This window comes from Paenibacillus sp. USHLN196 (genome assembly GCF_037144955.1).
In the GTDB taxonomy this organism is placed as follows: Bacteria; Bacillota; Bacilli; order Paenibacillales; family Paenibacillaceae; genus Paenibacillus; species Paenibacillus xylanexedens_C.
On the sequence record NZ_JBBCYH010000009.1, the window covers coordinates 230,687 to 284,779 of the forward strand.

A 54,093-nucleotide genomic window follows, 5' to 3' on the forward strand; every position below is an offset into this window, starting at 1 on the left:
TCTGGGCGCGGGGTTTGCGCTGGTGGGAAGCTGGTTGTTGATTCGTGATGTTCGTGATCCGGTTGCCGAGCTGACGCATGAGATGAACCGAATTCAGGAGGGGGATCTTGGCAGAAGAGCTCCGGATCTGTATGCGGATGAATTTTCTGCACTAATCTCCGGTTTCAATATGATGATTAATCGACTTGAGATGAGACAGGAACGTAATCGGCAGCTACTGCAAAGTTATTTTTCTACGCTGGCGGCTGCATTGGACGCCCGAGATAAATACACGGCAGGCCATTCCATGCGTGTGGCAGAGTATTCGCTGATGATCGGCAAGTTGAGCGGAATGAATGAAGAACAGGCGGATTTATTGTACAAATCAGCCCTGCTCCATGATATTGGGAAAATTGGCATACCTGATGAGGTGTTGTTGAAGGATGGGAAGCTAAGCGATGAAGAATTCGCGATCATTCGTACACATCCCGTGCAGGGAGAAAGTATTTTGTTACAGATAGAGCCCATTGATGCCATGGCGGACTTCCTGCCAGGAGTAAGATCTCACCATGAGAGATATGATGGCAAAGGATACCCGGATGGGATGGCTGGCGAAGATATTCCGCTTTTTGGGCGAATCATTGCGGTGGCAGATGCCTTTGACGCCATGACGTCTGATCGACCATACCGGAATGGAATGAGTCACGAGAAAGCGCTAACGATTTTGGAAGAAGGAAAAGGGACCCAATGGGATCCCTATTTTGCAGGCTTATTTATTGATGAATGGAGACGACAACAGCATATGCAGAACCCATCGAAGTGAGGGATCAGCTGATTCCCTCGGTCCACTTCGATTCTTTTCTGCGTCTCCGATAAAGAGCCAGTCCTGTGACAATGGTAAGAACGAATTCGCCAAGTATGACTGCACCCAGCGCGTCATAGATCACATGTTGTTTGATCATTAGCGTGGATACTATGATGGTTGCTGCACCGGCAGCTATCAAGATCTTAATGGGTTTGCGAATGCTTGGTACCGAGAGAACAGCACGCATCACGAGATATGAGTGCAGAGAATGAATACTTGGAAAACAATTATAAGGACGATCCTGACTGTAGAGCCAACCAAGAACAGATGCCCCCAACCCTGTACCTGTTAATTCCGGGCGCGGTACCATGGTCTGAAAGTTGAAGTAGATCAGATAACAGATCCAGACACAGATATTCATGGATAACAAGACGCGGTAGTACGTCAGTCGATCCTTGGCACACAGGTAAGCGAGCACCCCGAATACGAACGGGTACCAGCCCAAATATGGAATGGACATGGCAGGCACGTAGGGGATGATCCGATCAAGCGAGGAATCAAGCACTACGAACCCGCGTTCCGGACTATTAAGGATATCATAGAACAGCCCCATAACGGCCAAGGACAGCATCAGACTCAATGACAGCCAATAGGATTTATTTTTTAACAATTGCACAACACCTTTTCTCCTTTCATTCATGCTCCCAGGAGCATGACCCAGCCAATAACTATATAAGTTGCACTATACATTCATTTACACAAGAACGGAGAGGACAGAAATAACCTGAAGAAGCGGAGCGTTCGCCTTTATCCACGGATTTTCCCTTTCAGAAAAGGGAATCTAAAAAAATCTGGGGATAACAGCGATCAGAAGGTTGTTCTGTCATCGGAGTGGCAAGTGTAATTATTCTTTAGTTCAATCTATATAGTAGTTTAAATTTAAACAACAATATATTCTACTACGTCCAGCACACAAATTGAATCCTGATTTGTGTATTTTTGTGTATTTTTTTGACGAAGAAGGAATGCCGAAGTTTCAATGGGCATGATATGATAGAAACGCATAAGGACGAAGGTAATTGGGCCAGTAAAGTCGGACAACAGGAGTGAGTGAATGCAATTTTCAAAAATGTTCGTATTGAATATGGGCATGCTAATAACGATAGCCTATCTAGCTAGTGTGTTCTATAAATATATCGTAATACGTACCTCATCCCGAGTGAAACAGATCAGTTCAGTGCTTGTCCTTATTTTTGCAGGCTGGATCAGTACGGTTTTTGGCTTTCAACTCACCGATGAAGTGGTCTTTGATCTTCGTTATGTCCCTTTAATTGTTGCCGTTCTGACGTATAGACAACCCTATAGCGTGATCCTCGTGGGTGTTGGAATTGGTTTGTCCCGGCTGACTTTTGGCATCACGGATGCTACATTGGCGGCAGTAATCAACATGTCTTTGCTGGGCGTGATCTGTGCAGGTCTAAATATATGGATGAGACGCAGCAACTATAGGCTCATTATTAAAGGAATACTTGTTACAGTTATCGTCAATGTGGTCAATAGTGTAAACATTGCTATCGTTGGTGTGATCCCGGCTACATATTTCTTTTCACATATTATGCCTTATACACTACCTACAGGGATTGTATTAAGTCTTATTTTTGCATTTATTCTACGTGATTTTCAGAATGAACAGAATCGAATATTGTTGATACAGAGCACAAACCGACTATTATCTGTGCAAAAGGAAGAATTGCAGAAAGCCCAGATTGTGTTGGAGGATCGAGCGAAACAATTGATGATTGCCTCCCAGTACAAATCGGAATTTCTAGCCAATATGTCACATGAGTTGCGTACACCACTGAATAGCGTCATTAACTTTGCTCAGATGATCAGTGAGAATGCGGATACGATGGATCAGGAGGATATTGTACGTTTTGCCCATATGATCGACCAATCCGGGCAGGAACTGCTTACGCTCATTAACGATATTCTGGATCTATCCAAAGTAGAAGCGGGGCGGCTGGATATTGTACTCGAGGATATCAGTGTGGCACAACTTATAGAAGATGCCATGAACCACTTTCAGCTCGTTGCTGAGAAAAAGGGAATTCAATTGGTTCTGAATAAAAAACAAGGACTACCCGAGACGCTCTGGTCTGATCCCCAGCGGGTCCAGCAGATTTTACGGAATTTGATGTCCAATGCCATCAAGTTTACTCACCGTGGAAAGGTCACGCTGACCGTAAGCACCAAACAGATGAAAAATGCAGGTGATCAGAGTCGATGTCTCGTTTTCTCCGTTCAGGACACAGGCATTGGTATTCCCGAGGACAAACATCATTCTATATTTGAAGCTTTTCAGCAGGCAGACGGGTCGATCAGCCGCAAGTTTGGTGGAACCGGACTTGGCCTCTCGATTAGTCGAGATCTCGCCAGATTACTGGGAGGATCGATTGAACTTGAGAGCGCTGAAGGCAAGGGAAGCACCTTCCACCTCTATCTTCCATTGAACGTGAAAAAATGAGTTGACAACCTTCGCGCCGCGAGTAGAATTTGGGGTGACAACTAGCATCGACCGGCTTTCGAATCCCGGTCTAAGGAGTGTATCCCCATACAGAAGACGGTCAACGTTAACCCTCCCCCGTTAGCAAGCAAACCACGGCGCAAGGGTTCGACACAACGCACTAACTTATCGATTGCAACATGGGAGGGTGTACCAGCAATTATTTTACAGACATTGCTGGGAGGCCCGTTCTTAACCGGATTTCTGCTGTACCTTGGGGCCGGGTCGAGACATATTGGCTTTGTGCTCGCGATTACCACATTCGTGAACATTGCCCAGATCGGAGCAGCTTACTGGATGCAGCGCATTCGCAGCCGCAAACGCATGCTGCTGCTGTTCGTGGGCACACATCGTATCTTGTGGAGTGCGACGGGACTGATCCCGTTCATTTTTCCCAAAGAGTGGTGGGTAAGCGTATATATTGGTGTATATACGGTTGCTTTTATATCGAATACCATTGGCGGCATGATCTGGACTTCACTAATCGGCGACATCGTACCAGCCAAGGTGAGAGGGCGTTATTTTGGAATTCGAAATACGATTCTGAATGCACTTGGAAGCGTATGCTTATTCGCAGGCGGCATTGTTTTGGACCGTTACCCCGGAGAAATGGGTTTTCTCATCCTGTTTATTCCCGTATGGATCTGTGCCATTGCCAACACAGTCATCTATTTCTTCTATCCGGACATGCCCTTTGAACGTTCTACCGAAAAGGTTTTCTGGCGTATGTTTATCAAGCCGTTCCAGGATCGATCTTTCCTGAAAGCTACGCTGTTCCTGGCTGCCTGGTTATTAATCCAGACCTTGATTGTTCCGCTCTATTCCTATGTGATGCTGGATCTGCTGAACATCAATTATCAAACCGTATCCCTGATCACGGTAGTCCAGACGCTGGTCATGATGGCCGGGTTCTATGTCTGGGGTAATCTGAATGCCAGATTCAGCAACAAAACCCTGTTGTTTTGGACATTGCCCGTCATCGCACTTTCCTGTTTATCATGGGGGTTAATGTCGTTCATGCCCGTGTTGATTGCGCTCTTTCTATCTCATATCTTCCTTGGGATCGGTGTGGGTGGATTCAATCAGCTGGCATTTAACTTTACGATCGGAGATACACCCAAAAGTGAAAGACCGATGTTTGTCGCCGTCTATTCGGCGCTGACCGGAGTAACCTCTTTTCTTGGGCCGCTGATGGGTGGCTGGTTGTATGAAAAGATGGAAACCTGGTCCGATGCGCTGGCCTGGATCTCGGCTTACGGATTTCAGGTGGGGGTTGGTGTAGTGATGCTGATCCTTACATTTACCCTTGGACGTCGTGTGCTGTTAAAATAGATATTGAATCGGTTGACTTCAGAAAAAAGGTAGCGAAGTGGAGGGATGTATATGAATCGTCTCGAACGGAAAGCCATGGTGCTTGGAGCCACCGGACTTGTAGGCGAATTATTGGTTCACAACCTGCTGAATCACCCGGCATACAGCCTGGTTCGCATACTGGTTAGACGCCCACTTGAGCTACAGCATCCCAAATTGGAACAGCATGTAGTGGACTGGGAGCAGTTGGAGAGCCAAGACCACCTATTCGACGGGATCGATGACCTGTACTGTTGTTTGGGTACAACGATCAAAAAAGCAGGCAGTCAGGAGAACTTCCGCCAGGTGGATTACCATTACCCGGTTCGTGCAGCTACACTTGCGAAGCAGCATGAAGTATCACAGATGCTTGTGATCTCCTCCATGGGAGCAAGCGCAGGTTCCCGTGTCTTTTACAGTCGGACCAAGGGGGAAATGGAGGATGCGCTGTCCGATATTGGTTTTCAGTCATTGCACATCTTCCGCCCTTCCTTAATCCTGGGAGATCGAAACGAGAAACGGTTCGGTGAACAGATGGCTGCGCATGCCATGAAGTTTCTGGATCGGTGGATGAAAGGCAGAGCGGACAAATACCGGGCGGTCCACGCGGCAACCATTGCACAGGCCATGACGAATATTGCGCTGCTGCAAGCCAAGGGAAACCATGTTTACCCGAGTGAAGTCATTCATGTTCTTGGTGCGGACGGGGGTTAAGACCTTTGAACGAGCTGTTTGCTTCATGTGTATAGGTAGGAGCGTTTCTCGCTTGAGGTAGATCGTGGTATAATAGGCAACAAAAATGAGTTCGAACCCTGACTCCTTGTGGCAGCAGGATAACGAACATGAAGGAGAACTCGTCCATGAAAAAACCAATCTCTACCGATCAGGCGCCAGGCGCCATTGGTCCATACAGTCAAGCCGTTGATGCGGGCGATTTCATCTATACTTCCGGACAGCTCGGCCTGAATCCCCAAACGGGAGAATTCGGTGCAGATGTACAGGAGCAGACACGTCTGTCTTTGAGTAATGTGAAGGCTATTCTTGAAGCAGCAGGTACAAGTATGGATAAAATCGTGAAAACGACGGTGTTCCTGAAGGATATGAACGACTTCGTTCCAGTGAATGAAGTGTATAGCACGTTCTTTGAACAGCCGTATCCTGCACGCAGTGCAGTGGAAGTTGCTCGTTTGCCAAAAGATGCACTGGTGGAGATTGAGGTTATTGCCCTGAAATAGGACAACCTTCATTCGCTACGGTATACATAAAAAGCCGATTTCAGGTCAAATGACCAGAATCGGCTTTTTGCTTTTGCACTATGTTTTTGCATTATAATGGAGGAAATCGTTCAATCGCGATCCTGATTGCGGGCGAAGAATAACCATACCGCATAGATGGCCAATACGATCGCAATGATGATTGCCGTATAATATACGGAAGTAACATCCTTTTGTTTAAGTGCAATGGCGATATATGCCCATGTGAATACAAGTGGGTACACACTATCGCGATAACGGAAGCTAACGAGTACAGCCAGCACCATACCCACAATCAGCATAATGATCGTCCAGGTCGGTTCGCTGATACCAAAACCATCCCAGCCAATTTTATATAACAACACAGCTGCATTGACAATTGTTGCCACGCTAATCCATCCGAGATAGATGCTGAATGGCAGCTTCACAAGCCAGATCTCAGCAGTGGTTGGCACGGTAATGGTACGTGTTTTTACATACAGCATGATCAAGGACAACAGAAGCAGTACAATGATCAGTAAGGCGAGACCAATCTGCAAGTTTTGAAAAGCAAAAATCCATGCTACGTTGAAGGCACAACTTGCCAGGAACCAATACCCGAGACGAGTAATCGAATCCCTTTTCCAGGAAGAGGGCACGAACTGATAGATCACGAACCCAGCAAGCAGCAGGTAAATCAGACCCCATATAGAGAAGGCGTAGCCAGAAGGTGTAAGCAGCACAGGGTACATATCCGATACTTCTTTGTTGGTCTTGCCTCCGATCGGCAGAGCGTTGGAAAGGTAGTTCACGATAATTACAGCGATAAAACCAATGGCATTTAACCACTTGTACGGATTGTTACGTGACATTGTGTTTCCTCCTTGGTTTAACGAAATGAATGAACCACGGGTCAGTCTACAATGAATATACCCAGTTCTTGCACATTCTAATAACAGCCGCAAAAAATTCACATGTTGTACTCTGTCCCAATGTACGCGCAATGAATCAGGAATATGTCCATGCCTGCGATGTCCAACCAGAGGAGGGGAAGAAAAGAATGTTTTCAAGAGAAACGGTGGAGAAACAACAGACTTGGTTCTATGTCATTGCGTTGTTCGCAGGAGCAGCAATAGGACTGGGCAATCCTGAATGGGGGAATGCCTTGCACTACACTGTGTCTCCCATACTTGCTGTTCTGTTATATAGCATGTTCGTGCAGATTCCCTTTCTACAGTTAAAAGAGTCCTGGTCCAATCTACGATTTATGGGCGCATTACTGGTTGCTAATTTTATCGTTGTGCCTGTGGTTGTATGGTTGCTTACACTGGTCTTTCCACAATCACCAGACGTTCTGATCGGAGTCTATCTGGTACTGTTAACGCCCTGTATTGATTACGTCATTGTGTTCACACAGCTCGGCAGGGGCAATGAGAAACTGATGCTCGCCGCAACACCACTTTTATTTGTTATACAAATGATCCTGCTGCCGTTTTATCTATGGCTATTGATGGGTGCTGAGGTAGCGCAGATCATGCAGATAGGGCCGTTCGTGGAGGCCTTTCTGTTCCTGATCGTTATTCCACTGCTGCTCGCAGTCGTTACACAAGTTCTTTCTACAGGTAAAGCGAGCGGGGAGCGGGTCATGAAAGTCTCGGCCTGGCTCCCTGTTCCAATGATGGCACTCGCACTGATCGTGGTTGTCGCTTCCCAGATTGGCAAAGTCTACAGTGATATGGCGATCATTGTGAACGTGATCCCCATCTACGTTGCTTTTCTAATCCTGATGCCTTGGATATCTCGAATCATTGCCAATGGGTTTCGATTGAATACTGGCGCAGGGCGGGCGTTGATTTTCAGTTCAGCTACACGGAATTCGTTGGTTGTTCTGCCGCTGGCGTTGGCACTTCCGCCAGAATGGGCAACTATAGCTGCGGCAGTCATCGTTACACAGACGATGGTGGAGCTTGCAGGTGAACTGATCTATATTCGGCTTGTACCTGCGGTAATTTTACGGGATCGGTGATCGTATTCTATCTTAGAAAAGAAAGAGCCAAACAGTCGTCATGAGTTATGTTGTTTTCTTGCTACAAATAAATCGCAAAAAAGGACTCCCGCGAGGAGTCCTTTTTAGTTTAGTTCATGGTATCACGTACCTGACTGTAATAATGTTTTACGATATTCCGCTGGCGTAATGCCTTCTATTTTTTTGAACACTTTGCTGAAATACTTCTCATCCTGAAACCCAACCATCTCTGAGATTTTGGCGACTCGCAGAGAAGGATTTTGAAGTAGCAGCTTGGCGTTATTGATTCGCAGTTTGCCCAGATATTCCGACCAGTTCAGACCAAATTGCTGTTTGAATTTGCGTGAGATATACTCCCGGCTCAGATAGAAACGCGCGGCAATCTGCTGCAAGGACAGGTCCTCCTGATAATGGGTGTCCATATAGCGCGCAATCTCGCTCATGGGGTCAGGATTGGCGTGTTGATGAGTGGTTAACGCCTTTCCAGCCGCAAGCAACCGTTGTTCCAACAATGAACGAAGCAGGGGCAAGGATAACATTCCTTCAGGGTCAAAAGGTAATTCAGCAAAGGGGATAGACTGTTCCTCCGTCACTTCTTCCGCTTTGGGTGGTGAGCTTGCCGTATCATCAAGCCAGCGGCTCAGCATCCATTCCAGCTCATCAATCCATTGCTGGATCTGCTCGGCGCTGACATCCTCAAGCTTAGTGATCGGATCAAGCCATTCGGCGACCGCGGCGGATACACTGGAAACCCGGCAGCTCATAGCCGCCATACGCATGGACTCTTCATGGGCAGTTAAACGCCGATTTTTAATCCCGCCAGACGATTCCATTGAAGCATGGATTCTCTGCTTGATTTGTAATGCATTACGTCGCCACAGCCTTGAACTTGCTTCAAGATAGGCTACTGAGATTCCGCCAGGGTAGGACTTGCAGGTGGAGATGCCGAAATGAAGCCGGCGCTGAATCGTCTGCTCCAATCCATGATTGACCTTATCCAGAATATGTTCCAATGATGCGGGTGGGCCCCAATGCAGCAGAACAATCTCGTCAGGTTGATCCAACTGGCGAAACATCACGCCTTCGTCCGGTGTGGATAACATCTCCGCACAGATATTGAGCACGGAGAACACAAGCAGATCCGGTTGACTGCGGTATTTTGCCAGACAATCTGCATCCAGATGGGACAGACTGGTGACAGCGACACTACAGACAGGAATTAGACCGGGGAGATTCAACTCATCCTGCAATCGCTGCATATGTGATGGGCTGCTGCCTCTTCCAACGGCAAGTTCGGTTAACAGACGATCCTGATAATGAGGCCGCATCCGATTAACCACAATGGATTGCCTTGTGGATTGCATCCGAACAGCATCCTCCTCTTCCCAGGCCGTGATTGCTTTCAATAGGGATGCGTTCAGTTCGGCTGCTTCCACAGGTTTCAGCAGGTAATCCATGCCTCCATGTCTGATTGCATGTCTTACGAATTCAAAATCATCATATCCACTAATGACCAGCACCTTGCTGTGCGGGGTATGAGCCGATATCCATTCAAGCAATGCCATACCGTCCTTGCCCGGCATACGCATGTCACTGAGTATGATTTGAGGTTGATGTGCCGTGATGGCGGCGATGGCTTCATCCCCGTCTGCTGCTTCAAGTAATGTATCAATGCCAAACTCTTCCCAATGACCAAGCAACCTTATGGCATCGCGGACATGTTTTTCATCATCTACAAGCAGTGCCTTCATGTTGTTCACTCTCCCGCGTATAGTTTAACCGTGATCTTCACACCATTGGGTTCCCGATTACTGATCTCAAGTCTGGCTGAGTGACCGGGATGCGAGTTCAATTGAAGTCGGCGTATCACATTTCGTAGACCGATGGACTCAGACTCGTCGGATTCCTGCGTGGATAACCCGGTTGCTGTGAGACTTTGATGGAACCATCCCTGGATCTCCAGTAACTTATCTTCTGGTATGGAGGGGCCGTTATTGTTCAGTTCTATTTCAATCCAATGATCGTTGATCCGGCGGCTGGATAGGGATATTTGTCCTTTGCCAGGCTGAATATCTGCTCCATGTTTGAAATAGTTCTCAATTAAAGGTTGTAACGTCATTCTTGGCATTTCGACAGATAGCGTATCTTCGGCAAAATCCAAATTCACCTCAAGGCGGTCACCGAACCGCTCCTGTTGCAGTTCCAGATATAATCGGGCATGCTCCGCCTCTTCGCGTAATGTCACACAGGTCTGATCTCGCATGCTGTAGCGCAGCATTTTCGATAGGGAAGAGAGCAGTGTATATGCCCGCTGTCCTTGCTGTTGAAGGGCAAGTGTGCCGATGGATTGCAACGTATTATACAGAAAATGCGGATGAATCTGCGCTTGCAACGCTTTGAGCTGATTGGTCTTATTGGCGATTTCCAGTCGATATTCCCGTAGAATCAGGTTATTTACCGTATCCATCATATCCCGAAAATGACGAGCGAGCACCCCGAATTCATCTCGGCTGGATAGATGGATATCCACATGCAGACGCCCCGCTTGAATCTGATTCATATACCGCATGAGCTGCTTGAGCGGACCCGTGATTCGAATGGAGATGAACAAGGTTGCGACAATGACCAATACAAGTGCCGCAATGGCAATCATCGCGTTATTCCACGTGAGTGTGGTCGCTCTGGCGTATAACGTCTCATTCGGGATCTGTTTGACGATGGTCCAATCGGCATATGAGCTACCGAGCTGCTGATATACATACATGGAACGATCCTGTTCAAAATGTCCTGCGACATTCTGGGCTGTACCAGCGCTAGATCGTGCAATAGTCAGTTCACTAGCCGTTTCCTCTCGTAATGCTTCGGTATGATTAACCTCGGAACGTCCCTGGTAAATGATCTGATTCTGTCCATCCACTACATAGATCTGTTCCTTAGCCGGATCATACAGCCTGCCACAGATTGCTGCAATGGTATTCATATTCAGATCAATGGCGAGCGCACCCAGACGCTCGGTGGACGGAATATCCTTGATCACCCGATGCAAGGTAATGACCGTTCTGGCAGGGTCATCGGCGGAGGCAGCCTTGAATCCGTAAGTGTGACTCATATGGGCCGATTCCACCCAGATATCCGAGTTGTCACCGCCCATTCTTCCATGAAGCGAGTCGGAATAAGCTTGTTTGCGTTCCTCCCGTTTCGGAAAGGGGCTCATAATTAAGGTGGATTGATCAGCGGCAAAAGAGTGCAAATACAGCTGGAATACATCCGGCACAGCAGCGCGTATCGTCTGCAAAGTGGTGTACACCTCGGCCACCGCACGATAATCACCAGGAATCTTCGCCAGGTTACGCAAAAAGTTCGGGTCGTTATACACAGCGAGCGACGCTCTGGCCACGTTATCCACATAGTTATTGAGATTGGTGGAAGCTTGATAGATCAGGCGTTTGTTCTCTTCAACAGCCTGTTCCCGCAGGGCCGTTTTGGTCTGGATAAACGTCATGCTGATCGATGCAAGCAGCGGAAGTGTGGTAGCAATCAGCATAAAAGCAATTAATTTGGTGCGTATACTGTAGTATTTGGACATCGGAACACCCCTTCTGGTTGCAGGTTAAGAAAGGACAATATTTTACCCCCAACTGTTCACAAGGGTCGGTGTTTCCCTCGGCGATATTGGGGTTTAATAGAAAAAGAGACCAACTTCATCCATCTATAGAAGGGGAGAACGATATGAAGCATCGCAAATCTTCACAGCTGTTACAGCAGCTCGTGTTCGTGGGTCCCTCCATCGTGTTTTTTATTCTCATCATCGTGGTCCCTTTCCTGCTTGGCATGGTGTATTCCTTCACGGACTGGAACGGGGTATCCGAAAGCATTAATTGGGTAGGGTTCGATAACTTCGTGCATGTGTTTGTGAATGATCCCAAGTTCCAAACGGCGTTTTGGTTTACGGTACGCTTTACCGTGGTTGGTGTAGTACTGACCAATGTGATCGGTTTTTTCCTGGCGTATTTCCTGACCAAACCGCTTAAGACGAGAAACATTCTGCGTACGATCTTTTTTATGCCAAACGTGATCGGTGGGTTGTTGCTCGGCTTTATCTGGCAGTTCATATTTGTGAAAGGGTTTTCAGCAGTAGGCGATGTGACCGGCTGGTCCTTCTTCAACCTTCCATGGCTGGGAGATGAACCGACCGCCTTCTGGGGTATTGTTATTGTATTTGTCTGGCAGACCGCAGGATATCTGATGGTCATCTACATCTCATCCCTGACGAATGTATCCCCTGATCTGCTGGAAGCCGCCGAGATTGATGGCGCAAGTCGCTGGCAGGTATTGCGGAGCATCATTCTTCCGCTCATTATGCCGGGTGTGACAATCTGTCTGTTCCTGGCAATCTCTTGGTCGTTCAAAATGTTCGATCTCAATCTGTCGCTAACCAAAGGTGGACCATTCGGATCGACAGAGTCGGTTGCACTCAATATTTACAATGAAGCTTTTGTGAATAACAGATATGGCATCGGAACCGCCAAAGCGCTCGTGTTCTTCGTAATCGTTGCCATCATCACCATGATTCAGGTACGTCTGACGAAGAGCAAGGAGGTAGAAGCCTAATGGAGACGACGAAAAATTACCGCTTCAGTACCATTGTAACCGAGATTGTCATGGTACTCATTGGACTTTTATTCCTGGTTCCGTTCTACTTCCTGTTTGTGAATTCGGTCAAAACCTTCGGTGATCTGCTCACCAATTCGGCTGCATGGCCGGAAGTATTCCAGTGGGGCAACTATGCGAACGCCTGGGAGAAAATTAACTTCCCGTCCGCGCTAATGAACTCGCTCATCGTCACCGTGGTCAGCAATCTGTTGCTTGTGCTGATCAGTTCCATGGCCGCGTACCGAATGGTCCGCAGTAATACCCGGTTCAACCGGATTTTGTTCGGCATGTTCATTGCCGCCATGGTGATTCCGTTCCAGTCTATCATGATTCCACTCGTTACTGTAACCAGTAATCTGGGCCTGATCGATAGCCTTGGCGGACTCATCATCTGTTATCTCGGTTTCGGGGCACCGATGTCAGTCTTCCTGTTCCACGGATTCGTAAAATCCGTCCCACTGGAGATTGAGGAGGCAGCCCGGGTGGATGGAAGTTCGGTCTACGGGGTGTTCTTCCGGATTGTATTTCCACTCATGAAGCCGATGTATGTAACCGTCATCATATTGAACACGCTTTGGATCTGGAATGATTATCTGCTCCCATCCCTGATCCTGCAAAGCTCCAACCTGCGTACAATCCCGATTGCGACCTTTGCGCTCTTCGGTCAGTACACGAAGCAATGGGATCTGGCCTTGCCGGCACTTGTGCTTGGCATCATGCCGATCATTATCTTCTTCCTGCTGATGCAGAAGTATATCATTCAGGGGATTACCGCTGGATCAGTTAAAGGGTAAGGGTTGCGAGGGCAGGGTCGCTGCGGGCTCAAGTTGCGCTTTCGGTCGCTGTTGCTCCTCGGTGGCTTGAATGTATTAAGGCAAGGAAGCCACCGAGTATCAAAGGCGAGCGCTCCGCTCCTCCATCGCATCCTGATCCCTTTGCTCCCACCTCGCATGGAGGTGTGTAAAGGGAGTCATGCCCGCATAGCTTGGGCATGACTCCTAGGGAAAAGAGCAATAAAGAAAAGAGATCCTTCAAGAAAAGATTTAAAGCTAAATCCGGTAAGGCAGAGAAGGGTGCGAAGGCGGGGGGCTTTGCGGGATCAAGTTGCGCCTTGCTCCTCGGTGGCCTGAATGTATTAGGGCAAGGAAGCCACCGAGTATCAAAGGCGAGCGCTCCGCTCCTCCATCACATCCTGATCCCTTTGCTCCCACCTCGCATGGAGGTGTGCAAAGGGAGTCATGCCCGCATAGCTTGGGCATGACTCCTAGGGAAAAGAGCAATAAAGAAAAGAGATCCTTCAAGAAAAGATTTAAAGCTAAATCCGGTAAGGCAGAGAAGGTTGCGAGGGCAGGGTCGCTGCGGGCTCAAGTTGCGCTTTCGGTCGCTGTTGCTCCTCGGTGGCTTGAATGTATTAGGGCAAGGAAGCCACCGAGTATCAAAGGCGAACGCTCCGCTCCTCCATCACATCCTGATCCCTTTGCTCCCACCTCGCACGGAGGTGTGCAAAGGGAGTCATGCCCGCATAGCTTGGGCATGACTCTTGAAGAGAAAGATGCTTGTATAGCCAGGAACTTCTTTTAGAGAGTGACGTTATGCTCCCGGTTCAAGACGCTAACGAACCCACCACATGCTCGATTCGTTAGAATGAAATCACGCTTCAAAGGGAAGGTTCTCGCCACACACAAACTAATATACTGAAACTACTATAGGGAGAGTGTATGTATGAAAAGAATGACGAAGTTGACGTTGCTTATGCTGATTGCTTTTTCGGTAATGCTTGCGGGTTGTGGCAACGGGGATAAAAGTGGCAGTCCGGTCAACACGGATGCTCAAGGTGGAGGGGAAGCTGCTGCCGGGGACAAAACAATTAAAATTTTCCAATTCAAAGTTGAAATTGCGGAAGCGCTTAATCGCCTTAAGGCGGAATATGAATCCTCCCATCCAGGTGTCAAACTGGACATTCAAACCGTGGGTGGCGGCAGTGACTACGGTGCTGCGCTAAAAGCCAAGTTTGCCGCAGGCGAACAACCGGATATTTTCAACGTAGGTGGTTATCGTGAGCTGGATACATGGCTTGAATATCTGGAAGATCTGTCTGGAGAATCTTGGGCGAAGGATGCGCTCGAAGTAGCCAAAGAGCCAATGACCAAAGACGGCAAGCTCTACGGACAGCCACTCGCGCTGGAGGGTTATGGTTTCATTTATAACAAAGACCTCTTCCAAAAAGCAGGCATCACTGAAATTCCAACGACACTGGAACAATTGGATCAGGCCGCACAGAAACTCCAGGCCGCAGGCATTACGCCTTTCTCGAACGGATATCAGGAGTGGTGGGTGCTGGGTAACCATAACGTAAACGTGGCATTTGCGAATCAGGCAGATCCGGTGAAATTCATCCAGGGGCTCAACGAAAGCACGGAGAAAATTCCTGGCAACCAGGTATTCACGGACTGGATCAACTTGCTCGACTTAACGTTGAAATATAGCAACAAAAACCCGCTGACAACCGACTACAATACACAAGTAACGCTGTTTGCGAGTGGAGAAGCAGCGATGATGCAACAAGGAAACTGGACTCAAGTACAGATCGATGGAATCGATCCAAATCTGAATCTGGGTATCTTGCCAATGCCAATCAACAATGAACCGAATGACAAATTGTTTGTCGGCGTGCCGAACTACTGGGTTGTGAACAAGAATTCCCAAGTGAAACCGGAAGCGAAAGAGTTTCTGGAGTGGCTCGTAACTTCGGATATCGGGAAACAGTACATGACGAAAGAATTCAAATTCATCCCGGCGTTCAGTTCTATCACGGCATCCGAAGAGGATCTGGGTGACCTCGCCACTGAAATTATGAAATACAGTCAGGAAAATAAAACACTCAGCTGGAACTTCAACCGTTTCCCTGAAGGCGTCCCACAAGAGTACGGTAGCACTATTCAAGCTTATGTTGCAGGCAAATCGGATAAAGCCGGATTGCTTGATGCATTACAACAGAACTGGGATAGTCTGAAAAAATAGCAGATCCCCATTCATTTAATGAATTATGAATAAAAAACATGCAAAGGTGACTCCGGATGAACCGGAGTCACCTTTTTTTGATGTGTCAAAGCGGAAGACATGTGGATAACCTGGAACGGGTTAATGATCCCATGACGTATTTAATCAAGAGTTAATACTATATGTGGATATCTTGTGTGTATAAATTTCTAAATGTGGACAAGTGAGTGGAACTTAAGCAAGAGAGTATCTTTTGTTAACAGAGAAAAACTTGTTTTTATTTAACTAGTACTATATAGTTCTAATTATGACAAATCAAAAATCGATCACAGGATCTGCCAAATCAAAAAGTTCCAATCCGGTGAACCGGACGAAGGCAGTTGAAGTGGCGGCACAGTTATTCCTGCGTCAGGGATACAGCTACGTCAGCATGGATGAGGTCGTACGGGTAAGTGGAGTATCCAAGTCCAACATTTATTATCATTTTAAAAACAAGGAGGAATTGCTTCAGGCCGTGGTGCAATACTGGATTGCCCACTATGAATCGGAGTTGTACTTGCTGCTTAGTCAGCGTGAGCGAGGGGTGGAAGAACGCATCTACTCATTCATGGCATTGCTGTCGGCAGGCATTGAAGGCCGAAATTACGAAGGGAGCTGTCCTTTTGTTACGCTATATATGCAGACACCCGATACTGCACCTCAAGTGAAGGAGAGCATATCCAGATTCTTTCGGGAGCTTAGGCCTATGGTGGAAAAGCTGTTTCAGCAAGGTTTGGATCGCGGTGAATTTCGCCAGGGAATCGAGCCAGGACCGTCCGCTTTGTTATTTATTGCAGCCCTGGAAGGTTCACTTATTCTTGCGGGAACTGCCCGTGATGTAGGGATTATAGAACAATCGGCACGTACATTTTGTCAGATGCTTCGTTAATCGAAGCTCTTTTTTTGAATATAACTAGTACTATATAGTACTAAAAGGAGCCGTGACAGAATGAGTGTACATACGACAAGAATAAATAAGGTAATGGGCAAGGCTGATAATGCAGCTACGATCATCTTCATGACAGGCAGCACAGGTTTTATTGGCAAAGAAACGGTCAAGCAACTGACGCAGGGAGATGCACAATTGCTCTTGTTGGTTCGTTCGGAACAGCGAGCCAGAACGGTGCTGAAGGCTTACGGAGTGAAGAATTTCGACCGAATTACATTTATTACGGGTGATTTATCCCATTCGGGTCTTGGAATGACTACAGCGGATCGGGAGCGTGCTCTTGAAGCAAATGTAATCATGCATGCGGGTGGAACCATGGACGTTACCTTGGACCGAAAAGTAGCAGAGCAGATATTTATGAACGGGGCCAGAGAAGTGGCACAGCTTGCACGGGAAATCCACCGTAACCACGGATTAAGACACTTTATCCACGTTGTTGGTTATATGAGTCCTTATGGAGAGCGGAATGCACAGGGGAATTATCTACAGGTTGAGCATGTGGATAACAATGAAAGTGCGTATGAAGAGATGAAGTTTCATGCCGATCTGCATATTCGCGAGCATGCAGAGCAGCATAACTATCCCTTATCCGTTGTGAATCCGAGTACAGTGGTTGGACCGCGTCCCACCGGTGAAACCGAGCAAACGGGTGGGATTGGCCTGCTCATTCAGGCGATTCAGAAAGGACTTATGCCGGTCGTGCCGGGAGGTTCATCCTATTGGTTACCGCTTGTGGAGAATGACATTGTTGCACAGACGCTTGTTTTCTTATCGAGGGAAACCGCTCCAGTCGGAGGAACCTATCCACTATTGGCGCGGAAGGAAGACAGTCCCAATATGAAGGAACTGTTGCAGCTTCTGGCACAGCAGTTGGACGTACCCAAGCCCAAAGGGGCTGTGCCATTACCATGGATTCAATGGATCATGAAATCTGGGGGCACACGCATCAGTGGTGTTCCAGCGGAGTCGGTTGCTTTTATTACCAACAGGTCATTCCCGGTTGAAGAGACGGAGGCTCTGTTCACACGTATGGGGCAATCCTGGCCGGACATAAGGGAACAGCTTCCGCTGGTTACAGCCGATCTGGACTATCGTCTTCGTTATACGCCGCTACCTGAGGGTTTTCCGACAGATTATATTCGGTCACGGAGCGGAAATATGGCTATGCTTGGTTGGGAGGGTGAGGGAGAGCCTTGGATTATTGTGCATGGTTTGCTCCAATCTGCCGATGAGATGTTACCTTTGGGACAACAGCTTAGGGAACGTACTGGAAACCCGGTATGGTTAATCGATCTCGCTGGATTCGGACGGTCCCCCGTGCATCAGGGGGATGAAGCATTTGAGGGTCAGGTGGATGCATTGCTTCAGGCGCTCGGTGAGTTTAAAGGTCCGGTGAAGCTGGTGGGTCATTCGATCGGTGCAGCTATTGCATCTGCGGCACAGATGCGCAGCGGGCGGACAGACATTCGGCTGGGGTTGCTTCAGCCCGTAGCTAACAATTCGAATCCAAATGTACTGAGATGGATTTCCCGTTTGCCAAGAGGGGTGATGCGCTCCTTGCTGCGTGGCAGATCGGAGAAAAGTTGGAATCAAATGTTCAGTTCTTTTAGCGTCGTAGGCGACAGCAGTGTTAAGCCCAATACCATGGGCAAGAGAATACGCTCCAGTTTCCAGTCCCCTCGCATTGCAGGAGCACATGCAGACTTGTTGCGCTGGATCCACTCGGGTCAGAGGAAAGGCGCCAGATCAACGTTGTGGGCGAAAATGGAAAGTCAGCATTATGCCAAGAATGCACTGGTCGTATGGGCCAAGGAAGATCCGGAATATCACTATCCCCGGGATATGAACCCGAAGATCAAACACATAGATGTGCCCTATGGGCATTACTTTCCGACGTTACACTATAAGGAAACAGCAGCAATCCTCGCCGAATGGTCTGATAACGTGAGATGAGTCCAGATTCGGATATGCAGGAATCCCGTGCCAACTGTCGAAAGGGTCAAGTCGAGTTGTGAAGAGATGAACCAACGACAGGAGAGATGAATGTATGAGTCAGCAACGTGTGGAGATTAGTAAAAATGTGCTAATCGAGTGTCTGGGACTACGTAGCGGAGAGAATCTGGTGGTTGTCGCAGACGATATGAAACGGGATTTGGCCGAATCCATCTATGAGGCAGGCAAAGCACTTGGAGCAGAATCAGTCCTGTTAATCATGAAGGAACGCAGCAGATCCGGCGAAGAGCCACCTGCGCCAATCGCGGATGCCATGATTCGGGCAGATGTAGCCGTGTGTGTAACGCGATATTCATTAACGCATACCGAGGCACGTAAACAAGCCGCTGCATCAGGAACCCGAGTGGCAACCATGCCTGGCATGACAGAGGATATGTTTGTGAACGGAGCAATTACGGCTGAATACTCACAAGTAAAGGCATTAACCGAGAAGGTGACAGCTCTATTAACTGCAGGTCGTCATGTACGAATAGAGAAGCAGGGTCATAGTCTTTCCTTTTCCATTGAAAATCGTAACGGTGTACCGAGCACAGGCATGTACTTGAACCCCGGTGAATCAGGCAATTTGCCATCTGGAGAAGCCTATATTGCTCCGGTTGAGGGTAAAGGCGAAGGGCGTATTGTTGTAGATGGCTCCGTTGCTGGAATCGGTGCACTTCGTGAACCGATGATATTAACCGTCAAGGGAGGACGTTTAGTTTCAGCTGAAGGCCCGGATGGGGCACAATTACTGGCAACACTTGGCGAGGGGGATGGTCGCTTTCTCGGCGAATTCGGAATTGGAACCAATAACAAGGCGAGAATCACGGGTGTAGTGCTGGAAGATGAGAAAGTGTATGGTACGATTCATGTGGCTTTTGGCAGCAATAATACATTCGGTGGAACGATTGCCGCCGGTGTGCATATCGATGCAGTTGTGCAAAAGCCGGATGTGTATATCGATGAGAAGCTGATTATGCGTCAGGGTGAACTGGTGGAATAACCAGAGTGAAGAAAATCAGGCATGTCCACAACGTGTCCACATTAAAATAATGAATATCCACATGAAATGCTAAACATATCCACAGCATGTGTGCAATATGTGCACAACTTATCCACAAATCAGGTATAACTCATGTTTTCACTCCATAAAACAGCCCTTTTGGAGCAAAAATATAAGTTATCCACAGAAATTCCGTTTTTTTGTTCCAAGTATTTGAAAACATAGAAACAGATCCATAAATATGGGGATAAAAAAGACCAAAGATCAGCTTGATGCCGATCTTTGGTCTTTTTTTGCAACGAAAATAATGAGATTGAATGTCAGGTTACTTACTCTCCGTATTGAAACGACTGACTTCCAATAGCAACTGATCCGCATGATCCGATAATGCTTTGGCGGCATCTGCGATATTACCAATGGACTCGGATTGCTCCGTGGTCGAAGACGCAGCTTCTTCGGTCGAAGCTGCACTTTGCTCGGCAACCGCTGCGAGCCCTGTAATGACTTCAGAGACCTGAGCAGCACCTGATTTGATACTGTTCATGCCCGAAGTAATGGAATTGATCTGATGAATAATCTCCTCGATGGACTGACGGATATTCTCAAAAGAAGCCGACGTCTCTGCCATAGAGTCAGATTGCGCTGAACTATTCAACCTGAATTGCTCCAGCTCTGCTGCACTTTGCTGACCTGCATGATTCAGATCATTCAACAGCTGATCGATACCCGCTACAGACTGGGAGGACTGTTCTGCCAGTTTGCGAACCTCACCCGCCACCACCGCGAATCCTCTGCCATGCTCTCCAGCACGGGCAGCTTCAATAGATGCATTCAAGGCCAGCAGATTGGTTTGGGCCGCAATATTCTGAATACTGCCCGTAATTTCGGAGATTGCTCCAATTTTGCTAAGTAGTAGTTCATTGGATGTTTCGACCCGAGTCGTGGATTGTTGTCCGACTTCAGAAAGATCCATCTGGCGGCTGATAGCACTTGTACCGCTTTCCATGGCCTGAGTAACATCCAGTATGGTTTGCGAAGCTTGATAAGCCTCATCTGTAATCTGATCAATGACTTGATTTATGCCAGATACCATCTCTGCACCGGATTGGATGGATTCAGCCTGTTCGCCTGCACCCTTGGCAATCTCTTCAATGACTGTGGAAATCTGGCCTGCAATTTCATTGCTGCCGGAAGCTTCCTTATACATCGTTTGAGAAGAGGTCTGTACTTGCTGTGCGGAGTGATCCACTTGTTGAATCAATTGACGCAGAGAAGTGGACATGGCATTGAAAGAAGTGCCTAACTGGGCGATTTCATCTTTACCTTTGACGGCAACTTGCACCGTAAGATCTCCTGCGGCCAATTGTTGTGCACTATTCTTCATATTCAGCAGGGGTTTAATCGTTCTGAGTGCGAAGAAGTAGGCCAGAGCTGCCAGAATCACAGTGAAAATAACGATAAACGCCAGATACAGCTGTCTTGTCTTGGTGAATTCCGCCAAGGCTGCTGCTTTGGAGATGGAGGTTGCCACAATCCAGTTGGTATTCGGAATTTTCTCGTAATAGATTAACTGCCGATCGTTATTATACGTGTATTCCGACAATCCGTTAGGTTGCTTAAGCATCGTGCCCACAATATCGGTATAGTCACTTTGTTCGGCAAGAGGTGTATTCAACAGCTCTTGATTCGGATGTGAGAGCACAACACCCTTCTGGTCCAGCAAAAAGGTAAATCCGTTATCTGTATGGATCGAATTAATCTCATCCTTAATGGAATCGAGTGAGATATTTTCCGATATGGCACCTTGGAAATTCCCATTCTCGTCATGTAGCGGCACACCGATAAATATGGACTGTATGCCGGCCTTGGTGACATAAGCATCACTGAACGTGAGTTGATTCGACGCTTTAATGGCCACGTACCATGGACGCTCGCGTGCATCGAAGGTTGCATCCGGGATAAAACCTGCTCCGTCTAGATATGTACCGTCTTCGAGACCGAAATAAATGGTGGCGATATCCTCTTTGTTGGAGGCCAGTTGGAAAGCTTGCAGATGCTCCATGCTGATCTCATTGAGTGGTACCGTATCATCAATGACTTTGCCCAGTGTTTCAATGACTTTGGCTTGAGCCAGAGCCCATCCATTGACTTCTGTTACTGCTTGTTGGACTGTGCTTTGCAACTCATTATCCACGGATTCTGTCGCTTGCTTTTCAATCACGTACAAAGCGATATAGCTAAGTGGCGCTGCGAGCAGAATACAGATGGTGGTGACGATGATAATAACTTTGGTTTTGAGCGTCATGATTTTCCTCTTTTCTGATCCTGTATATACTATTTATATCGGTAGTTTATGCTGTGATTTTATATGGCCTTTGGTAGAGGAACTGAACGGATGAGAATCAAGTCGCTGCATGGGCACAAACAAATGAACGGATCAAAGACAGCAACCGGTAATGCAACGTCTATTGAAGTTGGCTAAATTGATCTGAAGCCTAAACATTTGCTTGAAAATAACCGATACACCAAAGTAACAACTAATGGGACGAAAGTACCTGTGGTGACTTGGTGAATGTGAACCACAAGCAGGTCACTTTGCCAAATAAAGTGCTCTTCTTGTAGTTTTATTTTAATATTTTACATGGATCTGATTATACGGAATGAGAGGGTATGGGGATAATTATGGACGAGGGAATGCAATATATTAATTTTTCAGTAGGAGACCAGATATTTGCACTTCGAATTGATGAAGTTCATGAGATCATCAGAATGGTGCAGGTAACAACAGTTCCATTTGGAAGTCCGGAGATCCGGGGCTTTGCTTCGTTGTATGGTAAGGTCGTTTCGGTTGTGAGTCTTCGTGTATTGTTAGGCATGCCGGACCAGGAGGATACCTCTTCTACACGTATTATTGTTGTGCCTTACAAAGGTGGATTCGTGCCGCTGATCGTAGATATGGTCGATTCTGTTGTAAGTTACGATCGTTTTGAGGAACCAGCTGAGGAACACCGCCGTTTCATGCTTGGTGTTTTTGACAAGATCGGGTTCTGTGAAGACCATCGTGCAGGCATTTTGAACCTGGATGTATTGCTGGGCAGCTTGATCAGATCATCGTAATGTAACGATCCGTAATTCTTTCAACATTCAGTATTATCCTTCGGTTGACCCAAATGTTCCTCATCCGCTTTTCGGGAGAAGGGACATTTTTTTGTGCCGCAAAACCACTTTTTATGGGTAAAGGTTTTTAAATCCGGTCATTTTCGTATATGATGGAGAGTAACAATGCGAAGGGATGACGGGAGACTTTAATGATGCAATCGCTGTATGGAGTATGGCTTGGTGACGTATTTTTTTGTTTTTCCGGTGAAACATCGGAACCGCGTGTGGATGCATGGAGCCACGTGGTAAGAAGGTTGAATTTTGGCGACGGGGGTCGTCTGTTTCAGCCTGCAGCTCTGCGTCTTGCAGAGCTGCGCTGGCCGAATCCGCTGAGGAACACGGCTGAAGCCAAGAACACGAAGCGGCGTCAACTGCTGGGACGCACATTGGAGGGCTTGGCAGTCCTGCCCAAGGATGCTTTCAGGTTGCTGCTGCAATGGGATGACCGTTTGTTCAATGCAGCCGGAATTCAGGTGGGAGAAGAGATGCGTTACTGGATCAAAGCGGCGCAGTTCACACAGGAGCTGCTGTTGCGAGGGGCAATTGCTCCATCGGCTGAATTCGCAGCAAAGACGGGCGCACGTCGACGGACCGGGCAAGAGACATTGACAGGAGTATGGCGGCCACGTTTGCAGTCAGAGGAGGACATTGAACGCTTCCGCGATCTTGCTGAAGCGATGCCTCCTATTGGATTGGCTGCTCCCGGGGCCTATGCTTCATTGGAACCGGAAACACGTGAGGAAGCAGGTGCGGCGGTATTATTTTCATTCATGAGTGGCATGATTCATGCTGTGGTCACGAGTGAGCTGGAGGGGATGGACAGTGAGCTATCCCGTTACCGCACGCCATATCGACGTGGATCTTCGCCAGTAGGTGAGCTCTGGTGGAACAGTCTGATCTCGATGTTCCGACCTGTAACGGTGCAAGGACCTACGGATGATATGACAGCCTTTATTCATACGTTACAGGATGCCGGTGGAACCACGATGCCGGTCGTAGGAGCAGAAGAAATGGCGCCTGCCGAGGGCCAATTGAAGCTGGTGCTCCGGCTGGAGCCGCCGCTGGGTGAGCATGAAACGATCTGGGGAATCAGCTTTTGGGTGGACAGTGAGCAGGAAACGAGCCTGAGGTTGCCTGTACGTACCATCTGGGCACATCCGGAGCGTGATCTCGACCGGGGGAAAGTGTTATATACCTCGGCGGCAGAACAGTTGTTGATGGCACTCGGGCATGCAGCAGAACTGGCACCTGAACTGGAGACAGCGCTGCTCACACCTCGTCCAGAGGGAATCAAGCTGGAGCAGCAGGGTTTCTTTGAATTTCTTACGCATGCCGTTCCGCGTCTGCAAAAGGCCGGGATAACCGTTCTCATGCCTTCCAAATGGAGTCGTGCCGGGAAACGCCGTGCGGGACTGCGTCTGCAGATGTTGAATCAGGGAACAGAGCGGTTGCCTGGAGCCACATCGGCACTTGGCATGGAACAATTGGTTGCTTTCAAAGCGGAGCCTATGCTGGATGGTAAACCGGTCACGGCGGAGGAACTGGCAGCGCTCGCTGAATCGACTGTTCCATATGTCATGTTCCGCGGTGAATGGATTGAAGTGGATACGAAAGAGATTCGCCAAGTCCTGCGTTATATGAAAAAAGAAGAAGAACAATATATGCCTCTCTCCGAATGGCTGCATCTGGCTGCGGATGAAGGGGAGGATTCCGCATGGAAGGGGCTTTCCGTCTTCGGTGCAGAATCCGATGGGTTGCTCGCTTTCCTGCTCGATGGACAGGTGCTTCGCAGTATTGAGCCCCGTCAGGTTCCGGCAGAATTGCATGGTGAATTACGACCTTATCAGGAACGGGGTTACCAATGGTTATCCGCTATGCGTGAGCTGGGCTTCGGCGTATGTCTCGCGGACGATATGGGACTAGGAAAGACAATTCAGGTAATTACCTGTCTGCTGGATCGAAAACACGAGGAACGGCAGGCAGCCGAAGAGGAAGCGCGTGAGAATGACATATTGAACGAATCAGATGATTCATTCATGGCAACTGAGCACACGAATATGCAGCCCGTTCATCTGCCTGCGCTCATTGTGTGTCCCACCTCGTTGCTTGGGAACTGGCAGCGTGAACTGAAACGGTTTGCCCCGGATCTGTCGCTGTACATTCACCATGGCGGACAACGGTTGCACGGGAACGAATTCCAGGCAGAAGCGCAGACGCATGACATTGTACTCACCACCTATCATCTGGCAGGCAGAGATGGGCCGGATCTGGCTTCGTTACACTGGTCCACCATTGTGCTGGATGAGGCTCAATATATTAAGAACTACCGTACCAAGCAAGCGCAAAGTGTGATGCGTCTGTCTACACTTCATCGTATTGCGATGACGGGCACACCTGTAGAGAACCGACTGAGCGAACTCTGGTCCATTTTCCAGTTCCTCAATCCGGGGTATCTGGGCACAGCTTCATCGTTCCGTCAGCGTTATACGGGACTGGGACCATCCGAAGAAAATGCAGCATCCTTGCGTGAGCTTCATCGACTGGTATCTCCATTCATGCTGCGCAGGCTGAAAAGTGATCCGGATATTCGCAAGGATCTGCCAGAGAAGCTTGAACTGAAATCCTATTGTTCGCTGACGCCGGAGCAGACGGTGTTGTACCAACGTGTGGTAGACGATCTGATGGGGGGCCTGGATGGCAGAAACGGCATTGCCCGGAAGGGGATTGTTCTATCGTCTCTGACCAAGCTCAAGCAGATCTGTGACCATCCAGTGCTGGCGGACAGTAATCGGAAAGACCACGGCAAGGCGGAGGCATCTGGTAAGATGGAACGATTGCTTGAACTGCTGGACGCCATCCGCGATAACGGGGAATCTGCCCTGATCTTCACTCAATATGTTGCTATGGGAGATCTGCTGGTAGCACGATTGAAACAGCGATATGAGGAAGAGCCGTATTTCCTGCATGGTGGTGTGTCGAAGGCACAGAGGGACGATATGGTGGAGACTTTCCAAAAAGGAGAGGGGCCGTCCATGTTTGTTCTATCTCTTCGTGCCGGAGGTGTGGGTCTGAATCTGACACGTGCGAGTCACGTGGTTCACTATGATCGGTGGTGGAATCCCGCGGTCGAGAACCAGGCGACGGACCGTGTATTCCGAATTGGGCAGAATCGCAACGTGCAGGTGCACAAGCTGATCTGTCAGGGAACGCTGGAGGAACGGATTGATGAACTGATTGAGAGCAAGAAGGCACTGTCCGAGCAGGTCGTCGGTTCAGGTGAGAACTGGCTGACAGAGATGTCGGATGATGAGCTGCGTGGTCTGATCTCGCTTCAGGGTGAGACGTGGCTGTGACCTTGAAAGATCAGGAGAATATAGATGTTGAGAAAGGGGGATTGTTGTGAGCGAAAAATGGAAGATCGAGCTGCATATGTCCCCCGGTGGATGGACAGCAGAAGTGAATACAGCAGCGGATGCGGACCAGGAAGTCTCCGTTTCCGCTTCCGCTGCTGAGGGCAAGACCGGATCAGCCGCAGGCATGTTCACGGTTAAGGGAACGCCAGCGCGACTGAGCGAAGCCCAGCGCGAGGCTGTACTGGCGCAGCTACGCGAGCGCCCGCTGACGCTGTACGCCCTGCTGCGCGGCGGCCCGGCGCCTGAGGAGCTTGCCGGGCTACTGCCGGCAACGCTCGCGCCTGAGGGCTCGCCAGGCGCAGCCACGGCCAGCGCGGCCGTGGCATGCACCTGCGGCCGCCCAGGCTGCGCGCATGCCGCGGCCGCTGAGCGCGCCGTAGCCGCGCGCCTCGCGGCCGAGCCGCTGCTGCAGCTGGCGCACGCCGGCCTGCCGCGCGAAGCGCTGCTCGCCGGCGTGCTGGGGGCATGGGCGGAGGAACTCGCCCATGATCCCAGCGGCCCCGGCCGCGCAGCGGAAACGGCTGGCCGCCCGCAAGTGCGGGGCGGCGAAGGCGGCGCAGCCGTTGGCGAGTGGATCGCCGAGGCCGCCGCGGACGGCGCCATGCACCAGCCGGGGCCGGGCTTTGGCGCCGTTGAGGTGCGCCTCGCGCAGCCAGGCAAGCCGCCGGCGTTGCCGGAGCTGACGGCGCTGCTGCCTGGCGTGCCAGCCACCGCAGGGCTGGACTTGATCCGTGAGCGTGTAGCCGCGCGGATGTGGCAGGCTGTCCAGAAGAAGAAGGACAGCCCGGCAATCAAATGATGCACCCATCAGAGCGGGGGAGATCTCAGATCACCCCTGCTTGTTTTTATTGCATAATTTATAATCACATTTTGAATTTTGCACATTGGATATATGAAGGTGTATTCCCATTTCACTTCTATTGTGCACAGCACTGGGATGTTGCTCTAAAAGTCCAAAAAACGATCATACAAGCTGTGCAGCCCATATATATTCATCCGGATCTCTTCTAAAGGAGGTCTTTACAGGTGGAGCTTCACTCCCAATTAAGGTATACTGTCGCAGGGAACACTGCACGCAGACAACTATATAACATTTATATTATTGCGATAGGAGTTTTTATATGAAATCACGTACAGGAAGACAGCGCCGGATTGTGGTTATGCTGTCCTCATTAATGATATGCGGAGCATTGCTTGCCGCTTGCCAGAATGGCACAGAGGAGAGTCAGGATCCGAATGGAGCAGGTAACACACAACAAGAGTCGGACGGCACAACGGTTCATTTTACGGAGGATAAGGGAACGGACGGCGACAATGCTGGTGGTGATGATACGTCATCTTCTGGCAACAGCGATGAGGGCACAAGCAGTGAATCAGATAATGGTTCAGCTGGCGAAGAGCAGGGTTCTTCAGACGATGGCAATGGTGCGACAGCCGAAGATCCATTGCTGGAGAAGCGCAGCGTCAGCGCACTGCAAACGACGATTGATGCACAATCCGTGGTGACGAATGCCGAGTCTATGACCGTCATTGTCAACAAGCAACGCAGTCTGCCAGAAGGGTACGAGCCGGACGATCTGGTAGAGCCGAATGTACCGTTCTCCTTCGACGAACCACATGAGAAGCGCCATATGCGCAAGGAAGCTGCGGAGGCCCTGGAGAAGTTGTTTGCAGGTGCAAAGGCGGATGGCATTGAGCTTCGTGCGGTGTCGGGCTATCGTTCATATCAGCGTCAGGTATCCATCTACAACAACAATGTCAAAACCAAAGGTCAAGAGTACACAGATCGCGTGAGCTCTGTACCCGGCAGAAGTGAACATCAGACGGGTCTGGCCATTGATGTATCCAGTCCGAGTGTAGGCAATGTGCTGGAAGAGGTATTTGGCACATCGAAGGAAGGACAGTGGCTGGCTGAACACGCTGCAGAATATGGATATGTCATCCGTTATCTGCAAGGTGAAGAAGATACAACAGGTTACGTCTATGAGCCTTGGCATATCCGATACATCGGTACGGATTTGGCATTGGATGTAGCGAAGAGTGGATTAACTCTGGAAGAATACTTCGATGAGGCTAATATCAAGTTGTAATGCGGATGTTTTATCCTTAAGGAAAAGATACTAATTCTCATAAAATCCCCGAATGAACCGTCCTTGATCTAACCAATGGGCAGTGATTCAGGGGATTTTTTTCTGTTCAAAAATGATGTTGGAATTAAGATGGAATTAAACTTCATTCCATTGTTTTAGATGATGATAGACTGATATAATTCATGTTTAATCCGAAGAGACAAATACAACCAAAGCGAGGGACGAGAGAATGAGCAGACAGCAGGTTTTTACGGGCTCCCCATGGGAACCGTTGGTGGGATATTGCCGTGCCATCCGTGTAGGTAACCGAATTGAAGTGGCAGGGACAACGGCGATGCAAGAGGGTGTGGTTGTTGGTGCAGGTGATCCTTATGCACAGACGAGGTTCATTTTGCAGACGATTGAGAACGCACTGAAAGAGTTGGGTGCTGACATGTCGCATGTGGTGAGAACCCGGATGTTTGTGACCGATATCTCCAGATGGGAGGAAGTTGGCAAGGCGCACGGTGAATTTTTTGGACAGATCCAGCCTGTAGCCACCATGGTTGAAGTTAGCGCACTCATTGATCCTTTGTTGATGGTTGAGATTGAAGTGGAAGCGATTGTTGAAGATGAAGGTAAACCGGAATAATTGTATCACTAATAGTCACAAAAAATAACTCCATAAACTAAAAAAATAACCTTATCCATGCCTGCCAGAAGACAGGCGGATAAGGTTATTTTGATTAGACTAGCTGTATAGCTGCTGGCTGGTCATCATGATGTGCCACACTCAATACAACACATGGTAGAAGATACATGCATTTTGCAATATAAAGTCTCAGCATATGTTTAACCCGCGCTTTTCACTAACCGTATTATTTCGCTTCCAGTTCTGCTGCAGGTGCTTCCACAACTACTTTCCATGCTGTTCCGATTGGAGGCAGGCTGCGTGTCAGCACAGGGCTGTAAAAGCCGATAACTTTGGCATCTTTGGTCAGTTCTTCAGCTTTTACCGTTTCACCTTCGTGGTTCACGATCAGTGTGTCTTTGTCGATGTTCAGCACGACATGGTCAGGAGCTGTTTCTGTTAACCGTGTGCCTGTAATCTCAATTTGTGAGATAAGGCCTTCTGCAGTTTTTACATTTTCAATTGTACCCGCTGTACCCAGAAGCTCTTTAGGTTGTGCTTCAGATGCTGTAGCCGCATCCAGTACAGTGACTTTATAGGTCGGCGTTTGTGGTGGTAGACTGCGAGTAGTGATCTGGGAATGCTCAGCTTCCACGTTCATGCCAATGGCCAGATCAGTCAGTGCAATCTCTTTCCCCTCAACTGAGATGAATTTCGTCTCATCGCTCAGATTGAGCACAATACCATCCGTACCTGCACCGCCAATCTGGATGGACTTATATTTATCTTGGTTCGAGATTCTGGTAATTACACCACGTTCAGTAACCGTCTTCACGTCCTCTTCACTGGAGATAGTCACTTGATTCCCCGTTGTGTTCACTTGTCCATGCAGTGCTTTCTCAGCAAAAGCAGCCGGTACATACAATTTGCCGCCTGTGATTTCGGGCGCTGTGCCCAGCGTGAGCAGCATTTTATTCACGGAATATTGATCCTTGCCTGTGATTACCTGTGTCCAGAGAGCACCACGAGTCAGCTCTGCAGTTTTAGTTTCTTTATTCCATTCCAGTTCAATACCCAGTGCGTCGGTAAGATCACGCAGCGGGATCATGGCTACTTTGCCATCCTTATTCCAATAACCATCAGAGATGGATGCACCATTCACGGATACGTTTACTACACTCACTGCGTTACTATCTGCTGAAACGGATGTTTGATGGACTGGTTGTGTGTTGTCCAGTGTTGCTGCATAAGCGGCTCCACCACCCAATGCCATGGATAGGGCCATCAGTGCACTTACTTTTTTCATGTTGTTGTTCATCAATATTCATCCCTTCTAATCTGTGTACTGACGCGGTAAAATCTTCCTTAAGGCCGCGCTACATGTTTATAGACGGGACAACTTGATCCATTGTTGCAGTTGGAATGCATTGAATGTAAACAGCATGTTAGTTTAGTTTTGAAAGTTCGCATGTATTCCAGGTTATCAGCAGCAGGATCAGGTTAATTTCAGGTAAGTGGCCTAACCTTTGTCCCATTTCACATTCAAGTACGAGGAGGAACGAATTAGATGAGTGATATGTTGGTAGCGCTCTATCGTTTGCCGGAACAAGAGAGTGGACTGAGAATGCTGGAGGAATCCTCCATTGTGATTCGAAGAGCCATTGCCCCAGAGAAACAGCTTGTACTGGATTGGGTAAGGTCACATTTTAGCCAGGCTTGGGTGGATGAATGTGATGTCGCTTTTGCACGTCAGCCCGTGTCCTGTTATATTGCGGTTGAGCATGGGAAAATGATTGGTTTTGCCTGTTACGAAGCGACATGCCGCAACTTCTTTGGACCCACAGGTGTGAGCCAGGATGCACGGGGCAAAGGTGTAGGCACAGCCTTGTTACTGGCCTGTATGCATGCGATGAAGGCGGATGGGTACGGGTATGCCATTATCGGATCAGCGGGACCTGTGGATTTCTATGCCCGAACATTGGGTGCCGTGAAGATCGAAAATTCAACGCCGGGTATTTACGAAGGTATGCTGCGGGCAGACTAGACGATAATGATGTTCTGGAAGTTGTGTAAAAGGAAGGGAGGACGAAGATGAGCACGAAACAAATGCTACACATTGGAATGATCGGTACGGGATCAATCTCGGATCTTCATATGAGGTGTTACGCCAAAAATGAGGATGCTGTCATCTATGCGATCTGCGATCTGAACGAAGAACGGGCTAAGGCTGCTGCACAGAAGTATGATGCTCAATCCGTGTACACCGATTATCGGGAGATGCTGGAGGACCCGCATGTGGATGCCGTCAGTATCTGTACCTGGAATAATACACACGCCGAGTTTGCCATTGCTGCACTGGAGGCAGGCAAGCATGTACTGCTGGAGAAACCGGTCACAACCAATGTGGAAGATGCACTGCGGATTGAAGAAGCGGTGAAGAAGAGTGGACGTACGTTTATCGTTGGATTTGTGCGGCGTTATGATAACAATATGCAGATGATGCGCAGATTCATTGATGCCGGGGAGTTTGGTGAACTGTATTATGCCAAAGCTTCCATTCTGCGGCGTCACGGCAATCCAGGCGGTTGGTTCGCTGACAAAAGCCGTTCGGGCGGAGGCCCCCTAATTGATCTGGGCGTACATATTATCGACCAATGCTGGTATCTGATGGGCAGACCGAAACCTGTTTCGGTCAGTGGTAATACGTATCGGAAGCTGGGCAATCGTGCCCATATCGAACATCTTTCTTTTTACAAGGCAGCCGACTACAGCGCAGCTGTAAATGATGTGGAAGATATGGCGAATGCGCTCATTCGGTTTGAGAACGGGGCTTCGCTGGCAGTGGATGTGAGCTTTACCCTGCATGCACGTAAGGATGAGTCTTCCGTGAAACTGTATGGCGAGCACGGCGGATTTGAACTGGAGCCAGAGACGCTGATCGTCACGGAGAAAAATAATACCATTCTGAATATTGAACCCCAGACGGATAATACGGGTCTCCATATTCATAGTGCATTCCAGAACCAGATTGACCACTTTGTGGATTGTTGTCTGAACGGTACAGAACCGATCAGTCCAATCGCGGATGGTGTGACTTCCACGCGCATGCTATGCGGAATCTACGAATCGGCTGAGAAAGGGCAGGAGATTCGTCTGGATTAAATCCATTCCCGTTCCTGTTGTCCTGCATATAACAAAAGCATGCGTCTTCCGCGTGATCTGCGGTTGCGCATGCTTTTTGGCATCTTGTCATTTGTTCAATGGTGAATTCTCGTACCCTGGGTCATCGTAATCCGTATCCTGCAGCCTCGGAAGCACGTTCATGCTCTCGATCGCCTGCCGGGTGTTCGGCGTGCCATGGTCGTACAGAAAAGTGTACAGCAAGGTCATGCCATCCGAAAATTGCTCTGTTGCCTCATCATGATCTGCCGACTTGTAGGGTACCGGAGCCCGTTGCAAGGTATAGGCATCATCATCCTCAAGCACCTTCATCAGATCTTTCAATCGGCCCAACTGTTCATCATCCACCAACACTTCAAAGGGTGTAGATTCGTTCTGTGTTTGCTCAATAAGATTATGTGTTACCGATACATACAGATGTTGTTTGCCGTCCTGCATAATCCAACCTCCATTCTGAAATGGAAAAAAGACGCTTCTACTGTTAATAAACAGCAAAAAGCGCCCTGAAACGAGCTACTATGCTCGTGTGTTATTTACTCATCCACATGTTCAGTCACATATGACCAGCCATTACCTTTTCCTTCTAATCGACTTTGTTCAAAAAAATCAATTCCATCTACTGTAATACTGACTGACACGAGAGATGGTTCATCTTTAACGGGATTAACGACGATGAACCCTTTATCCAATAGATAAGTAATGGTTCTAAGTCGCTCAATATGTGCTTGTGGAAAAAGTTTTTCTTTGGGAGCGATATAAGCCGGATTTTCGGTAAACCAAATATCGTACAATTCCTGTAGGGTGTCGAATCTTTCTTGAATCCGCTCTTTAATAATCATCTCTAACTCCATAAGGGACCTCTTCCTTTGAGTTATTTCCCAAATCTCCCCGTTACGGGAACCTGACGAGTACCGGCCTCCATCGATCCTGAGCACAGGGGACAGGCGGGAGGGCCTGATGATGCCTTCTTGGTTGCTTTTGAAGGTACAGCCGGCTTCTGTCTTAGCCACGCTTTGCAGGTGGACGAACTGCATTTCCAGATCGCAACGGTCTCCGTACGCTCAGCATTACCTGAACCTGAAGTATGCGACTGTGAACTGGAGGAACTCGCAGCTGTCGGTCTCACACCTGTGGTACTAAATGCCTTATGGTTGCGAATTTCACCACTGCCACGTCGTTCACCAAGGCGATCCTCGTCACGTTCGTTGTGGACCTCGAAGTCACGACGGTCACTGTGGCTGATGGCACGGCGCTGTGCCACATCACGTCCTTCGGAGCGAGTACCTGAGCCCGAGCGGGCATACGGTCCATTACCTTTACCATTTGAAGTCTGACCGCTCGTCCTGCTCTCCTCACGAGGTTTGCGTTTGTCCGGAACTTCCATGCCGAAGGCTTCAAGCAGGAAGCGTGACACATCCGCTGGCTTTCCGTGGTGGCTTGCGGGTGAGGTGACATACAAGTACTGTTTGGCCCGTGTGATGGCAACATAGGCGAGTCTGCGTTCTTCTTCCAGTGCCATGTCCAGCTCGGCGTCTGTCTGCTGCATAGCAAGCGCGGCTTTCTGATCCTCAGGAATATCCTGGCGCAGGGCTGTACTGTGAGGCACAATGCCTTCACTGGCTCCAATCCAGTACACACAAGGGAACTCCAATCCTTTGGCCCGGTGAATGGTCATCAGCTGTACCGCGTCACTGTCCTGTGCACGGCGCAGAGATTCCATCTCCCGGTGTCTGCGGGAGAGCTCATCCGCGAATTGAATGAACTCTTCCACCGTTTCGAATTTTTTGACAGCAGCTTCGAATTCATCTAGGGTTTCCAGCATCGTTTCCTTATAATGGGTGAAGATGCTGGGATCACCGCTTTCCATATACTTGTCGTAGAACTGTCTGCGCATCTCCTGAATGGCAATGATGGGCTTCAGTTTGTGCAGTGATTTGATCAGCTTAATGCGTTCCTTGACCTGTTCCTGTTGGAACGGTTTCAGCTTGTCCCATTTCACCAGATGGATGAGCGGATATTTTTTGGCCTGTTGTTGTTCACAGCGCTGAATCCACTCCAGCCCTGCATCCCGTGATACATAGAGCGGTCCCAGCGCACTTGGGAGAGCATCCATGGCACGTGGATCAAGAGACAGACGCAGATGATCCATCAGGGGTCTGATGAGAGACTGGTCATAGAAGACCGGAGAAGCACCATGCTGTACAAAAGGCACATCTTTCAACACAAGCTGCTCAAATACAGCCCGGCTGCTGCTGGCTGTCCGGTGAAGAATTGCAATGTCACGATAGGTGTGTTGCCCTTCTTCAACCTGTTGACACAGCTGGTTTACGACCCATGCCGCTTCTTCCTCCGCATTGGAGGGTGTAGCGAAACGGGGCGCATCGCCGCGGTTTCCAGCGGCACGCAGCCGTTTGTCACGTCTGCGTTTATTGCGGGCGACCAGTTCGCTTCCGAGTCCCAGAATGCGTGCATCACTGCGATAATTAATATCCAGCGTCACGATGCGTGCACCTGGGTATACTTTATCGAATTCCAAAATCGATTCCTGGCGTGCGCCATTAAAGGTATAGATCGTCTGGTCATCGTCTCCCACAACCATCAGGTTGCGGTGGGCAGAAGCCAGTTTTTGTACAATCTCATATTGCAGATGATTGGTATCCTGGAACTCATCCACCATAATGTACTGAAAACGCTTCTGAAGCGGCCCCAGAACAGCAGGATCACGAAGCAGCGCGGCTGCACGTAGTAAAATATCATCAAAATCCATTTTGCCGCGATCCTGCTTCCAGGCTTCGTAACCAAGAAGAACACGCTTGGCATCGCGTTCTTCCTGTGATTTCTCAGGCAGATCGGTTGTTTCCGATCCTTGCATCTTCCATGCGGACAGCATGGCCAGCAGACTTTCGGGCTGGAAGGCTTCACTCATGCCATTTTGGCGAAGAAGCATCTTCAGCACCGTATGCTGGGCTCGCGACTCGCCAAAGATCTCTTCCTGCACACCGTAATGACGCAGCAATGTCAGGGCAAAAGAATGGAAGGTGCGAGCTTGCACGGCTCTTGCAGCTGCTGGGCGTATTCCTGGCAAAGCCGCGATCCGGTCTTTCATCTCGGTGGCGGCCTTGTTGGTGAACGTCACCAGCAGGATACTGCCTGCATGTACGCCACTGACCTCTATGAGATAGCCAGCTCTTGCAGCCAGCACAGTTGTTTTGCCACAGCCGGCTCCGGCGAGCGTCAGAATGGGTCCTCTGCCGTGACGGACTGCCGAGATTTGTGGTGCGTTTAACTTGATGCCTGCCTCTTCCAGCGAGCGAAAATAAAAGGCATCTTGTTGATCATTGCCCACGAGTTGCCGACTGGTCTCCAGCGGAGCAGACGGGGACTGGGGCAGGGACGCCGCCGGGGTAACCCCGAGCGGACGGGGGTAGAACGTTGAGTTCGGACTTAACATGTTTCATCCACCTCTGTATGCATTCAGGGATAGGACTATCCCGGTTAAAAGTAAACCATTTGCCCTTTTCACAATCGCATTGTAAATTGGTATGATAGTGTTAGTCGCCTAATCAGGCGGTTAAGTATGGCCAAAGCTTCATTATACCCGAACGTATGGTCTTGACGAAAGCCCCCGATTTCATCCAGTATCGGTATAAACGGGCACCTGCACGAGATTACGCAACTTTTTGGCATGATTTCGTATAAGTTATATGCCTGAGCATTTTGCATGAAAGATGTAATATGCTAATTTACTACAAGTATGTGTTCAAAAAGTCGGGTTTTCAGTACCGAGAAGATGGAATGAAGCTAGAAATGGAGTAGCGGAGCGTAGGGAGAGCTACGTGAGCAACTAAAATGTTTCCGAAGGAAACATACTTCGTAAGCATATGCTTATTCGGCTGAATCCCATATTCGATGCTGAGGATGCCACTGGCATCCTTCGTAATCAAAAGCGGACTTTTTGAATAACCTCTAAAATTTGAAATGATAATATTGGTTTTGACGGGACAGAGGAGGAATGGTCATGAAACTGCTTCAGCGCATCAAAGACGGAGCGAACAAAGCAACAGAGCGTGCCCAGCACGCCGTTGAGATTGGGAAATTGAACAACCAGATTGTGGGCTTGCAACAGGAACAGGAAGTCCATTTTACAGATATGGGTCGCATCTTCTATGAGGGTTATCGGGCACAGGATATGACGCGTGCGGAAAAAGAAATGGTGGATCTGTCGCAGCTCTGCGACGAATTGCAGGACGAGATTGATGGTCTGCGCAACAAGATTGCACAACTCAAGAACGAACGGTTGTGCGAGTGTGGACACGTCGCTTCCCTGGATGCCAACTTCTGCCCTAAATGCGGACGCAAGTTGGGTGAACTCAAGACACCAGCACCTACAGTAGGAGCTGCAGGAGTCGCAGGAGCCACCACAGCCGCGAGACAGGAGGCAGCTGTGGCTCAGACCCAAACTCCAGAGCCGGACTTCTACGATGCGCCACCTGAATTGGAACTGGAGGAAGACGAGCCGTATCATACGGTCATTCCGTCCATAGCGGATCTGGAAACGGAATCGGAATATAACAGTACGGAATTTACCCAGGAAGAAAAGGAAGCGTTCGATGCGGAGTGGGAACGTCGCAGAGATGAAGAGATGCAACGAGAACGTGAGCGTCAGCAGGAACTGGACGAACGCATCCGCTACTGGAAAGAAAACAACCCGATCGTGAATACGGTGGACGTACAGACCGAAGTGTCACGCGAAATGGTGAATTGTCAGATTTGTGCAGCCGAGCTGCCCAAAGGGTCGAAGTGGTGCCCGCGTTGTGGTGCCGAACAGATCTGATCTGATGCAGTAGAAGCACTGCCGCATCGCATCAGTGTGAGGCAGTGCGGGTTGCTGACAGCATGGGGGGACGGGAATATGGACCAACTGCTGCATCATTTGCGTCATCTCGGGTTTACCGAGATGGAATCTAAAATTATGGTGGAACTCGCCCGTCAGGGATCAGCCTCAGGATATGAGGTTGCGAAGCGTCTGGGCGTGTCCCGTTCCAATGTATATGCGACCCTGCAACGGCTCGAACAGCGTGGATTCTTGCGGTGTAGTCCGGGGGAACCAGCGAAGTACAGTGTGCTGAAGCCTGAGGAGATGACACGCATGATCTCCGATCAAATGCGTACCTCTCTGGATTATGTCCAGAGCAGCATGCCCAAGAGTGAACCGAAGAAGCCTGTCTTCTATAACATCGAAGGTGACAAGAATGTGTTTGAGAATCTGAGTCGTGAATTGGCTGAGGCTCAGCATGAGATTGTCGTAGACGTTTGGCGTGAAGAGGCGGAACTGTTACGCAATGACTTACAGCAGGCTGAAGCTCGGGGTGTGCGGCTGTTATGGTCGTGTGACGGTGGGGAAGGCATGCTGGATCAGCCCGTACCTTGGCCGGGTTTGCCTTTGTATGGCACAGGTAATGGTCGGAAATTCTCTCTGGTGGTGGACCGCCGCTGGTGCATGCTGGGCATGCGCGGGGAATCATGCGCCACACAGGCCGTAGTTACGGAGCATCCGGTGATGACCGGACTGCTGCTGAATCATTTTGCTCAAGAGCTGGTATTGTATGAATTGGAACAGGATATGGGTGAGGAACTGGAGTCCCGCTATGGACATCGGTACGGGGAACTCTCTGCCCGTTACTGGTCTTCTCCTTCAGGAGGATGACAAGAGCTAGGCAGATCGACAACTAATTGACATGTGATTGAGTGAACGTGCTGGTGCCAGATTGGTTCTCGATGTAACGAATACGGGTGGTACATATAACAGGCGTTGCCCCAGAGGCAGACGCCTGTTTGTGCTGGTTTGAGATATGACAGTGATGTTCGTCACAGCATCTGTTTCCAGTCAAGTCGATAGTATGGGTATGAAGTTATGCTATTTTTGAGAAAATGAAGCTATGAACATTCGATTGAACTGGATTGGGTTGAACAGGACTCTACGTGATCAATCTTTGGGCACGTGATACAGAGCTTCCAGCACATCCGTATAATAAGCTGTACCATGAGGCACGAATTCCCTCGCCCGAATCTGGCGAACGATATGCTCTGGTTCATAAGCTGCATGATCGCTGGACGGGTCCTTATGACCGATGGAATGTGGCGGTGATGTCAACGGCTGGGTCTGAACTCCGGTAGCTTGGATCACGTCGATCTCATTACGAAACAAAGCGAGCAGATCATCCAGGGGCACTTCATACAGGCTGTCCACCTCGCTGGGCTGCAGAACGTAGGCTTCGAGCGGCTGGTTCAGACATAGTCCATAGACCGCACTGAATTCCCGATCTACGAATGGAACACCACGGACCTCTCCTTGGAGCTGCTGTGTAGCCGTGAATAGATAGGTTAGTGCCTCGAATGGAACATTCACACCCAGTTCTTCCTCCAGCTCACGACTGGCGTCTTGCAGTTGTTCACCTGCGGTGAGATGACCTGCTGCTGTAATGTCGTAACATCCGGGGAAGGTATCCTTAATATCACGCCGCCGCTGAAAAAGAACCCGTCGTTGCGCGCCTTCGTCACGCACGATCCAGCAGTGGAATGAACGGTGCCAATATCCTTTGGCATGGACCTCACTGCGCAGTGCTGTACCGATCCAATGTTGCTGATCGTCATAAATGTCGAAACGTTCTGGTGTCATGAAACGTATCTCCTTATATAGCAGTTTTTAAAGTTCAAAATTTCACAAAGTATGTTTTAAACGAAAGGGGAACGATCGTATGGAATGCATTGTACACTTTCAGGTGATTTATCCGCAACCTCAGGAACGTAAAAGTCTTAGAGGACTTATATTTGTAGGGCAAGGTCAGGAACCGGCTAACAGTCAGTTAAGCAGCATGTTTAAGGATATGGGTTTTAATGTACGTTTGGAAGATGAGGCCCAATTGTTGTTCAAGCCAGTGGATGCTTCGGCAAACTTTGAATATATTCGCGTGACAGAGCTTGATACTGGGGAAGAAGTTTACAAAGAAGATAAAGATCTGAAGTCGATCCTGGAACATTTGCTGCCACGCCGTTTCTAGTTCATGAGCATGGCTGCGAATGACATTCATGGGGGAGCACATGTATCACATGTATTTTAAGCACCAAAAAAGGCCCCACCTTTACGGTGGAACCTTTAAACCTTTAAGCTACGCAACCCATTGTTAATGAAGTCCAGATGGCTAGCTTTTCATACATAAACCCTAGCAAGTAAGAGGTTGTCCCCCGCATCAGGATTTATATCAGAAATTCAATCCGGTGCGTCTTTAAAGGTTCATCGTGATTATGCCGGAGCGCCGGTGCCTTCTGCTTCGAGCTCTGAAGTACAGTGCGAGCAGCGGGTAGCCGCAGCCGGAATTTCGGATAGGCAATACTTGCAAGCCTTGGTCGTTTTTTTCGGCTCGGGCTTTTTGTGTTCTTTGCTTTTGATGTAGTTGATACCTTTAACAAGCATGAAAATACAGAAAGCAACGATAATAAAATCAATCATTACGTTGATGAACTGCCCGTAAGCAATTACGGTTGCGCCAGCTTCGTTGGCTTGTGCTAATGTCTTGATTTCCTGCCCGCTGGCGGTTTTCATATCCCAATCCAGATTGAAAATCTTCTGGCTGAAATCAACCCCTCCAAGCAGTTTTCCAACCGGGGGCATGATGATATCATTCACAAGGGATGTGACAATTTTACCAAACGCAGCCCCGATAATGACACCGACCGCCAGATCGATGACGTTGCCGCGAACGGCAAATTCTTTGAATTCGTTAAGTACGCCTTTCATGTCTGCATATCTCCTTTGATCATTAATTCATGATGTAGGCCGCGTCTCCATGCATTATCCGTTCAGATCCGCGCTTCCGTCCTCATATTGTACATAAAAAACACATTCCAATCATCCTTTGTTTGCAAATTAAGACAAGTTTCCGCAATTTCCATGAAAATACTTCTTTATTTCATGCCGTCGATTCGGTATACTTCTAACATTGTCAGTTATGTTTAACCATTTATATTCAGGTTCGCGATCATACATTGTAACGAATCATGGAGCCAAAAATTAAATATGCCGTTACTCGTATATGTGCAGGAATAGGCCTGCATGTCTCTACCCGATCACCGGAATGATCGGACTACGGGAAAGATGCTGCAACATTTTGTAGGGTTGGAATAAGATCATTCTCAGACAGTTTGACTGAAAAGCAGGTTCAGGTAGCTTCACATCTGATCCTGAATAGACTGTTTGGCGTTTGACGTGTCAGAGTGACATCGTGTCTCTGTCTGTCCTTCCAGGCACTTGCAGCATCCATACGGCTTGTCCATATATGTACAAGTCCGTCTTTCCCGTCTCCGGTTATTCCGCAGCGTGTGAAAAGGCGGGCTTTTTGCTTTTTTACCATGCGATTGGAAGAGCATGTGAGCTTCTGCGCGGAGGGCATTCAGGGGGAAGAATTACTATGCAATTGTTAAAAGACAAGGTAAGACAGGAAGGCATTGTCCTGTCCGAGCAAGTACTCAAAGTGGATTCATTCCTGAACCACCAGATGGACCCGGTATTGATGAAGGAAGTGGGCAAGGAATTCATTCGCCGCTTTGAAGGTGAGAATATCACACGTGTGCTGACGATTGAGTCGTCAGGGATTGCACCAGGCATCATGACCGCGTTGGAACTGAATGTACCGCTGATTTTTGCACGGAAGCAGAAGTCACTCACACTGACGGAAGACATTCTGGTGGAGAAAGTATACTCTTTCACCAAGCAGGAGACGAATGAAATTACCGTTGCCAAGAAATTCATGAAGCCTGGTGACCGCGTGCTGATCATTGATGATTTCCTGGCGAATGGTGAAGCAGCATTTGGTCTGGCCCGCATTGTGGAGCAGGTCGGAGCAGAAGTGGTTGGTATCGGTATCGTTATTGAGAAAGCATTCCAGCCGGGAGGTCGCTTGCTGAAAGAAGCAGGATACCGTGTGGAATCGCTGGTTCGCATCGGGGCACTGTCGGATGGACAGGTTACATTTGCGGACGAGGAGGGCATGAACTAATATGGCACGCGAACGTATTTTTCAGCGGCATCGGCATCCAATCAAAACGTTCTCCCTCGGACTACAGCACGTGCTTGCGATGTATGCAGGAGCCGTCGTTGTCCCATTGATCGTCAGTAACGCATTGGGCTTTACACAGGAACAACTAACCTATCTCATTGCCATTGACCTGCTCGCATGTGGTGTGGCTACACTGCTTCAGGTATGGGGAAATAAATATTTCGGCGTAGGGCTGCCTGTCATGCTCGGTTGTGCATTCCAGGCCGTGTCTCCGATGATCCTAATCGGGATGAACAGTGGAGTATCTGCCATTTACGGAGCGATTATTGCCTCAGGGCTGTTCGTATTGATCTTCTCGGGAATCTTTGGGAAGCTTATTCGGCTCTTTCCACCCGTGGTCACGGGTTCGGTGGTTACGATTATCGGTCTAACCTTGATTCCGGTTGCTTTCCACGATCTGGGCGGCGGTCAGGGATCAGAAGATTTCGGCAGCGGAGTTAATCTAATGCTCGGCTTCGGCGTGCTGCTCTTTATCATTCTAATGACTCGATTTACAACAGGTTTTATCCGTTCCATCTCGGTACTGATTGGTCTGCTGGTAGGTACAGTGGCAGCAGGGTTCATGGGTGAAGTGAACTTTGCCCCTATTCGAGATGCAAGTTGGTTCCACGTTGTTCAGCCGTTTTACTTCGGTAAACCGACGTTTGAGATTGTACCGATCCTGACGATGATTCTGGTGGCGATTGTCAGCGTGGCCGAGTCCACAGGCGTATTTATGGCTCTGGGCAAGATTTTGGACAAGGACCTTTCTTCCAAGGATCTGGCCCGCGGTTATCGTGCAGAGGGTCTGGCCATTGTGTTAGGTGGTATTTTCAACTCTTTCCCATATACAACGTATTCGCAAAATGTAGGACTGGTACAGATGACACGTGTGAAGACGCGTGATGTCATTGTGGTGGCTGGTGGAATCCTGGTGGTCATTGGATTTGTACCGAAGATTGCGGCGCTCGCACAGCTCGTTCCAGGGGCAGTTCTTGGCGGAGCCATGGTGGCCTTGTTCGGCATGGTGGTATCATCAGGCATTCGGATTATCGGCAGTCAGGTGGATCTGAACCGACATGAGAATCTGTTTGTCATCGCTTGTTCTGTAGGTATGGGACTTGGGGTTACCGTTGTACCTGAGCTGTTCGCAGGGGCACCGGCCTGGGCTCAAATTATGCTCGGCAATGGTATCATTGCAGGCAGTTTCACGGCGATCTTCATGAATCTGCTGTTTAATGGTCTGGGCACCAAGGAAACAGCTGCCAAGATGGCTGAACAACAGGCGGATGCCATCCTTGGGGAAACAGGCAAGTCAGCTTAATTAGCCGAATTAGGCTAGGATTATCATCCAGCAGGATTGTTATGTTAACTGTTATAAATAGATGATTCACAAAATGAATAATGAATCAGGTTAACCATGATGATATACAGCATGAATGGTTTATGGCATACATCGTTTATGCTATGAATGTTCAATCACATGAACAAATGAAAGAGACACCTTTAGATGCGAAACACCGAAAACAGGCTCTGCAGAGTCGTGTTTTCGGTGTTTTTTTGTTTTATTTAACTATGATGAGCGGGGATTACAGATGACGTAACTGTTTCTCTGCAAAATCACCAACCCACGGCAGCTTCAGCCACCTCCCCTGTAGACTGGTGACGACCATAATAAGCCAGACCACTACACCAAGCAGGGATAACAGCGATGCCACGAGGGGGCCAAACAACGGAAGGAAAGCTGATAGTACATGCCCGACCATAATGATGCCAAAGACCGTTACAGATTGCAACGCATGGAATAGCACAAACCGACTCCGCTTCTCCACAGCGAGAAAGACAATTCCTCCTACAAAGGTAAACAGATAACAGAGCATGCCAGCAATATTTTCATCCAGACCGCTAGATGATTTCATCGGGGACATCCGGTCCAGCCTCCTTTGACCTTTTTAACTAGGTTATGAGGGAGGTGGACAGAACTGAACCGGTTTGGTTAAGGAATGTTCCAGATGAACAAAAGAAAATATTAGACACTTTATAGGTAAACAAGTGAGACTATAGATTTATTTAGAAATTCAAGTGCGTAAACACACATACAATTTGAGACTTTCTACATATTCAAAATATTCCATAAAATTCCGATTTATATAAATACATTTATAAAGTTTAATCCATTAATTCATTCGAGATGCAAGGAGACCTATTCATGAATATATCCGCAACAACATACGGTCAGGTTCGGGTAACACCTTACGAAATCGTTCGTCTTCAGACCCTTGAAGTAAATAAAACGATGAACGGACATGCGCGAATGAAATTGACGGCAGTGATCCCGGAAGCCCGAAAAGACAGCTATGTTCAGGCAACAACATCTCAAACCGATATTAACGTGAAAATTATCAATGACGATGGACATGAGAAGGTGTTTTTCTCTGGTGTGGTACTACATGTGAAAGTGAACGTCATTAACGATGTACATACACTTAAGGTTGAAGCTGTATCCCATACCTATTTGCTGGATGTAAAGCTGCACAAGCGTTCCTTCCAAAACCCCAATCTGTCCTACAAGAATTTGGTACGCAAGATTATTTCCACCTATGAAGGTTCAGATATCATTGACTTTGCTACAGATGGCCGTAAAATCGGAGATTTTGTGATGCAGTATGAGGAAACAGATTGGCAATTTATCAAAAGGATGGCCTCCCATTTCTACACTGGAGTTGTACCGGATACAGCGTCAGGCAAACCTAAGCTTTATTTTGGCTTACCCGAAGGCCAGTATAAGGGAGAATTGCAAGCATCCCATTACACAGCAACCAAACGAATTGCCGACTATCGTTCTGCAAAGGAAAATAAAGTACCGGGTGCCAAAGATCCGGATTATATCGTATACGAAGCGGACAGCAGGCAATGGTTCGAAGTAGGGAATGAAGTAGAGTTTAAATCCAAAAAGTGGATTGTAGGTGAGGCAAAGACCCGATTCATCGATAGTTTGCTAAATCATACATACTCCTTATTTCCAGCGGAGGGGCTTCGTTATAAGAAGAGCTACAATACTTCCATTATTGGCGCTTCCATTCAGGCTTCGGTTCTTCAAGTCAAGGGGGACAAAGTTCGTGCGAAGCTCGATATGGATGAGCAGCAGGATGAGAGCACAGCCTATTTCTTTCCCTATTCAACGATTTATGCTTCCGAGAACAATACGGGCTGGTATTGCATGCCTGAAGTGAATGACAGCATTCGTATTTATTTTCCGAGCAAAAAAGAGGAAGAGGGCATTGCCATAAGCTCTGTAAAAAGGCAAGATCCTGAAATTGTGCCAGCTGCATCGAAACAGGCTTCAACGGCATCACCAGCGGCTGGAAAGGGTAGTGCTTCAGGACAGTCTGGGGGAAGTCCAAACGGGAGCAATCGTAATAGTTCAGGCGCAGGTGGAGGCGGAAGTAAATCTAGCCCGGCCAGCAGAGTAGCCCCGCCCCCGGTGCCCGAAGATCGTATGGGCAATCCAGACATCAAGACATTCCGAACCAAATATGGGAAAGAGATCATGCTGGCTCCAGACAAAATTGTGATCTCGGCGGGTGGAATGTATATCACGGTCAGTGACGAGAATGGCATCGAGATTGTAAGCGATCAGAATGTCAGCATTACAGCGGGTCAGGATGTCGTTATGTCCGGACAAACTATTCGGATCGCAGGCGAGAAGGTTGAGTTAACCGGAAAGGGCAATACCATCACTCTGGAAGAAGAGTTGAAGATGCACGGGGCGGAGATCAAGATGAATTAGCCAAGAGTGGTAGAAAGGAAGAGAAATGAACAAAGCGGAAGCGATTGCACATTTACAGCAGGAAATATTGGAACCCGCACTTCAGGAACATCTCTCAAGCCTGAGGACGTATATCATGCAACATCAAAACTCGTTAATTCAACCTTTCGTAGAGTCTATGCGGCAACTCTGTGTAAAAGCAGAATGGGTCCAACAGGAACTCGGGAAAGAACCAATCTCAATCCTTCATTGTTCCATGTTGAGAACATCTATATTGGAGGGGAGTTACACCTGCTTGATGGAAGCCTACTCCGATCAATGGTATTGGGATGAGGTGGAGTGTATGCACACATATGATGCGACGTGGGCATTCCAGCCGTTGTCTTCGTTACAAGAGCTACTTGATATCGCAATGAGACGTTATGGAGGTGTACTGAATGCTTCTGATGTTGAACGGATGATGTTGCAGTCCGCAGGGAGATTCAATGCCTACGTCATTGCGCTTGCACGTCTGGCCGTTCCCCATGTTGTTAATTTGAAAGAGATGGAACACATCAACCGTGCAGATCAGTTTCAGATCAGGGTAGGTGAATATAAGGACTGGAGTGAACCCGTGTATATCAGGGACTATGGGTATAGGGACATGCAGAACATCCGCAAGAAATTATCAGTAGCGGAAGGGCTGGAATGTGCTTATGGAGACTATACGTCACTATCCTTGGCAGAGGGATTATACGACCACGTTGATATCAGGTATTCCGATTTCAGTCATGCCGATCTAAACAAGAGTAACTTAAGAGGTGCTGTGATGATTGGGACCAAATGGGAACAGAGTGATCTGAGTGGAGCTGACCTCAGAGGGGCGCTACTTATGGATGCTGTGTTCCGGGAATCCAGCCTGCGTGGAGCCAACCTGTCTGATGTCAGTGACGGAGCAAGTATGGAATTCCAGGAAGGTGTTCTTGGTCTTCAGGGGATCTGTTTTGCCGGAGCCAATCTGGAAGGCGCCGACCTCAGGGGAGCACAGTTATTCCATGCTGATTTTCAGGGGGCTAGGCTAAGTCAGGCACAGATATGTATTCATGACCGTGAGAGGTATACACATGTTTTGAATGAAGATCAGATTGAATCGATACGCTGGGTTGTATCCCATGAGGAAGAGGAGGAGCTATGATCCCACGATTTTATGAACTGACCGAAGATCATCGGATATTGAATCCGTTCAGGCCTCCTGTACTAAAAGCCAGTTTTGATGAGTTGCCCATTTCATCTGTCATGATGATTGAATGCAAACCGAATGAAGAGCCGACCGATTGGATAAGTAGGCCATCATATTTTGTCAGTGATCGCATGAAGCGGCTGATGGAAATGATCGATGAAGCACTGATATTCAAATCCGTCACCTTCATCGATCAGGGTAGCGGGGAACAGCTGAGCTACTGGGCATGTCATATCCCTGCTGTGTTGGCTCTGTCTGACAGGAGCCTGTTTTATCCGAATGGTTCAACACAGCAACTGTTATTACAGAGTGAGAGAGTTAAAGATCAACGCATACTTACAGTTGAGGGAGTAAGAGGGAGTGGTGTAATCGTTCGTCTTGATGTAGCAGAAAGTATGCTTCGCAGAGGGTTGAGTGGCTTTATCTTGCGAAAGTTGGATCTGGAATGAACCGATATGGTGATGAGATGCTGCTGAAAATGGATCGGGATTTCCGTTTGGCGAAGCTCATTCAGGAAGCTGAAGCGGCAAGTGGGAAGCTGGTGACGCAGGAAGAGGTTACATACGGAGTACGCCAGGGATGGATAGAGACCGAAGAAGAAAGCATCATGTTGAAAAATCAACGGATCTGGGATGGGCTACTAACTCTCCCTATACCGGATCATCTGGTCCAGGTTCCCCGTGGCAAACTGCAGGATGGCCGAAACAGCCATGAACGAGATGAGGTCATGTGGATCGATGAGCAAAAGGGTATCAGCTTAGGCCTATCCAGATCTTCTCATCCATTGCACGTCAGCCAGATTGAGAGAATGGGCAGTGTTATCACAGATCAGATACGAATGCTCAAAAAGGATGCGCAATGGTTAAATGAGGAAACGGTACAAGGAGATAGCCTGATTGTCTTCTATGGAGAATCCATTCAACCCTCAACCTTGGGAATGGCGTACGACATCGTGTTCGTTACGTCTGTAAGTGGAAGAGCGGTCACAGGAAATGTCCGTTTTCCGGTTGAACAGCTTCATCTATGGCGGCTTCTAACAAGGGCGATATTCACATGTACGCAAATGAGTGAAAACGGAAATGAACCAATCCATTAATTAACATAGGGGGGATTAGAATGCTGCTACCCATGCTGTTCAAAGCTTTGATGTCAGGAGGCTTCGGTGGTGAATTCACCTATGTGGTCAGAGGTGCAGAGATTTCCTGTAGTCAGGGATCAGATCCGGGTGTACTGAACCTCCCTCTTTCCCACGGCATCTATATCAAGGAACAGCCTGTATTGAATGTTGCAGACGTGATTCCGCTGGCTAACGTTGGACGATGCGGGTTTTGTAAAATGGACGGAGCATTGTGTGATCCGGATACGTTCTTCAACAAATGGAGCCAGGGCAAGGAGGACGTGCTGGTGGAAGGAGAGGCTGCTTTGCTCAGTCGATCTGAACTGATATGCCGAAAAGGCGGGATTATCAAGATTGAAATTGATGGTCAACTGTAAGATAAATACAGATAAGAAAGGGGGAACATTGTGCAGACCTTGGAAAAATCAACGCTAACCTATGGGGATATCCATGTCCATTGGCCATATGGCAAGATACGCCTGGATAAGCTGGAATTGAACCAGCAAGCGGGGGGACATGCTCGGTTATTCTTCAGTGGATGGGTAGATGAAGAATGGGAAGAGACCATGATTCAGAAGGCTGGAAGTCACGATCGAGTCGGCTTCATCCAGAAGGATGAAGCCGGGAGGGAGTTACCCCTGTTCAAAGGACAACTGCATGAGATCAAAGTCGAAGCCACCAGAGGGGTTGTGTATGTGATGGCTTCCGTCATCTCACATACCTATGAACTGGATACCTTGCAGAGAACGAAATCTTATCAGAACGAGAAGTTGCGTTATTTGGACATTGTTAATCGTGTTATGAAGGGTTATCCTGAAGGAGACTATATTGATTTTGCCTTTGATGACACGAAGACGGGCGCTTTTATTATGCAGTATCAGGAGACCGACTGGAGCTTTCTGAAACGGCTGGCTTCTCATCTGGGAGCAGAACTGGTGCCGGATGTGACTGCACACAAGCCCCGGTTCTGGATTGGATATCCTGAAGGCAGAGGGGCATTTGAGCTGAAATCCATCCCTTTTGAGAAGAGTCGTAATATTGAGCGTTTTTTACATACTGAAGCCCACGGGAAACATGCAGTAAGCGAGGAGAAGTATACAACGTATAGTTTTGATCTGGGGCAGGAGCTTCAATTGGGGGATGAAGTATCCTCAGATGGCCATATCTACAACATAATCTCTCGCCAAGCGATGCTGGAACGGGGCTTGCTACAGTGGAAATATACATGTGCATTGCCAGCATCGCATCCCCTGCCCAGACAGCTTCAGACGATGATCACGGGTGCTGCGATCGAAGGGAAAATCATTGATGTGAAACGTAACCAGGTGAAGATTCATCTGGATATGGATGAGGGTCAGCAGGCCGGAGAGGCACGCTGGTTCCCGTATGCCGCGGAAGGCAGCCAAGTATGGTACATGATGCCTGAACCGGGCGCGAAGGTGAAACTGTATTTCCCAAGTGCAGAAGAAGACGAAGCCATGGTGATGCAGTCGGTTCGTCAGGAACCAACGGAAATGGAACATGTGGAGAAGAGCAGCAAAGCGATGCAAGACCCCGGTGTCAAGTCCTTTGGCAACCCGCAAGGGAAGTCGTTCACCCTTGGCGACAGCGAACTTGTCATGAACGCCCAAGAGGGCGCCTTATTTATCTCGATGGCTGCGGGTAACGGGGTTACATTGAATAGCACAACCCACGTGCAGATCCAATGCATGGGTGACTTAAACATCAGCGGGGCCAGCGTCAGTCTGGAGGGTACAGAGGGCTTGTATATTCAGACGATGACAGATCATGTGGAGCTCGTGGAAGAGGTCAACGGCAAGAGTGAGAATGTAGTCCTGGAAGCCGAGATCCATCGTTCCTTCGACATGATTCAGTCTGCATTCGATCAGAGTCTTGCCATGATGGGAGAGAGCGCACTGAAGGAAGCGCGGCTGAAGCGAAATCGGGATGCACGTGAAAAGGGCAAACGAGATGGAGTAATCGAAGAGGGGAAAAGCTTGCTCAGTATGGTCGGTGATGTGGCTGATCTTGCATTTACAGGGATTGTCGGGGTGACAATGCCCAAGGATTATACAGCTGGGTGAAGGGAGAACAGGTCGGAGCGTTAACGAAGCGGAATGCTACGGTACAAGGAACGATCACGGGCGTAAATAACGCCATTGATTACACGGGAGACCTGGTCACGGGTCAGAAATCAGGGGAAGAGATCTGGCAAGATGTAACCAGCGCGGGAAAGGCGTATGCGAAGCCATTCATGGACCTGAAAGGCGAAGACAACCGCACGATGCTGACCCTGACGGAACAGGAGAGCCACGACGCTGGTCGGAACGATGTTGGGGCTACGATGCGAGTCGTGGATACGGCGGGGGCTATGTTTGGCGGGGCTTCATTGGTCAAAAATGGGGTCAAGGTCCTCAAGGGTGGTGGTAAGAAGTCTGGCCATGCTGATGGAGATGGAGCCAAGGGCGGTGTCCCACATGGTCATGGAGATGGGCCAGATGGAAGCTCAGGCGGTGCCATGAAGGATGGCAAGCTCAAGACCAATGCGGCATTAATGCCTTCATCTCTCGCAGAGCTGGGAGAACGAATCAGCCAGGCCTTGGGTAAAGTGACCGCAGGCGCAGCAGCCAGTGTTCCGTGGCGAGTGCAGCGTATGCAATTGGTAGATGGCCGGAATGTCATGGTGATTGTGAAGAACGACAATCACATGTTCTCGGAACCAGGTGGGAATCGAGGGAAAGGCAGTGATTCTGGGAGTTCGAAGGGATCGCCGAACACATCTCATGTGGATTCGAGAGAGACCAGTATGTCGTCGAAGGATGGGAACACTGAGAGGACAGGTAAAGATGCACAGACACCAAGAACCGGACCAGAATGGGATGAGTATTTCCGTTCAAAATATGGTTAGGAAAACGTAGACTGGAAAACTAGTTCTGAGCACAAGCTATATAGTGATAAGTATATTCCTTATACATCTAAAATCAGGCCCAATTCTATAATTACTAAACCATCGTTACCTAAGGATGGGAAACCTGAGGGGAATTATGCCGAGATTCCACCAAAAGGTGATAGAGGATTAGAAAGACAAAATGAATCTGCTAATGTTCTTGCCGAACAAGGATATCGGACGGTAATGCTTGATGAACTTCCAAATGGAAATGGTTTCGATGGAAATGGCTACGGTATTAATCCTGATAAGAGTCCAGACTTCATAATAGAGGGGCAAGTGTTTGATTGTTATGCTCCTAAATCAACTAATCTAAATACTATTCTTAAAATGCTCAGAGATAAAACCACAAATCAAGCAAGGAGAATAGTGTTGAATTTAAATGATTATCCTTTTGAAAAAAGAACTGAACTTATAGAGTTTATATTAAGTCAAACTCACAAGGATTTAAAATACTTAAATGAACTATTAGTCATTGAAGGCCGTCAAGTAACTAGAACGTATTGGAGGTATGAGTAAAATGGATTATTCGTTAAGTATTGGTTCTGATTTTCCCAAAGAAGAATTGAGCAAATTGCTATACAATATGTTATGCGAAGTATTATTTGTAGAATTAATTGATTATGAGGCACAAGTATGGGACAGGTCCTATACTCAAAGCGTAAGTGTCGGATGCACATATTTTTCAATGAGCATTAATTTAGATGATGATGATGACTATACAGAACGTTATCGGAAGGCAAATCTTGAAGCATATGGTGTAGATACGAATGTTTTTATTAGTATTCAATTTAAAACGCATACGATTGAAATCGGATGGTTAAAACTACTCGAAGTAGTTGGAAAACTATTGAAATTAAACAATCTGGATCTGGTTGTTGAGGATCACACCGCGTATCCTCTATTTAAAAGAGTTAAAGGGCGTTTGATTATAAATAGCAATTTAGATTATCGGGAATGGTATCTGACAAAAGAAAATTTAGCACTATTGAATTATCCTTATGAAGAAGAGGACTTTCTAAAAGATAGTGAAGAAGAAAGGTAACGGTTTGTCCAAGTATTTTGAATCTATCAATAATTATATTAACCACGCCACAATACGGGCTAAACGCTAGTGTAGCCTTTTTCATTTTTTAATATGGATGTTGGGAATTGATGTGATAGATCCTCCCAGTGCCGAATAAACTCATTATTCACTCCAATAACACATATAATCCATGTTATACCCGTGTAGAGATTTCTTCATTTTCATTTTGGTTGCACGCACGTGAAGATTGTATTGAACAGGTCGATTATGGTCAGACACCACCATGATTGGCTTGTTTTTTGTTATGCCCGAGCACGGCGCGAAGGTGAAACTGTATTTCCCAAGGAAGCGCGGCTGAAGCGAAATCGGGATGCACGTGAAAAGGGCAAACGAGATGGAGTAATCGAAGAGGGGAAAAGCCTACTCAGTATGGTCGGTGATGTGGCTGATCTTGCATTTACAGGGATTGTCGGGGGTGACAATGCCCAAGGATTATACAGCTGGGTGAAGGGACAGGTCGGAGCGTTAACGGAGCGGAATGCTACGGTACAAGGAACGATCACGGGCGTAAATAACGCCATTGATTACACGGGAGACCTGGTCACGGGTCAGAAATCAGGGGAAGAGATCTGGCAAGATGTAACCAGCGCGGGAAAGGCGTATGCCAAACCGTTCATGGACCTGAAAGGCGAAGACAACCGCACGATGCTGACCCTGACGGAACAGGAGAGCCACGACACTGGTCGGAACGATGTTGGGGCTACGATGCGAGTCGTGGATACGGCGGGGCATCCTTGGTCAAGAATGGGGTCAAGGTCCTCAAGGGTGGTGGTAAGAAGTCTGGCCATGCTGATGGAGATGGAGCCAAGGGCGGTGTCCCACATGGTCATGGAGATGGGCCAGATGGAAGCTCAGGCGGTGCCATGAAGGATGGCAAGCTCAAGACCAATGCGGCATTAATGCCTTCATCTCTCGCAGAGCTGGGAGAACGAATCAGCCAGGCCTTGGGTAAAGTGACCGCAGGCGCAGCAGCCAGTGTTCCATGGCGAGTTCAACGTATGCAATTGGTAGATGGCCGGAATGTCATGGTGATTGTGAAGAACGACAATCACATGTTCTCGGAACCAGGTGGGAATCGAGGGAAAGACGGTGGCTCTGGCAGTTCGAAGGGATTGCCGAACACATCTCATGTGGATTCGAGAGAGAGTAGTGTGCCATCGAAAGGAACCATTTCTAAAGAGTCGTCTAATTCTTCAAACGTTACACCAGCTAAGCCGAAGGATACATCTAAACCTGTTACTCCTGCCCCTCCAGTTTATGAAATAGTAACCTATGGAGAACACTTTACAAAGAAAGGTAGAAAAAAGGCTATAAAACCGAATGTGGAATACACATCACCCGATGGTTATACTTATCGTACGGATAGTCAAGGACGTATTATTGAATGTGAAGGAACCATTGTACTTGGTAAAGGAGACCGAAGTGAATATGCACAGAGGACGGTTGGAAAAGGACAAGGCAGATTACCTGATGACGACGGTGGACATTTAATAGGAGCACAATTTAAAGGGCCAAAGGATATTGATAACCTCGTCCCACAAAATAGCCAAATCAACCGAAGTGGCGGAGTGTGGTATGAAATGGAAACTGATTGGGCGAATGCTCTTAAAGAAGTACCACCTAAAAAAGTTACAGTGAAAATTGAACCGATCTATTCGGGCAATTCAATGAGGCCAGATGCTTTCGAAGTAGTTTACGAAATTGAAGGCAGAGGTATTTTTGAGAAAACAATAAAAAACCAATCAGGAGGCTGAATTAATTGGAACAAATACTAAACAATTTATACCGGCAGATAGCTGAAACAGTCAATGAAATGATACCGGAGGGTTGGGGAGAGTTTTATTTTTATGCTCAAATTTCTGATAATGGTGGAGGTGCGTATTTTTTCTACCAACCTGAAAAGAATCCGGAGAGGTATGAATATAGTCTTGAGATTCCTTTTAAATATCAAGTGAACGAGAGGGAATTTAAATTAAATAAAAGAAAACTTCTGTCATTAGCAGAAAAAATGAGAGAAATATTTAAAGATGAGGGTCAAGAGTTATGGTATTCTTTTACTTTAAGTTTGGAAAGGACAGGAAAATTAAAAGTTCACTTTGATTATACAAATTGGTTTGATACCAATTATAGTTTTAGTGACCAACTTATCATTTGGAAATACAAGTACTTAAACGAGACTCCTCAAGATACGGCTCTACAAAATCTGGTAAATAGGTACTCTGAACAATTCCCGGATAATCCAATCTAAGTGAACAAAAAAGCAAAATATCTCAGTGGGGGTTATCCGTTGCCGTATGACCTTATCATTTAACCAATAACATATTACCTAACCAAAAAGGGTTTAATTCTTAGTTGTGAGAATCGTACAGTACAATCAACAAATCAAACATTACATTATTCAAAAAATTGATAAAAGTTAAATTTTCAAGGCTCGTTCCAACTTGAACTATGGAGTAGGAATGAGCTTTTTTGCGTGCAGAAAACACATAAAAGTGCTAATGCAAGGTGAATAAGAAATCGTGGGATCAGGTGAAGCGGGACGGAGCCAGTGCGGCAGAAGAGTATGCCAAACCGTTCATGGACCTGAAAGGCGAAGACAACCGCACGATGCTGACCCTGACGGAACAAGAGAGCCACGACACTGGGTTAAACGATATTGGGGCTACGATGCGAGTCGTGGATACGGCGGGGCTTCATTGGTCAAAAATGGGGTCAAGGTCCTCAAGGGTGGTGGTAAGAAGTCTGGCCATGCTGATGGAGATGGAGCCAAGGGCGGTGTCCCACATGGTCATGGAGATGGGCCAGATGGAAGCTCA

49 protein-coding genes and 1 riboswitch (1 of these 50 running past the window's edge) are annotated in these 54,093 nt (G+C 48.1%); of the genes, 37 read left to right on the plus strand and 12 right to left on the minus strand.

Annotated elements, in window-relative coordinates:
- Positions 1–802: the 3' portion of an HD domain-containing phosphohydrolase gene (locus WFI24_RS21955; RefSeq protein ID WP_336764216.1), read on the plus strand. 710 nt of this gene lie to the left of the window's left edge; the window shows 802 of its 1,512 coding nt (coding positions 711–1,512); its start codon lies off the left edge, out of view; it ends in the stop codon at positions 800–802.
- Between the two features lie 4 nt (positions 803–806).
- On the opposite strand, the gene WFI24_RS21960 is transcribed toward WFI24_RS21955, so the two are convergent.
- Positions 807–1,460, minus strand: coding sequence for a phosphatase PAP2 family protein (locus WFI24_RS21960; protein WP_336764217.1), 654 nt, complete (start codon positions 1,458–1,460; stop codon positions 807–809).
- A gap of 438 nt (positions 1,461–1,898) precedes the next feature.
- On the opposite strand from WFI24_RS21960, the gene WFI24_RS21965 reads away from it, so the two are divergent.
- The 4 genes from WFI24_RS21965 to WFI24_RS21980 all read left to right on the plus strand — a co-directional run bounded on the left by WFI24_RS21965 (position 1,899) and on the right by WFI24_RS21980 (position 5,932).
- Positions 1,899–3,308, plus strand: coding sequence for a sensor histidine kinase (locus WFI24_RS21965; protein ID WP_336764218.1), 1,410 nt, complete (start codon positions 1,899–1,901; stop codon positions 3,306–3,308).
- 213 nt (positions 3,309–3,521) lie between these two features.
- Positions 3,522–4,679 (plus strand): MFS transporter, encoded by a 1,158-nt coding sequence (locus WFI24_RS21970; RefSeq protein ID WP_336764219.1) that lies wholly within the window; start codon positions 3,522–3,524, stop codon positions 4,677–4,679.
- A 51-nt stretch (positions 4,680–4,730) separates the two neighbouring features.
- Positions 4,731–5,411 (plus strand): oxidoreductase, encoded by a 681-nt coding sequence (locus WFI24_RS21975; protein WP_336764220.1) that lies wholly within the window; start codon positions 4,731–4,733, stop codon positions 5,409–5,411.
- A gap of 146 nt (positions 5,412–5,557) precedes the next feature.
- Complete coding sequence (locus WFI24_RS21980; protein WP_017690870.1) at positions 5,558–5,932, plus strand: RidA family protein; 375 nt, start codon at positions 5,558–5,560, stop codon at positions 5,930–5,932.
- Positions 5,933–6,042: 110 nt separating this feature from the next.
- On the opposite strand, the gene WFI24_RS21985 is transcribed toward WFI24_RS21980, so the two are convergent.
- Entirely contained in the window at positions 6,043–6,801 is a 759-nt protein-coding gene (locus WFI24_RS21985; protein WP_336764222.1) for a tryptophan-rich sensory protein, read from the minus strand.
- A gap of 188 nt (positions 6,802–6,989) precedes the next feature.
- Between WFI24_RS21985 and WFI24_RS21990 the strand changes: the two genes are divergently transcribed.
- Complete coding sequence (locus tag WFI24_RS21990) at positions 6,990–7,955, plus strand: arsenic resistance protein (protein WP_336764223.1); 966 nt, start codon at positions 6,990–6,992, stop codon at positions 7,953–7,955.
- 122 nt (positions 7,956–8,077) lie between these two features.
- Here WFI24_RS21990 and WFI24_RS21995 read toward each other — a convergent pair whose 3' ends face one another.
- Both WFI24_RS21995 and WFI24_RS22000 read right to left on the minus strand, forming a co-directional pair.
- A complete protein-coding gene (locus tag WFI24_RS21995; protein ID WP_336764224.1) occupies positions 8,078–9,706 on the minus strand; it encodes a response regulator transcription factor in 1,629 nt (542 codons plus the stop codon).
- A 5-nt stretch (positions 9,707–9,711) separates the two neighbouring features.
- Positions 9,712–11,541: a sensor histidine kinase gene (locus WFI24_RS22000; protein WP_336764225.1), complete on the minus strand. Its 1,830-nt coding sequence runs from the start codon at positions 11,539–11,541 to the stop codon at positions 9,712–9,714.
- Between the two features lie 143 nt (positions 11,542–11,684).
- Between WFI24_RS22000 and WFI24_RS22005 the strand changes: the two genes are divergently transcribed.
- The 6 genes from WFI24_RS22005 (at position 11,685) to WFI24_RS22030 (ending at position 19,591) form a co-directional block, all read left to right on the plus strand.
- Entirely contained in the window at positions 11,685–12,566 is an 882-nt protein-coding gene (locus WFI24_RS22005; protein ID WP_336764226.1) for a carbohydrate ABC transporter permease, read from the plus strand.
- Positions 12,566–13,402: a carbohydrate ABC transporter permease gene (locus WFI24_RS22010; RefSeq protein ID WP_145325571.1), complete on the plus strand. Its 837-nt coding sequence runs from the start codon at positions 12,566–12,568 to the stop codon at positions 13,400–13,402. The genes WFI24_RS22005 and WFI24_RS22010 overlap by 1 nt, the downstream gene beginning before the upstream one ends.
- 928 nt (positions 13,403–14,330) lie before the next feature.
- Positions 14,331–15,629, plus strand: coding sequence for an ABC transporter substrate-binding protein (locus WFI24_RS22015; RefSeq protein WP_145325570.1), 1,299 nt, complete (start codon positions 14,331–14,333; stop codon positions 15,627–15,629).
- A 340-nt stretch (positions 15,630–15,969) separates the two neighbouring features.
- Positions 15,970–16,536, plus strand: a complete 567-nt coding sequence (locus WFI24_RS22020) for a TetR/AcrR family transcriptional regulator (RefSeq protein ID WP_336764284.1) — start codon at positions 15,970–15,972, stop codon at positions 16,534–16,536.
- A 60-nt stretch (positions 16,537–16,596) separates the two neighbouring features.
- Complete coding sequence (locus tag WFI24_RS22025; RefSeq protein WP_336764227.1) at positions 16,597–18,549, plus strand: alpha/beta fold hydrolase; 1,953 nt, start codon at positions 16,597–16,599, stop codon at positions 18,547–18,549.
- Positions 18,550–18,643: 94 nt separating this feature from the next.
- Positions 18,644–19,591 carry an aminopeptidase gene (locus WFI24_RS22030; RefSeq protein ID WP_336764228.1) on the plus strand — a complete coding sequence of 316 codons (948 nt, stop codon included), beginning with the start codon at positions 18,644–18,646 and terminating at the stop codon, positions 19,589–19,591.
- A 325-nt stretch (positions 19,592–19,916) separates the two neighbouring features.
- On the opposite strand, the gene WFI24_RS22035 is transcribed toward WFI24_RS22030, so the two are convergent.
- Positions 19,917–21,896, minus strand: coding sequence for a methyl-accepting chemotaxis protein (locus WFI24_RS22035; protein ID WP_336764229.1), 1,980 nt, complete (start codon positions 21,894–21,896; stop codon positions 19,917–19,919).
- Positions 21,897–22,273: 377 nt separating this feature from the next.
- Here WFI24_RS22035 and WFI24_RS22040 point away from each other — a divergent pair, with 377 nt between their 5' ends.
- From WFI24_RS22040 to WFI24_RS22060, 5 genes are all read left to right on the plus strand, one after another.
- The gene (locus tag WFI24_RS22040) at positions 22,274–22,708 is read left to right on the plus strand and encodes a chemotaxis protein CheW (protein ID WP_186327950.1); all 435 of its coding nucleotides are present in this window, start codon (positions 22,274–22,276) and stop codon (positions 22,706–22,708) included.
- 191 nt (positions 22,709–22,899) lie between these two features.
- The gene (locus WFI24_RS22045) at positions 22,900–26,103 is read left to right on the plus strand and encodes a DEAD/DEAH box helicase (protein ID WP_336764230.1); all 3,204 of its coding nucleotides are present in this window, start codon (positions 22,900–22,902) and stop codon (positions 26,101–26,103) included.
- 46 nt (positions 26,104–26,149) lie between these two features.
- Positions 26,150–26,962: a hypothetical protein gene (locus tag WFI24_RS22050; protein ID WP_336764231.1), complete on the plus strand. Its 813-nt coding sequence runs from the start codon at positions 26,150–26,152 to the stop codon at positions 26,960–26,962.
- 322 nt (positions 26,963–27,284) lie between these two features.
- Positions 27,285–28,253 carry a M15 family metallopeptidase gene (locus tag WFI24_RS22055; protein WP_336764232.1) on the plus strand — a complete coding sequence of 323 codons (969 nt, stop codon included), beginning with the start codon at positions 27,285–27,287 and terminating at the stop codon, positions 28,251–28,253.
- A gap of 229 nt (positions 28,254–28,482) precedes the next feature.
- On the plus strand, positions 28,483–28,884 hold the full coding sequence (locus tag WFI24_RS22060) for a RidA family protein (RefSeq protein ID WP_336764233.1): 402 nt from the start codon (positions 28,483–28,485) through the stop codon (positions 28,882–28,884).
- A 226-nt stretch (positions 28,885–29,110) separates the two neighbouring features.
- On the opposite strand, the gene WFI24_RS22065 is transcribed toward WFI24_RS22060, so the two are convergent.
- The gene (locus tag WFI24_RS22065; protein WP_336764234.1) at positions 29,111–30,181 is read right to left on the minus strand and encodes a copper amine oxidase N-terminal domain-containing protein; all 1,071 of its coding nucleotides are present in this window, start codon (positions 30,179–30,181) and stop codon (positions 29,111–29,113) included.
- Positions 30,182–30,430: 249 nt separating this feature from the next.
- Here WFI24_RS22065 and WFI24_RS22070 point away from each other — a divergent pair, with 249 nt between their 5' ends.
- Both WFI24_RS22070 and WFI24_RS22075 read left to right on the plus strand, forming a co-directional pair.
- The gene (locus WFI24_RS22070; RefSeq protein WP_036668593.1) at positions 30,431–30,907 is read left to right on the plus strand and encodes a GNAT family N-acetyltransferase; all 477 of its coding nucleotides are present in this window, start codon (positions 30,431–30,433) and stop codon (positions 30,905–30,907) included.
- A 47-nt stretch (positions 30,908–30,954) separates the two neighbouring features.
- Positions 30,955–32,025, plus strand: a complete 1,071-nt coding sequence (locus tag WFI24_RS22075) for a Gfo/Idh/MocA family protein (protein ID WP_336764235.1) — start codon at positions 30,955–30,957, stop codon at positions 32,023–32,025.
- 87 nt (positions 32,026–32,112) lie between these two features.
- Here the strand turns inward: WFI24_RS22075 and WFI24_RS22080 are convergent, their stop codons facing one another.
- From WFI24_RS22080 to WFI24_RS22090, 3 genes are all read right to left on the minus strand, one after another.
- On the minus strand, positions 32,113–32,481 hold the full coding sequence (locus WFI24_RS22080) for a hypothetical protein (protein WP_336764236.1): 369 nt from the start codon (positions 32,479–32,481) through the stop codon (positions 32,113–32,115).
- A 95-nt stretch (positions 32,482–32,576) separates the two neighbouring features.
- The gene (locus WFI24_RS22085) at positions 32,577–32,894 is read right to left on the minus strand and encodes a hypothetical protein (protein ID WP_336764237.1); all 318 of its coding nucleotides are present in this window, start codon (positions 32,892–32,894) and stop codon (positions 32,577–32,579) included.
- 20 nt (positions 32,895–32,914) lie between these two features.
- A complete protein-coding gene (locus tag WFI24_RS22090; RefSeq protein ID WP_336764238.1) occupies positions 32,915–35,494 on the minus strand; it encodes a UvrD-helicase domain-containing protein in 2,580 nt (859 codons plus the stop codon).
- Positions 35,495–36,061: 567 nt separating this feature from the next.
- On the opposite strand from WFI24_RS22090, the gene WFI24_RS22095 reads away from it, so the two are divergent.
- Together WFI24_RS22095 and WFI24_RS22100 are read left to right on the plus strand one after the other, a co-directional pair.
- Complete coding sequence (locus tag WFI24_RS22095) at positions 36,062–36,877, plus strand: zinc ribbon domain-containing protein (RefSeq protein WP_091038323.1); 816 nt, start codon at positions 36,062–36,064, stop codon at positions 36,875–36,877.
- 78 nt (positions 36,878–36,955) lie between these two features.
- Complete coding sequence (locus WFI24_RS22100; RefSeq protein ID WP_336764239.1) at positions 36,956–37,750, plus strand: TrmB family transcriptional regulator; 795 nt, start codon at positions 36,956–36,958, stop codon at positions 37,748–37,750.
- Positions 37,751–38,029: 279 nt separating this feature from the next.
- On the opposite strand, the gene WFI24_RS22105 is transcribed toward WFI24_RS22100, so the two are convergent.
- Positions 38,030–38,722, minus strand: coding sequence for an NUDIX hydrolase (locus tag WFI24_RS22105; protein WP_336764240.1), 693 nt, complete (start codon positions 38,720–38,722; stop codon positions 38,030–38,032).
- 79 nt (positions 38,723–38,801) lie between these two features.
- Here WFI24_RS22105 and WFI24_RS22110 point away from each other — a divergent pair, with 79 nt between their 5' ends.
- Positions 38,802–39,104, plus strand: coding sequence for a hypothetical protein (locus WFI24_RS22110; protein WP_017690846.1), 303 nt, complete (start codon positions 38,802–38,804; stop codon positions 39,102–39,104).
- A 242-nt stretch (positions 39,105–39,346) separates the two neighbouring features.
- Here WFI24_RS22110 and mscL read toward each other — a convergent pair whose 3' ends face one another.
- Positions 39,347–39,841, minus strand: coding sequence for a large conductance mechanosensitive channel protein MscL (gene mscL / locus WFI24_RS22115; RefSeq protein WP_336764244.1), 495 nt, complete (start codon positions 39,839–39,841; stop codon positions 39,347–39,349).
- Between the two features lie 269 nt (positions 39,842–40,110).
- A riboswitch (purine riboswitch) is annotated at positions 40,111–40,210 on the plus strand.
- Between the two features lie 301 nt (positions 40,211–40,511).
- Here mscL and WFI24_RS22120 point away from each other — a divergent pair.
- Positions 40,512–41,099, plus strand: coding sequence for a xanthine phosphoribosyltransferase (locus WFI24_RS22120; RefSeq protein WP_307540132.1), 588 nt, complete (start codon positions 40,512–40,514; stop codon positions 41,097–41,099).
- 1 nt (position 41,100) lies between these two features.
- Positions 41,101–42,462 (plus strand): nucleobase:cation symporter-2 family protein, encoded by a 1,362-nt coding sequence (locus tag WFI24_RS22125; RefSeq protein WP_336764247.1) that lies wholly within the window; start codon positions 41,101–41,103, stop codon positions 42,460–42,462.
- Positions 42,463–42,727: 265 nt separating this feature from the next.
- Here WFI24_RS22125 and WFI24_RS22130 read toward each other — a convergent pair whose 3' ends face one another.
- Positions 42,728–43,066, minus strand: coding sequence for a DUF4870 domain-containing protein (locus tag WFI24_RS22130; RefSeq protein WP_336764249.1), 339 nt, complete (start codon positions 43,064–43,066; stop codon positions 42,728–42,730).
- A 281-nt stretch (positions 43,067–43,347) separates the two neighbouring features.
- On the opposite strand from WFI24_RS22130, the gene WFI24_RS22135 reads away from it, so the two are divergent.
- The 13 genes from WFI24_RS22135 to WFI24_RS22195 form a co-directional block, all read left to right on the plus strand.
- Positions 43,348–44,928, plus strand: a complete 1,581-nt coding sequence (locus WFI24_RS22135; RefSeq protein ID WP_336764251.1) for a contractile injection system protein, VgrG/Pvc8 family — start codon at positions 43,348–43,350, stop codon at positions 44,926–44,928.
- Positions 44,929–45,205: 277 nt separating this feature from the next.
- Entirely contained in the window at positions 45,206–46,081 is an 876-nt protein-coding gene (locus WFI24_RS22140) for a pentapeptide repeat-containing protein (RefSeq protein WP_336764285.1), read from the plus strand.
- Entirely contained in the window at positions 46,078–46,575 is a 498-nt protein-coding gene (locus WFI24_RS22145; protein WP_336764253.1) for an imm11 family protein, read from the plus strand. The genes WFI24_RS22140 and WFI24_RS22145 overlap by 4 nt, the downstream gene beginning before the upstream one ends.
- Positions 46,572–47,222, plus strand: a complete 651-nt coding sequence (locus WFI24_RS22150) for a hypothetical protein (RefSeq protein WP_336764254.1) — start codon at positions 46,572–46,574, stop codon at positions 47,220–47,222. Before WFI24_RS22145 ends, WFI24_RS22150 begins: the two co-directional genes overlap by 4 nt.
- A 20-nt stretch (positions 47,223–47,242) precedes the next feature.
- Positions 47,243–47,620, plus strand: a complete 378-nt coding sequence (locus WFI24_RS22155) for a DUF4280 domain-containing protein (protein WP_336764255.1) — start codon at positions 47,243–47,245, stop codon at positions 47,618–47,620.
- A 30-nt stretch (positions 47,621–47,650) separates the two neighbouring features.
- Positions 47,651–49,327, plus strand: a complete 1,677-nt coding sequence (locus tag WFI24_RS22160; RefSeq protein WP_336764257.1) for a hypothetical protein — start codon at positions 47,651–47,653, stop codon at positions 49,325–49,327.
- Positions 49,324–50,151, plus strand: a complete 828-nt coding sequence (locus WFI24_RS22165; RefSeq protein WP_336764259.1) for a hypothetical protein — start codon at positions 49,324–49,326, stop codon at positions 50,149–50,151. Before WFI24_RS22160 ends, WFI24_RS22165 begins: the two co-directional genes overlap by 4 nt.
- 225 nt (positions 50,152–50,376) lie before the next feature.
- A complete protein-coding gene (locus tag WFI24_RS22170; RefSeq protein ID WP_336764261.1) occupies positions 50,377–50,709 on the plus strand; it encodes a hypothetical protein in 333 nt (110 codons plus the stop codon).
- Between the two features lies 1 nt (position 50,710).
- Positions 50,711–51,235 (plus strand): hypothetical protein, encoded by a 525-nt coding sequence (locus tag WFI24_RS22175; RefSeq protein WP_336764263.1) that lies wholly within the window; start codon positions 50,711–50,713, stop codon positions 51,233–51,235.
- Positions 51,236–51,457: 222 nt separating this feature from the next.
- Positions 51,458–52,144, plus strand: a complete 687-nt coding sequence (locus tag WFI24_RS22180) for a hypothetical protein (protein ID WP_336764265.1) — start codon at positions 51,458–51,460, stop codon at positions 52,142–52,144.
- A complete protein-coding gene (locus WFI24_RS22185; protein ID WP_336764267.1) occupies positions 52,141–53,031 on the plus strand; it encodes a DNA/RNA non-specific endonuclease in 891 nt (296 codons plus the stop codon). The genes WFI24_RS22180 and WFI24_RS22185 overlap by 4 nt, the downstream gene beginning before the upstream one ends.
- 5 nt (positions 53,032–53,036) lie before the next feature.
- Positions 53,037–53,525 carry an antitoxin YezG family protein gene (locus WFI24_RS22190; RefSeq protein WP_336764270.1) on the plus strand — a complete coding sequence of 163 codons (489 nt, stop codon included), beginning with the start codon at positions 53,037–53,039 and terminating at the stop codon, positions 53,523–53,525.
- Between the two features lie 257 nt (positions 53,526–53,782).
- A partial coding sequence (locus tag WFI24_RS22195; protein ID WP_336764273.1) for a hypothetical protein occupies positions 53,783–54,093 on the plus strand: 311 nt, incomplete at its 3' end.

Bases quoted from the DNA above. Each gene is read 5' to 3' on its own strand.
- WFI24_RS22015 (WP_145325570.1), top strand. From the start codon at position 14,331: ATGAAAAGAATGACGAAGTTGACGTTGCTTATGCTGATTGCTTTTTCG.
- WFI24_RS22105 (WP_336764240.1), bottom strand. From the start codon at position 38,722: ATGACACCAGAACGTTTCGACATTTATGACGATCAGCAACATTGGATC.
- WFI24_RS22125 (WP_336764247.1), top strand. From the start codon at position 41,101: ATGGCACGCGAACGTATTTTTCAGCGGCATCGGCATCCAATCAAAACG.
- WFI24_RS22025 (WP_336764227.1), top strand. From the start codon at position 16,597: ATGAGTGTACATACGACAAGAATAAATAAGGTAATGGGCAAGGCTGAT.
- WFI24_RS21995 (WP_336764224.1), bottom strand. From the start codon at position 9,706: ATGAAGGCACTGCTTGTAGATGATGAAAAACATGTCCGCGATGCCATA.
- WFI24_RS22080 (WP_336764236.1), bottom strand. From the start codon at position 32,481: ATGCAGGACGGCAAACAACATCTGTATGTATCGGTAACACATAATCTT.
- WFI24_RS22145 (WP_336764253.1), top strand. From the start codon at position 46,078: ATGATCCCACGATTTTATGAACTGACCGAAGATCATCGGATATTGAAT.
- WFI24_RS22035 (WP_336764229.1), bottom strand. From the start codon at position 21,896: ATGACGCTCAAAACCAAAGTTATTATCATCGTCACCACCATCTGTATT.
- WFI24_RS22060 (WP_336764233.1), top strand. From the start codon at position 28,483: ATGAGCAGACAGCAGGTTTTTACGGGCTCCCCATGGGAACCGTTGGTG.
- WFI24_RS22040 (WP_186327950.1), top strand. From the start codon at position 22,274: ATGGACGAGGGAATGCAATATATTAATTTTTCAGTAGGAGACCAGATA.
- WFI24_RS22030 (WP_336764228.1), top strand. From the start codon at position 18,644: ATGAGTCAGCAACGTGTGGAGATTAGTAAAAATGTGCTAATCGAGTGT.
- WFI24_RS21990 (WP_336764223.1), top strand. From the start codon at position 6,990: ATGTTTTCAAGAGAAACGGTGGAGAAACAACAGACTTGGTTCTATGTC.
- WFI24_RS22120 (WP_307540132.1), top strand. From the start codon at position 40,512: ATGCAATTGTTAAAAGACAAGGTAAGACAGGAAGGCATTGTCCTGTCC.
- WFI24_RS22130 (WP_336764249.1), bottom strand. From the start codon at position 43,066: ATGTCCCCGATGAAATCATCTAGCGGTCTGGATGAAAATATTGCTGGC.
- WFI24_RS22000 (WP_336764225.1), bottom strand. From the start codon at position 11,541: ATGTCCAAATACTACAGTATACGCACCAAATTAATTGCTTTTATGCTG.
- mscL (WP_336764244.1), bottom strand. From the start codon at position 39,841: ATGAAAGGCGTACTTAACGAATTCAAAGAATTTGCCGTTCGCGGCAAC.
- WFI24_RS22085 (WP_336764237.1), bottom strand. From the start codon at position 32,894: ATGGAGTTAGAGATGATTATTAAAGAGCGGATTCAAGAAAGATTCGAC.
- WFI24_RS22090 (WP_336764238.1), bottom strand. From the start codon at position 35,494: ATGTTAAGTCCGAACTCAACGTTCTACCCCCGTCCGCTCGGGGTTACC.
- WFI24_RS22045 (WP_336764230.1), top strand. From the start codon at position 22,900: ATGATGCAATCGCTGTATGGAGTATGGCTTGGTGACGTATTTTTTTGT.
- WFI24_RS22095 (WP_091038323.1), top strand. From the start codon at position 36,062: ATGAAACTGCTTCAGCGCATCAAAGACGGAGCGAACAAAGCAACAGAG.
- WFI24_RS22185 (WP_336764267.1), top strand. From the start codon at position 52,141: ATGAAGGATGGCAAGCTCAAGACCAATGCGGCATTAATGCCTTCATCT.
- WFI24_RS21965 (WP_336764218.1), top strand. From the start codon at position 1,899: ATGCAATTTTCAAAAATGTTCGTATTGAATATGGGCATGCTAATAACG.
- WFI24_RS22110 (WP_017690846.1), top strand. From the start codon at position 38,802: ATGGAATGCATTGTACACTTTCAGGTGATTTATCCGCAACCTCAGGAA.
- WFI24_RS22140 (WP_336764285.1), top strand. From the start codon at position 45,206: ATGGAAGCCTACTCCGATCAATGGTATTGGGATGAGGTGGAGTGTATG.
- WFI24_RS21980 (WP_017690870.1), top strand. From the start codon at position 5,558: ATGAAAAAACCAATCTCTACCGATCAGGCGCCAGGCGCCATTGGTCCA.
- WFI24_RS22150 (WP_336764254.1), top strand. From the start codon at position 46,572: ATGAACCGATATGGTGATGAGATGCTGCTGAAAATGGATCGGGATTTC.
- WFI24_RS22065 (WP_336764234.1), bottom strand. From the start codon at position 30,181: ATGAACAACAACATGAAAAAAGTAAGTGCACTGATGGCCCTATCCATG.
- WFI24_RS22070 (WP_036668593.1), top strand. From the start codon at position 30,431: ATGAGTGATATGTTGGTAGCGCTCTATCGTTTGCCGGAACAAGAGAGT.
- WFI24_RS22010 (WP_145325571.1), top strand. From the start codon at position 12,566: ATGGAGACGACGAAAAATTACCGCTTCAGTACCATTGTAACCGAGATT.
- WFI24_RS22135 (WP_336764251.1), top strand. From the start codon at position 43,348: ATGAATATATCCGCAACAACATACGGTCAGGTTCGGGTAACACCTTAC.
- WFI24_RS21975 (WP_336764220.1), top strand. From the start codon at position 4,731: ATGAATCGTCTCGAACGGAAAGCCATGGTGCTTGGAGCCACCGGACTT.
- WFI24_RS22170 (WP_336764261.1), top strand. From the start codon at position 50,377: ATGCTTGATGAACTTCCAAATGGAAATGGTTTCGATGGAAATGGCTAC.
- WFI24_RS22155 (WP_336764255.1), top strand. From the start codon at position 47,243: ATGCTGCTACCCATGCTGTTCAAAGCTTTGATGTCAGGAGGCTTCGGT.
- WFI24_RS22055 (WP_336764232.1), top strand. From the start codon at position 27,285: ATGAAATCACGTACAGGAAGACAGCGCCGGATTGTGGTTATGCTGTCC.
- WFI24_RS22005 (WP_336764226.1), top strand. From the start codon at position 11,685: ATGAAGCATCGCAAATCTTCACAGCTGTTACAGCAGCTCGTGTTCGTG.
- WFI24_RS21985 (WP_336764222.1), bottom strand. From the start codon at position 6,801: ATGTCACGTAACAATCCGTACAAGTGGTTAAATGCCATTGGTTTTATC.
- WFI24_RS22075 (WP_336764235.1), top strand. From the start codon at position 30,955: ATGAGCACGAAACAAATGCTACACATTGGAATGATCGGTACGGGATCA.
- WFI24_RS22100 (WP_336764239.1), top strand. From the start codon at position 36,956: ATGGACCAACTGCTGCATCATTTGCGTCATCTCGGGTTTACCGAGATG.
- WFI24_RS22175 (WP_336764263.1), top strand. From the start codon at position 50,711: ATGGATTATTCGTTAAGTATTGGTTCTGATTTTCCCAAAGAAGAATTG.